Source organism: Bacteroidota bacterium (genome assembly GCA_037133915.1).
Classification (GTDB): Bacteria; Bacteroidota; Bacteroidia; order Bacteroidales; family CAIWKO01; genus JBAXND01.
The window spans coordinates 1-47,623 of sequence record JBAXND010000032.1 but is presented as its reverse complement, the minus strand read 5'-3'; the positions used below and the strand labels follow the sequence as shown (position 1 = coordinate 47,623).

Sequence of the window (47,623 nt, the reverse complement as noted above, 5' to 3'; positions counted from 1 at the left end):
AAAAATGAAAAAATGAAAAAATGAAAAAATGAAAAAATGAAAAAATGAAAAAATGAAAAGATGAAAAGATGAAAAAATGAAAAGATGAAAAAATGAAAAGTGAAAAGTGAAAAATGTGCCTGTCTGTCATGGCGGGAAAAATCACCCCCAATAAATCTATCCTATTCGCACACATCTCGACACAATATATAAAAACATAGTTAGTCATCATATTGATTATCTATGCGTTAACGCAATTTTTTTTGTTAAATTTTCTGATTGAACCACAATACGTATTATTTTTGTACGTTTTTCTATCAGTTGTATGAACAGCGTTTTATTTAATACAACTAGGGAAAATCCAAAAAAAAAACAGAATGCTATGAAACAACCATGCAGTGCATACGCACTGACATTGCTTTCGGCAATCACACATATAATAAAAATTATCCTCTCGGTAGGGTTTAAAGGTGAGTCTTTATACTTACTATATACAGCCTGCACTATTTAATCTTACAGGCTCCCATTGGATGAGCTATTGCGGCTTCGCAAAAACTCGTCAAAAAACATTAGTTACAGCAAGGTACTTCTGCACCGGGTGCTGATAAAAAGGAAAGAAGGTTGAGAATAGGAACACGGCTGTAGCAGCGAAGGCCGCTGCTGAAACTTGTTTTATTTAACCAAAAATCCTTAAAACATGGAAAAGACAAAAAGCGTTTCTACGCTTGAAAAATTCAAAGAATTCAACATTGACAAAGTAATCGGAGGACAGACTGATTACATTTTCAGATCCACAGTTTATGATGGAGGAGCGAAGGACGTTGTTCTATCCACCGGATACAGTAATGCAACAGAAGCAGACGCTGATGGATGCGACGCAACCCGTTGCCTTGATTCTAGTGCAATTTTAACAGGAGGATGGCTACGTTAACGATTTTAAATAACGGAGGAAGACATTGCCGTTTTCCTCCGTTTATATTTCTCGATCTCTCACTTTTAACTTCAGAAATGGAAAATAATATGTTTTACAAAGTTGGTTCGGGAATGTTCACCGTGATAGTCTTTTTGTATTTTTCATTCGACTCAATACATAGTATTGCTCAAAATAAAACCTATGTAGAATATTATTCCTTGGTTGACAAAGCCGAATACTTGCTTTATAAAGGGCATCCGCGTGAGGCCTTGAAATATTTTGAACAAGCAGAGCGCACAGGTTTCAATCCGCCCTCAGGTAGGTATTTCTATAATCAGGCAAGATGTTATGCTAAGGTTGGTAAACCCACCCTTGCAAAAGAATATTTGATCAAATCAGCCAATAAAATCCAAATTCGTCCTTCTTATGCCTTTCCCAAAGACAAGTATTTTAATCGCAAGATCTATCGGGAAGATACTGCTCTTTACAAAGAGCTACAATTGATTGACAGCGTAAAATGGCTTAAATATAACCCTCCGGGTCAAAAGACCTTAGCTGATACGATAGATGAAATTGGTGAAAGAGATCAGCTATTCCGGCTAGGGAAAAATGCAATAAAACGACCTCTAAAATCAAATAAAGAAGAGTATGAGAAATGGTTGCAGGATTCTAAAAAAAACGATAGCATTATACAGGAAGAAATCATCCGCTACTCAGAAAATCATGGCTATCCCGGGATATTAAAATCGGGTTCAGAATTAATAAAAATACCATTGCTGCATTTTTCTCAGGAAAATTACGTCCGAATCAGGCCATATATCATTCGCGGACTTGAAAATGGAGAACTCATCCCTGAAGAGGTAGCAGATATTATTGACCGCAAGGAATATTATGAAAATGGAAAAATAGGAATGCTTTACTACGGCAGTAATTATACTGATAATACCGAATACTGGAAAACTGCTATTCAAACAAGGCGGGAATACGGGGTTACAGTATATTTCATCTGGTACCGTAAAATACTTGAATGGCCAAAATTGTTACCATGGGTTGGGGAAATTGTGAAGTAAAACTAACATGAAAGAAGAACGTAATTTAATACTGCTATTCTGTAATCAATATGATAGTGTTATTCATGAAGTGCGCTCCTGGGTCCAGCACTTCGGAAAAGAATGTGTGTTTTTAAAAGCGAATAGAGATTTCGTTCAAATTGAAGAGATAAATCTTAACAACGATATTAATGAGATTCGGTTGTCGGTTAGAGATCGTTCGTTCACCATTAATGAAATAAACTCTATATGGTACAGAGGAGGGCTGATTGAAGTAAAAGACTATTACTATGAACCCAGTTCCATACTGAAAAGAGTCGATTTCAAAGACCATTTAAATTACTACCTAACTGCGCATTCTCAATCTAAACTAGCAATTCTACAGTATGCGTTTAAAAATATAAAAACTTTAGGTGAAAATGCTGTTGGAGGATTCAACAAGGTAACGGCAATGATAAATGCAAAAAAAGCAGGGTTAAGCATTCCTGATACTATTGTGACCGGACAAAGGAAAAGACTTCAAGCATTTTCGAAATTAAAATCAGTCATTATTAAAAACCTTGATGTAGTTTTTGATTATACCGATGAAATATCCAAAGACTGGTATATGGCTTACACTGCACCTCTTAACGATGAACAGATCTGCGAATTACCTGATTTCTTCGGTCTAACATTATGTGAGGAAAAGATAGAAAAGCTCTTTGAAATTCGGGTGTTCTATCTCGCAGGTAAATGCTATGCAATGGCCATATTATCACAGTCTAATACCAAGACAGAACTTGATTACAGAAAATATGACCGTGCAAAAATGAATAGGGTCATGGCCTACAATCTGCCAAAAGATGTAATTGAGAAAGTGGGCTGCTTCATGACATTATGCAATCTAAATACTGGTTCAATTGACTTCATCATGAACAAAAATCTTGAATACATTTTTCTTGAAGTAAATCCTGTCGGACAATTCGGCAACTTATCAGATGAATGCAACTACAATCTTTCTCGTGAAATTGCACAATACCTTGTAAATTAAATATTATGCTAGATTTTATTACAGATAAAGTAGATTGCTGCGGCATTAAGAAAAGTCATATTCCACTTGATGTGTATTTTGCTGAAAAAGTGGATTTGCCAAAACGAGAAAGACGACCGGAATTCATGCAGTCAGCTGTAATGATTCAAGAATACAATATAAAATACCATGACTTTCAACCTTTCTGGAAGCCAATTTCACTTCTACTCGACCCGGAAAAAATAATAACAAACAACAACTTGTAATGCTGGTATCAAACTGTGTAATCACAAAGGGGTTTACGAAATCCACAATATACGATTTGCAATACCGGAATTTTTTCTGGATTTCGCAACCTCTTGAAAAATGCATAGCCGACAAACTACCGGAAAACGAACTTATGTATGAGGATAGCGAAATCCTGCAATGTCTGTACGAAAACAAATTAATAGTTGCTTTCCCAAAAGAAATTGAATTGAATTTCCCAAAGTACTGTTATGACTATTACTCTCCGGTTAAAATTCAAAATGCAGTGATAGAAATTTCAAGTTCACGATTTGACAAACTTCGCACATTGGTTTTGCAGTTGAATGAGCTCGGTTGCAGAAATTTAGAAATACGCGTTTACCAAAAATGCGATGAGCAAAAGCTAATTGCTTTTCTTATTACAATTAATGATACTTCGATAGAAAGTATCGACCTGTATCTTCCATTTCACCCTGAAATTGCAACATTTGTTTCCAATATTCACCATAAATCAGTCCGCTATCGCATCTGTTGTGTGCATTCAGTTCCCGAAGGCACTACAATTGACAAAAATAATTATGGAATTTTCACAAATGAAATTCTTGAAAAAAGAATAAGTTGCGGTAATATCTCTCCATTCTATTTTAAGGTTAACCCAGATCTTTTCACCGAATCCCAGCACTACAACACCTGCCTGAACCGCAAAGTGTGTATTGATGTAAACGGTGAAATAAAGAACTGCCCGGCGATGAGCCGTAGTTTCGGTAACATAAAAGACACTACAATTGCCGAAGCCATCGCCAAACCCGGATTCAAAGATTTATGGAGCATACGCAAAGATAATATTGATGTTTGCAAAGACTGCGAGTTCCGATACATGTGTACTGATTGTCGTGCATTCATCAAAGATCCAAACAATATATATTCGCAACCGGCCAAATGCCCCTATAACCCATACTTAGCTAAATGGCAAGGTGATGAGGGATATATTACTGTTGAAGAATGGAGACACCAAAACCCTGACTGGGAAAAGAGTGTGGAACGTCACCCTTTGGTGAAAAAGCCACAGAAGGTGGAGTGATGAAAAGATGAAAAGATGAAAAGATGAAAAGATGAAAAAATGAAAAGATGAAAAGATGAAAAAATGAAAAGATGAAAAAATGAAAAGTGAAAAGTGAAAAATGTGCCTGTCTGTCATGGCGGGAAAAATCACCCCCAATAAATCTATCCTATTCGCACACATCTCGACACAATATATAAAAACATAGTTAGTCATCATATTGATTATCTATGCGTTAACGCAATTTTTTTTGTTAAATTTTCTGATTGAACCACAATACGTATTATTTTTGTACGTTTTTCTATCAGTTGTATGAACAGCGTTTTATTTAATACAACTAGGGAAAATCCAAAAAAAAAACAGAATGCTATGAAACAACCATGCAGTGCATACGCACTGACATTGCTTTCGGCAATCACACATATAATAAAAATTATCCTCTCGGTAGGGTTTAAAGGTGAGTCTTTATACTTACTATATACAGCCTGCACTATTTAATCTTACAGGCTCCCATTGGATGAGCTATTGCGGCTTCGCAAAAACTCGTCAAAAAACAATAATTACAGCAAGGTACTTCTGCGCCGGGTGCTGATAAAAAGGAAAGAAGGTAGAGAATAGAAACACGGCTGTGGCAGCGAAGGCCGCTGCTGAAACTTGTTTTATTTTATAAACCTTTTAATACTTTACTAAAATGAAAAAGTTAGTTTTTCGGACAATTGAACCTGCTAATAATGCAGTTGTTGAAAATCAGAAATTAATCAATGATGATTTAGCAAAAATCAAAGGAGGAAGTGCATTTTGTTTTCTGATTATAGATAGCTGTCATCTGACAGCACCAGCACCGCTACCATGCAATCCTTCGGTTCTTACGGATCGCTAATTTAATAATAATTTTAGTATCAATTATGAGTCGAGAAAAAATCGATTTATAATTGATACTTTTTCTTAAAAATAATTGCTATGATTTGGTCAAAATACAATTATTTGTTTAAATCAAAAAAGCATGGGTATCTATTATTTAATGCCCTATCAAATGTATTTCTTCAATTAGCAGATGAATCGTATCTTGAAATTCTTAAAATACGAGACTCGCCAGAGAAATTCAAATCCTATCAGAATGCTGATGAGTTGGAAGAGTATAAAATCATTGTTGAAAATGATTTTGATGATATTAATATTCTAAAAATGAAACGGATATCCTATCGACATCGCAAGGATTTTCTTTCACTAATAATTATACCTACTCTAAATTGCAATTTTAAATGCATTTATTGTTTCGAAAATGCGGAAAGAAAAACGATTACTGAAGAAACAGAAAAAGATATAGTTGCTTTTATTATGTCTTTTAAAAGTCTAAAACAATTATCAATTACTTGGTATGGCGGCGAATCTTTAATGGCATTTGACCGAATAGTTTCAATAACAAGAAAAATAGAAGATTGTGCAATTCAATTTGAATCTACACTAATTACGAATGGATATTTGCTTAATAAACGAAAAATATTGCAATTAGAAAATTTATCAATCAAAGCTATTCAAATCACATTAGATGGACTTGAAGAAGCACATGACCTTCGTCGTCCACTTCAAAGCCGAAAAGGAACATTTAATGTAATTGTTAAGAATCTCTCACTAATTTTTAGCAATTCTAAAAATATTCGGGTTCTAATTCGGGTCAACATTGACAAAAGCAATGTTGAGGAATACCATAAAGTATATGAATTTTTATCAAAGACATTCCTGACTGACAAATTAATTATCTATCCGGGTTTTATTGACAAATTCAACGATTCAAGCTGCAATTCAATATCATGTTTGGCAGATAATCGAGAGAAAGGCGCATTTTTAATTGATCAATATCATAAATATAAGATTTATGATAACAATCTATTTCCTTCACTAAAATACAATACGTGTGCGGCTCGTAACCTTAATTCATTTGTAATTGGACCTTCTGGTGAAATATACAAATGCCTTTGTGTTGTTGGTGATGAAAAAATGGAAATTGGTCATTTAGCTAGCGAAGACACAAATGGACAAAAAGTTCTTGCACGGTTCTTAATTGATGCAGATTATAATGAAGATATAGAATGTAATAATTGCTTTTACTTTCCGATTTGCGATGGTGGATGTTCATTTCAGAGGATCAATAAGAAATACTTTAACGACAAAATAAACACTTGCACTTTTATTAAAGATAACCTTGAAGAATTTTTGGAGATTCACTTTGAATCAAAAAATGGATTATAAAATCTTTCCATATAAATTCAGTTTTAACCTTTATGAGTGCCGTTACAATTGAGCATTTGAATCAAATATGTAAACTATTATGGAAATCCGCGAATTCTACCAAGATCGAATAGCAATGTTTCTCAAAAAGGAAGAAACCTATTTTAAGCAGGACAAAAAATATCCATATTTGCGGCTTGTAATTTTCATTGCTGGAGTAGTAATATTCTACTTGCTATTTTCTACAAGCGTTGTTCTTGCCGTAATATCATTAATGATTTTCATTTTTCTTTTCATTCTTGTCTATAAAAAGGAACTTCATATTTTGTCAAGTATACGAGAATGCCATTTGCTAAAAATAGCCAATGAAAATGAACTAAAAAGTCTTGAGGATGAAAGGGGCGTCTTCCCTGATGGCAAACAATATCTGGACCACACACATCCCTACTCCTCAGACCTCGACCTATTTGGCAATAAATCGTTATTCCAATTGTTGAATAGGACCAATTTCACAATCAGTAATAATATACTGGCAGATTGGTTGATTAGCGCTGCAAGCTCACAAGATATTCTATTAAGACAAGAAGCAGTAAAAGAACTGGCCTCGAATATAGATTTGAGACAAAAAATTTATATTCTGGGCTCAAATATATCAAACAAAGAAAATGATATCAGTGGTCTGGTAGATTGGCTAAAATCGCCCATCGACAAAGTGTTTAATGGAAAATTTGTTATATGGTGCAGTGTGCTTTCGGCAATCACAATAATCTCTTTGATTTTAAGTATAATTGGATTGCCGGTTTATATTGGTGCGCTTCTGGTCTTGCTCAATATTTTAATAAACAACCGCATAAATGAAAAAGTAAAAACCGCACATACAAAAGTGTCCAAAAATGCCGCTGTATTACTTTCATATTCTTCAATTCTGAGGAAACTTGAAAATACCGAATTCTCAGCAGCCAAATTGACTCAAATCAAAGATGACCTTAAAACAAATACGGTAAAAGCATCAAAGAGTATCGAAAAATTATCCGGAATAGTGGCAAACCTTGATGGTCGCTATCTCGGCGCAATCCATTTTATTTTCAATACCTTATTATTCTGGGATATCCATAATATGTTTCAATTGGAAAAATGGCGTAAAAACAATTCGAATATTGACAAGTGGTTTGACCGTGTAGGCGAATTTGAAGCATTATCAAGTTTGGCAAATCTTCAGTTCAATAATCCTTGCTGGTGTTGCCCTCAAATTTGTTTTGATAATTTTCATTTACAAACTAAAAATATGGGGCATCCATTGATTCCTGCGAAGACAATGGTAGCAAATGATTTTTCAATGAACGGCAATGGGAAGGTGATAATTTTAACCGGTTCAAATATGTCGGGGAAGAGCACATTTCTTAGAACAATCGGAGTGAATTATATTTTAGCAATGGCTGGTTCCTGTGTTTGTGCAACTGAATTCGTCTTTTCACCAATATCTCTACTCTCGGTAATGAGAGTAAATGACTCACTGAACGATAATACGTCATCTTTTCATGCTGAACTAAAGAAACTGTCTTCGGTTATCAAAGCCGTTGAGAAAAAGGAGAATGTCTTTTTGCTTCTAGATGAAATCTTAAAGGGAACAAATTCAATTGACAGGCAAATTGGATCCAATGCATTTGTGAGGCAGCTAATCGACAATAATGCTTTAGGTATTCTAGCAACTCATGATTTGACATTAACTGATTTAGCCGCGGAGTTTCCAGAGCAAGTAGAAAATTACAATTTCAATATTAATATCAAGGATGAAGAATTAGTTTTCGATTATAAATTGAATGCAGGTGTCTGCAAAAGCAGAAACGCCTCAATTTTAATGAAAAAAATGGGAATAAAAATATAAACAGAAGCACATCGATATATGAATGAAAAATTCATCAAAGGGTTCTCACTCTTTCTGATTATTGCAACCGCAGTTGCAAAAGCCTATTTTTTTGTGCAAACCTTAATGCTGTACACTGTTTTCCCAATGACCGGCTGGCAGATGAGCATTCAAACCATTAAAGGCAATCAGCCTTTCAATGATATGGTTTCTCAGGTGCTTACTGTACAACCCTTAGTCTTGGTATATTTCATTATCGGATTCGTATTTTCCATATTCTTCATGAAAAGAAAAAACCTGGCAAGAAAAGCAGTGATCGTAATGATATCAATCCTGGCTCTTGTCGCTACTACATGTTGGGGATATATTTCGCTATTGCTGATTACTGGAATAGATGATACTAATGACACGCAGACATTTGTCATGAAAATAATCGTATTGCTATGCTATACTGCGATTCTCTGCATACTGCTGTTGCTCACATTTTGGACCATCAGAAAACTTTCCAGCCGAGACGTGAAGGAACTATTTCAATAAATAAAATTATGAAAGAAAATATTATCGGAGATATTTCTGGCACTTATGCTCTCAAAATTATTACAACTTACAAAAAGTTGAAGGAGAATAAAAAAGAGTCTGTTATGTCAAAACAATTACTTAGAAGCGGCACATCTATTGGCGCAAATATTATGGAAAGTGAATTCGCACAAAGCAAAGCCGACTTCATCAGCAAACTCAGCATCAGTCTTAAAGAGGCAAACGAAACGCGTTACTGGCTTATGTTGTTGGTCAGAAGCGGCTACCTCAGCGACACAGAGCACAGACCTTTACTGAATGATTGCGAACTTATTATCGGCCTACTTGTTAGAAGTATCAAAACTGCAAAATCAAATATTACTAAATAAGTCTCAACTATTTTTTACGCCAAAGGCGGAAAGATCTACCTGCCGGCAGGCAGGCATCTTTTCACATTTTCATTTTTTCATCTTTTAATTTTTTTATGTCAACCTTTAAAACCTACACTCAACTCGACGCCATGGACTGCGGCCCCACCTGCCTCCGCATGATTGCGAAGCATTATGGCCGAAATTATTCACTGCAGAGCTTGCGCGAAAAATGCTTCATCACTCGCGAAGGTGTCTCATTGCTTGGCATCAGTGATGCTGCCGAAAAGATTGGGCTGCGCAGCATGGGTGTGAGAATCACTTTTGATAAGCTTCGCAAGGAAGCGCCCCTGCCCTGCATCGCGCACTGGCATCAGGATCATTTCGTGGTAGTGTATAAGATAAGTGGTAAGGAAGGTAAAGAAATCATCCATGTAGCAGATCCCGGGAATGGACTGATTAAGTATAAAAGAGAAGAATTTCTAAAAGGCTGGATAAGCACTGTAGATCAGAACGAAGATAAAGGAATTGCATTGTTGCTCGAACCGGCTCCCGACTTCTATAATAACGAAGGGGAGAAACCGAACAAAACAAAATTCAGTTTTTTGCTGAACTATGTCAAACCGCATAAAAAATTCTTTACTCAGTTATTGTTGGGGATGCTGTTAGGAAGTTTGCTGCAACTGATATTTCCCTTCCTCACCCAAAGCATCGTCGACAAAGGTATCAGCAATCAGGACATCGGATTTATCTGGCTCATAATGATTGCGCAGTTCGTATTGATATTGAGCCGCACCCTCGTGGACTTTATCCGTAACTGGATACTGCTGCACATCAGCACACGAATAAATATTTCACTCATCTCCGACTTCCTCATAAAGCTGATGAAACTGCCGCTTGGATTTTTTGATTCCAAAAAGATAGGCGATATCATGCAGCGCATCAGCGATCATACACGCATAGAACATTTTCTCACATCATCTTCGCTCAGTATTCTGTTCAGCATGTTCAATCTGATTCTGTTCAGTGTTGTGATTGCACTTTATGATTTGAAGATATTCGCGATATTCTGCATAGGCAGCATTGTTTATTTCCTGTGGGTGTACCTCTTCATGAAAAAGAGGCGTGAACTTGATTTCAAGCGTTTCGCCCAGCTCTCGGATAACCAGGGAGCACTCTACCAGATGATTACCGGAATGCAGGAAATAAAGCTCAACAACTGCGAAAAACAAAAACGCTGGCAGTGGGAACGCATACAGGCAAAGTTGTTCAATGTAAATATAAAGAGTCTTAGTCTGAGCCAGTATCAGCAGATTGGCGCGGTATTCTTTAACGAAACAAAGAACATCGCTATCACATTTCTGGCTGCCTATTCAGTGATAAAAGGAGAAATGACTCTGGGCATGATGATGGCGGTTCAGTATATTATTGGTCAGTTGAACAGCCCTGTGGAGCAGATGATCAGTTTCATGCAGGCGGCACAGGATGCCAAAATAAGTATGGAGCGTCTTGGCGAGATACACCTGAAGGATGACGAGGAAAAGCCCGAAGATGAAAAGATAAGTATCATGCCCGAGAACCGCACTATCCATATCAACAACCTGAATTTTCAGTATGAAGGTCCGCACTCCGAAATGGTTCTGAAAGATATTAATGTGGAAGTTCCTCACGGCAAAGTGACTGCTATTGTGGGGACCAGCGGCAGCGGCAAGACAACACTCGTAAAACTTATGCTGGGTTTCTATCCTCCGGTAAAGGGTGATATCATGGTGGGCGGTATCAATCTAAAAAATTTCAGTGTACACACCTGGCGCGAGAAGTGTGGTGCCGTGATGCAGGACGGTTACATTTTCTCCGAAAGTATTGCCAACAATATTACCATGGGCGATGAACGTCCCGACAAGCACAGGCTGCTGCATGCCGTCAAAGTAGCGAACATACAGGAATACATAGAATCTCAACCCTTAGGTTACAACACAAAGATTGGACTCGAAGGCAGCGGACTCAGCCAGGGACAGCGGCAGCGCATCCTCATTGCCCGTGCCGTTTACAAAGACCCGGAATTCATCTTCTTCGACGAAGCCACAAACGCTCTTGATGCCAACAATGAGCGCATCATTCTCGACAACCTGAATGAATTTTTCAAAGGGAAAACAGCGGTAATAGTAGCACACCGTCTCAGCACCGTGAAGAATGCAGATAAGATAATTGTGATAGAAAAGGGCGAGATAGTCGAGACCGGCACACACGAACAACTCACCGCTCTTGGCGGCCATTATTATCAACTAGTAAAAAATCAGCTTGAACTCGGAACTTAGATGAATGAAAAGATGAAAAAATGAAAAGATGAAAAAATGAAAAAATGAAAATGTGAAAAAATGAAAAAAATAATACATTTCCGGACATTTGCTTTATGAACTTTCAAACTTTTGACTTTATAGACTTTACAGACTTTTGACTTTTAAAAAAATGAATCCCGAAAACAGCAAAGAACTGATTAATATCCGCAGTGAGGAGGTTGATGAAATCCTCACCCGTAAGCCGCGTTGGGTAGTACGCTGGGGCATCATGACGATACTAATTGTTATTGTCTTGATCTTGGTTTGCAGCTATTTCATTCGCTATCCTGATATCATCAGCACGCATATTGTGATCACCACCGAAAACATCCCCGTCAATTTAGTTCCTAAATCCGGCGGCAAAATCAGTCAGTTGTATGTAAAGGACCGTCAGGAGGTGAAAGCAGGGGAAATTATTGCCATCATAGAGAATCCCGCAAACTACAACGACGTGTTCCGTCTCGACAGTTTGCTTAAAGCCCTGTCATTCCTTAAAAAATCAAACACCGGTCTTGCAGCTTCAACCGATATCGACAGCATAGAAACCAACAGCACGTATATACTTGGCGAGCTGCAGCAGCCATACGCCAATTTCGTCAAATCGCTGAACGATTATAAACTCTATATCATCACCGACTTCAACCATAAAAAGATTAATGCACTCCGGGCGCAGTCGGGCAAATACCGTGAGCTTCAGTCCAGGCTCATGAGTCAGTCGAATATCATCTTGCAGCAGCTGGAACTTGCAAAAAGCCAGTATGCGCGCGATTCCCTGCTGTTTGCAGGAAAAGCCATCCCGGCAGCGGAACTGGAGAAATCAAAAGGAGGATTGCTGCAAAACCGATATTCATGGATGAGTGCCAGGGGCAGTGTCGACAATGCCCGCATCAGCGTGCTGCAGATAGAGCAAAACATTCTTGAACTCGAACAGCAGTATCAGGAACAAAAGACAAAGATGGTAAACGATATCTCCGACAATTATGAAATACTGCTGAATCAAGTCAGCACCTGGTACCAGACTTATATATTGAAATCACCCATTGACGGCAAAATCACATTTACAAAATACTGGTCCGCCAATCAGGACATCAAGCCGGGTGAGGTGGCATTTACAATTGTTCCGGCAGGCAGTGCGAAAATCATTGGCAAAACAGAACTTCCGGCAGCCGGTGCCGGGAAGGTCCGGGAAGGACAAAAGGTAAACGTAAAGATAGACAACTACCCCTATATGGAATACGGCATGGTTTCAGGCCTCGTGGGCACACTTTCGCTTGTCCCCAACCAGAAACTATATACTGTTGAAATAATCTTCCCTGATGGCCTCAAAACAAACTACAAGCGCGAACTCCCCTTCGGTCAGCAAATGGAAGGCAGCGCGGACATCATTACCGACAATCTCCGCCTGATTGAGCGTTTCTTCAACCCTGTGAAAGCGCTGTGGAAGAATATTGCAGAGTGAATGCACTATGAACGATAAACATATATTAATACGGAATATCAGAAGACAGACTATAACGAAAACATAAATGTATAGTGCCTGATATGAAAATACTATAACAAAAAATGCCCTGTCAGGATCGGTGAAGAACCTGACAGGGCATGCTGGTTGTAAGAAGAAATACTGCTGCTATTTCTTCGCAGTAGATTTATCGGTATAAGGTACAACCTCCACCCATTTGCCTGTTGTGCGGGCCGCAATGCTGTTGTTATACATCGCTTCACTGCTTACTGCCGGCAGATAGAACGTACCTAGGTAACTGGCGTTCAGCAATACCTTATACGTACGTTTGGTATTGGCGGCAATATCGAAGAAGGTGTATACGCGGTCGTCGCGGAAATCCTGGTAGCTGTAGGGCGACATGGTGATACGTCCGGAGGAATTATCCATGCGAGTATTGTGAATTTCCCAACCCGAGGGGAAGATTTCATTCAGCACCATATTGTTGTAATAACCCATCAGACCCGGATTGGTGATGGTAACCTCGGCAATAAGATCAGTGCCCTGCTCAAGTTTTGAAGGGTCAATCTTTTTACCCTGTAGATCGGTGTACATCACTTCAATTTTCAGGTTGCTCTCAGAAGCCTTTTCCTGACCGGCTGCAGGCACACCCGATAATACAATTCGAGCATACAACAAACCCTTGCCATTATTCTTAATCTTCACCTTGCCTTTGGCATCAGAGCCTTTAAGGTTCATATCAATGGTAGCAACAGACTTGGTTGACTTCTTGTTAACGCCCGAACCGCCGTTGATGGAACAGTTGAAGTCCATACCGCCGACGGCAGCATTGCCATTAGCAAATTTACAGATGGCAATCAGGCAGTAGGCTGTTGTCTGCGTACTCATCCATTCGTTGCGGCTCATACGTTCCGACAGTAATTTAACCAGCGGAGCGGCTTTCATACGCATATTCATCAGGCTGAGTGCTTCAATAATCATAGCACGGTCGCGGTCATCGGAGCCATATGTATAATACATTTCGCGGTACGGCTGTATAATCATGGTGGCGCTGTTGGCAATCTGCTTGGCCACTTCTGCCTGCCCGGCAAGCTGATATGCTGCTGCAAGTCTCCATTTAGCCTGAACGGAAAGATTTTTCTGCTCGCGCAGCAGGTTCATCGCGCCAAGCTCAGGCTGTTTTGCCAAAGCCAGTGTATAAAGCCTGTAAGCCTGATCGAGGTCAGAGAAATAATAATAATCGCGCAGGGTTGTGCTCCATGCCAATGCCATTTTCTTCTGGTATTTTGCCCAGTTCTTCAGCATGGTTGGAGATACGGTATAGCCTTTTTCTTTGGCTTCGAGCAGGAAATGTCCGGCATAGGTAGAGCCCCAGCCATCGGCTGTTCCTGACCCCGGCCAGTATGAGAATCCGCCTGACGATGCCTGAAAAGAAGCAATTCTTGAAATCGCAGCTTTGATATTGGTTTCTATTCTGGCTTTGAATTTCGCATCCAGCTCCAATACATCGCTCAGATATAATTGCGGAAATGCCGATGATGTGGTTTGCTCGATGCATCCATACGGATACGTGAGCAAATATTTCAAACGTTTCTCAAGACCAATAGGCGGAATGGAAGAAATCTCAATCGTTCCTTTGTTCGTTCCTTTAATTCCCAACGGTGTATAATCGGGATTCCAGGTATCGCCCGGTTTGATCATCGTTTCTACAAAATCGGAGACTTCGGGGTTGGGGTTACGCACGTCGATTTCCATTTCGTAATACGCGTATTCACCGCCGCAATTCGCCATCACCTTTACTTTGCCGATGCCTGTATTGTCTTTAACTTTCAAATTAAAGCTCACTAACTCATCGCCAATTTCATTAAAGGTAATTGACTTCATGCTTTTATCAAGTACAGTGAACATGTCGTTGGTAGTAACCTTCACGCTCACATTTTTGATTTTCTTTTCCATTGCGAATACACTCACCGGCAAGGTAACCGTTTCGCCCGGACCCACCACGCGCGGCAGTGTTGCCAGCAGCATCAGCGGTTTGCGCACGGCAACCGTTTTCTCGGCACAACCATAGGCTTTGTCCTGACCTGCAATTACCATTACCCTTACACTGCCGATATACTGTGGCATTTTAAAGGTGTAGGTGTGTGATGAACCTTTGGGTAATGCAAACGGACCAAAATACTTCACCATGGGTTTGAAACGGTTCGCCCGGTTTTTCCCGGCGCCAGCCTTTCCTTCATCGCCCCCGCCTAAACTCAGGATACGCTCAAGTTGTCCGCCGTAAGCGCCCATTACCTGATCATAAAGATCCCATGTTTTAACGCCGAGCGCTTCACGCGAATAAAAATATTCCCACGGGTCGGGTGTTTTGAAATTGGTAAGGTCGAGCAAGCCTTCGTCAACAACGGCCACAGTGTAAGTCATCGCTTTTCCGGTTTCTTCCCTGATGCTGATGCTGGCATTTTCTTCAGGTTTCAACACATCTGCCATTGTAATCACAGGTCTCAGATGCGTGTTCGGATCATCAATAAAAATAGGTATTACACCATACAGGCGCAACGGCAGATCGTTGGCTGTTTGTCCGTGGGGCTGTATCAGTGTAACGTTGGCATACACATTGGGTGCCATTTCTTCTGTTACTTTAAAGGAGAAAATGGTTTGCCCCGGATCGGTATCGGTCCAGAATGACTGAAGCACCTTGGTTCCGGACTCAATGGTTATAAGTGCGCGGGCACCACCGGTCGATGGAATGGTGAGTTTTACTTCATCGCCCACTTTGTATTTATCCTTGTCGGATGAAAACACCAGCATGGATGCCGCTTCGCGGTCGTCGCTGTTGCGGCTTGCCCAGTTATCCCAGTCAAAGTAGCAAATTACGCCGGTAGTATGATTACTTTCAGGATCGGTTACCCGGATAAAGTAACGTCCCCAGTCGGCATCCGGAATATTCATCTGCAAACTCGCTTTACCTCCGTTAGTGATGATTTCTTTCGACATATACGGTTCGTTGTAAGTACCGCGCATGTAGTCGGCAAGGTCGTCGCCGGTGTTATCCCACCACCAGCGCCATTTTACTTTAAAGATATCAACTTTCAGTTTTTTAGATTGCTGAAGCTTACCGTTTACATCGAGATTCACAATATTGAATACGTGGTTCTGACCTGTAAGCAGTATGCCGGTGTATTGTTGTCCTTCGGGTTCTTTTATCCCTACATAGGTTGCATACGGATAATAGGGAACCGAGATGCGGTCGATAGAAAATTCGCCGCCCTGCTCAAATACGCGTGTTTCAAAGCTTGCGCGTAAAACGCCCGGTGCCGTGGTATTCAGGCTGATATTCGGATCAACGGAAGCAACTCCATTTGCATCAAGATTGCCTGTGAATACCGTATAGGTTTCAGAGAAAAACCGTTTTGAAGGATCGTCAAATTCATAGCCTTTATACTTATCAAATGCGGTGGATGAACGGTTTAGCGTCATGGTAACATCGGCTTTGAGGTTGCGTGCAATAGCGCCATGCAGCCACTTGGCTTCCAGTATTCCTTTTTGCAATGAGCCTGCTGTAATTTTATCACCGCCAAAATCAAGTTTTATCTTCAAACGGTTGGGTTTGATGGTTTCTATCCTAACTGTTTTTGTGAAGCTCGAACCGCCCACTTTAACTTCGGCAGTCCAGTAACCGGTAGGCGCTGAAGCGTCTGTTGCGGTACGGAAATCATAGAAGCCGTTTACCGAAGCCGATTTCACCATGTGAACCACTTTTTGTCCGGCAGGATTGCTCAGTTCAAATATCACGGGAACATCGGGCGGCAGCTTATCAAGCTTATCTTCCAGAATAAAGGTAAGGTATATGGAATCACCCGGACGCCACACACCGCGCTCGCCGTAAAGAAAGCCTTTCAGTCCTTTGCGAACAGCCTCTCCCGAAACATCAAACATACTCAGTGAAAGTGCCGAACCACCGGTGAGTTTCAAATATGACCGCTGGTCGCCTTTTTTCGCCACAACCAGATACGGAACTTTTTTAAGTGCAAAGTTGGCCTGACCGGCATTATCGGTTGAGCCTTTGTACAAAAGCTGATTCTGATAATCGAGAATTTCAATTGAAACACCGCTCATCGGAAGTGCGTTCACCAGATTCACCGCATAGATATTCAGGTCGCCGCCCGTTCCTACTTTGGCTATCATCCCAATATCGGTGGCAAGCACATTGCGGCTCACGGTTTTACTTCTGTAGTATGATTCATCGCAGGGATTATCGCGTTCATACCAGTCGTAATCATAATATTCATAATCATAATCGTAGTAATAGTCATTGTAATAGAACCAGTCGGTAGGTTCATTTTCTTCGGTATCGTTCCATGCCGGAATCATATTTTCGTCAGGACCGGCTTCTGTTGCATCACTTCCGTCGCATGAATAATATGCATAATCTTTTTTCAGGCTCAGTGTTACGCGGTAGATAGCACCCGGCTCTGCTTTTATAAGGTCCGCCAAATCGAGGGAGAAGCGGTTCCATTTTGCATAATTAACCACTGAATTGGTAGCCGTTTGCAGTTGAACGGTTTTCTTCAGAACAATCTTACCCACGCGGCTCAATTCGCGGTCGCCGTTCAGGTCGTTTACCTGAAGGTACTGGGCAACATTATTTTCATAAATCTTGAATATTTTTACATCAACAGCTTTCAGGTTAACCGCCTCGAAGGGGAAAATCAATCCGTTGGTGCTGGGCAAAATAACGCCGTTACCTACAAGACGGATATCCGGTTTAATATCTTCAAACGTAACGGAGTCTTTAACCTGTTTATTCAACTTTTTACCTGCTGCATTAGCAACTGAAGGTTCAATAATCAGCTCATGTATTCCTGTTTGCTCCGTTGGTGCATATACCCTGATTTCATTATCTTCAATAATAAACTTAAGGTCGGCGATGGTACCCAGTTTTACAATACCGTTTAAGTCCTGGTCTTCCAGCAGTGGATCCGAGAACTGCAGCAACACATATTGTTCGGGATTCTGCATTACCTGTACACCGGTAAACGTGAAATCATTGATTGACGGAATCTCCACCTTGAGTGAACCTTTCGTTTCGGCATCAATGGGTTTACCGTTCCACGTAAGTGTTACACTGCTCGCGCTCTCGCCGCGTTTCACACTGTCAATCACAAAATCAAATTTCTTACGGTCGCTTTGTGCCGTAACGGTAATTTTAAGTGTCCGTCCATCCTGACTTGCGGCAAGCAGTTTGGCAACATCTGTTGGGTCGGCAGCGTCGGCGGTAACAAGTGAACCGTTGACTTTTTCCCATGTCAGATTTTTTTTATCATAGGCTTTATGATTCTTCACACTCACCTCAAATGCCTGCTGTGCTGTCTGAAATTGAAACATCAGAGTTTTCAGACTATCCGGTACATTAATGAGTTTGGATAAATAAAACTTAGCTGTAAAAAGCTGCTTAACCGGAAGTTTTTCATCCGGTCTGAATTCCACAGTGCGCGTGTCAATCCAGTATGCCTTACCGGCAATAGAAGGAGAAAAATCGAACAGCTCTTCTTTAACCGGTTTTTCAAACATCGATGAATCGGCAAAATCATTGGCAAGGCGTACCTTTATGGTAGCTTCTGTTGAAACAATGCCTGACGTAAATGCCGACACATATTCTTTGAATGCCGGATTCACTTTTATAACGGCATGCGATCTGATTTTCACAATCAGAATAATAGACACAATAATAAATACTCCAATTGCTGCAGAAAGGAGAACGCGCTTTTTATCCATATTGAGGTAGTTTAGGTTGTTGTTTTTGAATCAGGTAAAATTAAAAAAATAATCGTCATAAATACTTTCGCATAATTATTTTTACAAAGGTTATGGGTATTATATGTGGAAAATATGATAAATCCCGCATAGAGTGGTCGGACATGAGCATATTTTTATATTTTTGTTAACAAGAATACTCCAAACCATTCATCCATGAAAATTTTCAAGAAGGCACTTAAAATATTTTTTATAGTAACCGGCAGCTTATTGGTACTTTTTGCAGCATTTCTGATTTACAGTACCTGCAGCATGTACAAACCGGCAGCCGTTGAAAAGGCTGAATTGATCAATAATTCAATTTCATCACGTATCGCCATCAATGAGTTTTCATTTATTACCTGGAATATTGGTTATTGCGGGTTGGGCAAAGAAATGGATTTTTTTTATGACGGTGGTAAAAGCGTACGCCCCGATGCAACCGGATTTCAGAAGTATCTAAACGGCGTTTTCAGTTTTATTTCGAACAATGATTCAGTTGATTTCTTATTATTGCAGGAAGTGGACCGTAACTCACGACGCTCCTATTATCAGGATGAGGCGTCGTTGTTTTCCCAGGCACTATCGGGCCACGCGGCAGCCTTCAGCAAGAATTATGATGTGGGATTTGTGCCGGTTCCGCTATTTAAACCCATGGGACAGGTGAACGGTGGCATTATGACGCTTTCGCGCTGGCAGCCCACTGAAGCCACCCGTTATGATTACCCCTTGAAATATTCGTGGCCGACACGACTGTTTATGCTCGAACGCTGTTTCATGCTTGAACGGTATAATTTATTGGATGGAAAAGAACTCGTGATAATAAACCTTCACAATTCGGCATTTGCAGACGCAGATTTGATGCGTCAATACGAGCTTTGGATGGTGCGCGGATTTGCCATGGAAGAATTTGGAAAAGGAAATTATGTAGTGATGGGAGGCGACTGGAACCAGTCACCGCCCGGCTTCGGCAAACTGAATTATTACAGCAGCTTCAATAAAAAACAGGGCGCAACCGAAATACCTCCCGATTTTATTCCTCCCGGCTGGAATTGGGGTGTGGATAAAAAAAATCCCACCAACAGGGAAGTGTATGAAGCCTATCGTCCGGGTTTGACGCCGGTAACCACACTTGACTTTTTCATTACATCACCCAATATCAAAATACAGGATGCACATGTTGTGCCTCAAGCATTCGGCAGCAGCGACCATGAACCTGTTTATATGCGCGTCCGCCTGCTTTCAAATCCATTGGATTATAGTCCTGCGGAAGTAAAAGACTATGTGAAAATCTTACAGGATTCGCTTGCCGGGATTCAGACAAAGAATGTGAAAAAGCCGGTTAAAAAAAAGAAATAGAAAACCGTCAAAAAAAAGAAGCTGCCCCTTAATGAGGCAGCTTCTTCTATTAAATAAATTCTGTGAGGTCAGATTACATTATTTCGTCACCAGTAATTTCAGGGATGAACTAATTGATGCACCCTTGAGCTGAATGATATAATTTCCTGAAGCAAGTTTGTTCACGGAAACAGGCAGCAGATTGTTGCCCTGATTCACATGAACTTCTTCATTTATAAATACCCTGCCTGTAAGGTCCATTACTGTAATCACCATTGACTGTGCTTCGTTAGCATCAAAGCTGATGTTTGCAATGTCTGCAGCAGGATTCGGATAAATATTTAGTTCGCTCAAACCTGTATTGGTGCTTATTCCGGCAACAGTCGACCATTCTGCATCAAACATAGAGTTAGGACTGTCGTTCCATGCAAATGCAGCCATACCCCTGCTTACGCTCATGTCAACACGTGGAAACATAGGAACGGCATTCAATGTGGAGAGGTCACGGTAATTTGGCTGAAAGAAAAACGCATCTTCCGTTGCAGGAGAGCCCATCGATTTTATTACATAAGGCAGTGTGTTTGCATCATCGTTGTAATAAGTAAAGAGAAAATTATCGTATACCGGATCAAATACACCATGGCACTGCGAGCTTGCACCGGTGCCTGAACCAGAAGAAATATTACTCCACAGATACGTGGGTGACTTCAGCACAATACTATCAAAAACTGCTGCCCATACAATATTGCTGGCATCATACTCCATAGCAACCATGATACGCATATCTGAAGTTCCCGGACCGCTTCCGCCGGCAGAGTTCTGAGAAGCAACAACACAGGGTCTGCGATAATGTTCATTTCCTGAGTCAATCAGGTATGGACCGGTATAAAAAGGAGCTGTTCCATCATCAGGAAACATGAACATCACTTTTACGGCACCCCATACCATTGAAGGTCCGGAATAATCATCCCAGGCAATGGCCAGTCTACCATAGGTTGATGTTCCGGGCAGAGTTGAACCAATGGAGGCACTCACGTTTCTTATATAACCGGAGGTACCGTAGATACCTGCCCTGTGCATTGTTGTACCACCGTCAGCACCCGTCCAGATTATAATAGAGTCGTTCGTATTTGCCTTACCGGCCACCAGACTGATTTCATAAGGCGCGGATACAGAGTTCTTATCACGGCAGTCGGTTGCAAGGCTGAGACTTGTCCAACCCCGCACTGTTGTAAAATTAAACGTTTCGCTTACAATGCCACCAAGGTACAAACCAATTGTATCGTTTTTATCACAATACAATGTAGCATCGGCACTGACCGTATCTAAATATGAGCGAGCAATGAACAGACCGAAGTCAGCACCATTTGTTCCTGCACAAATGATATCGAAAGCTGTAACAATACCGCTGCCACCAATTCCGCCCGAACTAACCTGAGTAAAGGTCACACCATTATCCTTTGACCTGAGCACTTCCCAATTTGTAGTAGGTCCGGTAGGTGTAAGAGAAAAAGTTCTGCCATAATAAATGGTTCCGTCAAATGCTACCGATATACGTGCATTCGAGTACTTGTAACCTGCAGTTACGGGTAAGGTAATGTCACCACCCCATGCGTAAGTGTCCAGAGCGGCTCCTGAAAGTACCAGCCCGAGGCACAGAATGATTAAAAATCGTAATTGCTTTTTCATAAATAGAAATTAATTAAATGGTTCCGGTGATTAATAATAACGCTTGCACCGGAAATACAAGCTGAAAAATATTTTTCTGATATTATTTTGTCACAACCAGTTTTAACGTTGAATTGATGGTAGCTCCTTTAAGCTGAATAAAGTAATTTCCTGCAGCCAGCGCATTAACCGAAAGCTGAATGCTGTTGCTTCCGGCATTCAGCTCAACTTCACGCGAAAGCAGAACGCGTCCGGTAATATCCATCACGAATAAGCTTACCTTTTGTGATGCATCGGCGGTACAGCTGATATTGGTAATTTCTGAGGCAGGATTAGGGAATATGTTCAAATCATGCGCGTCTGCGCTGTTTTCACGTACGCCCACTATCACAGACCATTCTGCGTCGAACAATGAATTATAGTTATCGTTCCATGCAAATGCAGCCATACCGCGGCTCACGCTCATATCAACCCTTGGTGCCATGAATGTACTGCTGGCAGTATTAATATCACGAAAGTTGGAATTGAAAAATATAGGATAATCCATTTGAGGTGAGTTCATAAACTTGATTACATAAGAAATCGAATTGCTGACGTCATTGCAATAGGTAAAAAGAAAGTTGTTGTACAGGGGGTCGAAAACACCATGGCATTGTGTGCTGTTGCCCGAAGGAGTCCAGATAGATAACCTTGTGAAATTATACGACGGAATCTTGAGCAGGATACTGTCATATACAGCTCCCCAGACACCGTTATCACCATTCCATTCTGCACTGACAATAAGCCTGAAATCGCTGGTGCCCGGGCCTGTGCCTCCGGCAGTATTCTCAGACATCACAATACAGGGTCTGCGGAATTGAGCAACACCGGCAGCAAGCGTATATGGTCCCGGATATTGACTGTTCGTTCCATCGTCGGGATACAGGAACATGGTTTCAATTACGCCCCAGTCATCGCCTGAATTTGCATAATCATCCCAGGTTACGCCCAGTCTTCCATAACCTGTAACACCCATAGCAATTGAACCGATAGACGCACTTACATTTCTGAGGAAACCGGGTGTGCCGAACAGGCTGCGGCGATGGATTGTAGTACCGCCGTCATTGCCGGTCCAGACAATTACCGAATCATAAGTGCTGGCCATTGTAGCTGCAAGACTAATTGCATATGGCGTTGAATACGGATTCGGGTCGCGGCTGTCGGTTGCAAAACTCAGACTCGACCAACCTCTTGATGTGGAATAACTAAAGCTTTCATTCACCATGGTACTGGCATACCCACCGGTTGCATTATATTTATCAGCGTACAAAGAGGCTGTGGTCGTAACCGTATCAAGATAAGCCCTTGCAATATAAACTGCAAAATCCGTAGCATTTTCGCCGGCACATATTATATCCAACGCAGTGCATTTTGAGCTACCACCCACTGCCCCATTCGAAAAAGGAATAAATGTTATCCCGTTGTCCGTTGATTTCAGAACTTCCCATGAAATAAAAGATCCACCCGCTACAGTTGAAAAAATGCGACCATAATAAATGGTGCCATCGTAAGCAACGGATATCCGGGCATTGCTGTATTTATTTCCAGAAACAACAGGAAGTGTAACATCACCACCCCATGCAAACACATCTATTGCTGCAGAGGAGAGAACAAAACTAAGGCAAAAGAAAATCACAAAATGTAAGGTCGATTTCATTACTCGGTTGTTAAATTAATAATTAACAAAGATACTTATGCATGTTCCTAAATGTTCTCCGGGTAGTGTTAATATTGATTGACGCTATAAAAACTCCCGGACGCGCTTTCTAAAATAAACGCCAAGTGCTAAAAATATACGCATGAAACACCTGTTAGCGCATACATCAATTAAAACTAATTAATATCATTAAAATAAATTAGTTTTAATCCTACTAATTGCGTAGGATATAGAGGTAAGTGCATCAGAATATACAACTATTTATAAACCAATTATTTAAACGAAGGGGAATGAATTCCGGAAATCACCCGGTAAAAAGTGATGATGCAATCCGGTCGGCAAAAAGTTTGCCTTTATTGGAGAGATAAAGAATATCGTTTTGAGAAAAAATCTCCTCCGTACGAATAAATGGTTCCGCTTCGGAAATCAAATGCAGCAAAAGAGCTTTCCCAAAGTTGTTTTCAATATACTTAAGGTCGCAACCCCACATTGTTCTGAGCGAAACCATGACATACTCGTTATATTTCTGTTCCGGACTCAGTGTTTCCATTTCAAAATCAGGCGTACCGGCAGCTATGGCTTTCAGATATTTACTTACCGAGCTCACGTTCCACTGCCTCGTACTGCCATTGAAAGAATGCGCTGATGGGCCCAGTCCCAGATATTTTACGCCCTGCCAATAAGCAGAATTGTGTCGCGAAAACATACCTTCACGGCAAAAATTAGATATTTCATAATGCAAAAAACCATTGCTCTCTAATGTTTCCGTTATGCGTGTGAAATGACGTTCTGAAAGAGCATCATCAGGCATTTCGGCACGACCCTTTCCGATAAAGTTGTGCAGAATAGTTCCGTCTTCAACAGTAAGTGAATAGGCAGAAATATGAGGAACGTCAATAGTCACGGCAGTTTCAATATTTTTCATCCATCTCGTTTCATCCTGACCGGGTATTCCGTATATGAGGTCAATACTCACATTATCAAAACCACTTGCCTTTATCAGATTAACAGCACTGATTGATTGTGCCGCGTTATGTGTGCGCCCAAGCCAGAGCAGATCTTCGTCGTTAAATGACTGCACGCCCAGACTGAACCTGTTGATACCGGAAGCTTTCCATGCCCTGAGTTTATCAATAGTTACATCGTCGGGATTGGCTTCAATGGTAATTTCGGCATCATCAGCAACTGCATGGGCAATCCGTATTTTATCTAATATTTGTGCAACATCAGAAGGCTCAATGATAGAAGGCGTGCCTCCACCAAAATAAATTGTATCGACCGTTTCTCCGCCAAGATAATCAGCAGTAAGAACCACCTCGGCAAGCATGGCCTGAATAAAACCCTTCATCAGTCCTGCCGAAGCAAGTGAAAAAAAGTTACAATAAGCACATTTCTTTTTGCAGAATGGAATATGTATGTAAATACCTGCCACGCGGTCGTTCTGTTAATAATTGTCAAAGGTAGCGGAAAAATACATCAGGCATATGTAGTTTATCTCAATTGTATTATCTTCGTATCTGTAAATAAAGATATTATTATGATACTATCTGCCTGTGGTCTTATTTGCGATGAATGTGAATTTTATCCTGAAAAATGTGCCGGCTGCCATGCCGTGAAAGGTCAAACATTTTGGGCACTTGAAATGATGCCGACAAAGACCTGTCCACTGTTTGGATGTGCTGTGAACACGCGCAATCACAAGGATTGCGGCGACTGCGTAGAACTGCCTTGCCAAATGTTCAGAGAAATGAAAGACCCGAATTCAACAGACGAAGAACATCAGCAATCGCTAATTGACCGCACCGCCCGATTGAAACAGAATTAATGAATCCGGCAGCATCGCTGTCAGAAATTTCACGCAATACGAACGGCACATCAAGAAAGTCATGCTTTGGTCGTTCAACCCGTGACTCAACATACGTTTCACTGTAACCCTTATCAGTCATGGAACTGCGAAAAATAAAAAAAATAATAAAGGCACAGCCGGTTATGGAAGGAGCCGGTGTTAAGCTCAACAGAGCATTTGGTTATCATGAGCGCGGTCTGTTTGACCCGTTTCTGCTGCTCGATGACTTTCGGTCTGATCATCCCGACGACTACATTCAGGGCTTTCCATGGCACCCGCACCGCGGCATTGAAACAATAACATACATGTTACAAGGACAAGTTGAACATGCCGACAGCCTGGGGAATAAAGGTATCATCTCATCGGGTGATGTGCAGTGGATGACCGCAGGTAATGGAATTATACATCAGGAAATGCCTCTGGCAGGCGCTGATGGCCGTATGTATGGCTTTCAGCTTTGGGCCAACCTTCCCGCATCGCATAAAATGATGGACCCGAGATACCGCGATATTAAAAATAACCAGATACCCGAAATTTCTGTAGCAGAAGGTGTGAATATTCGTATTATTTGCGGAAGCGTGAACGAAAAACAGGGACCCGTAACTGATGTAATTACCGAACCCGAATACCTGGATATCAGGCTTGCAGCCAATTCAGAATACATCCATCCGTGTGTAAAAGGACACAATGCTTTCGCATATATTTATGATGGCATGGCATTCTTCAGCCATGAAACCGAAAGCGAGCCGTCAACGAGAGAACCATTTACGAACCATTCATTGGTGCTTTTTGATGATGGCGACGGCATCAGGATGATTACCGGAAATATCGAAGCACGTTTACTGTTACTTTCAGGAAAACCCATCAATGAGCCTATTGCATGGTACGGACCCATGGTCATGAATACACAGGAAGAAATAGATCTCGCTTTAAGCGAATACCGCAAGGGTACATTCATCAAGCATGAATAAAATTCACGTTAAACAAGAAATATCAAAGATTTTAAGAAAACCCGCATTCACATTATGGCGCCCGGAACTTTTCTGACAAAAATCACATTAGCAGGTCGAAGCCACCTAATCAATTGTAAGTGAGCATCGACATACCGTAAAAAAATGACGCCTATAAACTCAAAAAACTTTTTTTATGCTAAAAGTTTTTTGAGTTTATTTTTTGTGTACTTTTGTCGCCATGGAAGAAAAGGTTCAGCATATCATTGAAAAAGTTTCGGCACTGTACCTGAGCTACGGAATACGAAGCGTAACAATGGATGATGTTGCGCGCGAACTGGGCGTTTCTAAAAAAACGCTGTACGAATGCGTTGTCGATAAAAACGACCTCGTTGAAAAATTTCTGGACTTCCACGCAAAGCGGCTTGGCGCCGCACTGCTGTGCATTTACAACGGAAAAGTAAATGCTATTGATGCCTTGCTTGAAATAAGCCGGATCATCAATCATTTTTTAAAAGACATCAACCCATCCATCACCTTCGACCTTCAAAAGTATCATCCGGAAATATGGCAGAAGCTGATGAAATATAAAAGCATTCATGTTTTCGACAATGTAATGACCAACCTGCGTCAGGGAATTAAAGAAGGTTTGTATCGTAGTGATTTGAAACCTGAGGTTATTGCGAAAATTTATGTTTCACGCGTTGAACTGAGTATGGAACCCGGTCTGACAGATGCACTGAACTATTCTTCAACGGAAATTTTTAATGAACTTATCAATTATCATATCAGGGGTATTGCCAGTAAAAAAGGCATTGAGTACCTCGATAAAAAGATTGCAACCCAACAAAAAAAACATTGATTCGATGAAACGATTATTTATTACCGCCACAGCAGCGTTTATTATGCTGTTCTGCACAACAAACAGTTCTTTCGGGCAGCTGAAATCGACGGCCTTTACTTTGAAACAGGCACAAGACTATGCCCTGGAAAACGCGTATAAAACCCGCACAGCCAATTTCGATATCGCAGTTGCTGAAAAAAACCGCAAGCAATTCATTACACTCGGATTACCTCAGATTAACGGTTCTGCCAAATACAATATGTATATTGACATTCCCACGCAGCTGATGCCGAACTTCCTTACACCTGCTGTTGAAGGAGTGCTGTTGCAGCACGGACTGATTGCTCCCAACCAGCTGACAGGCGCATCGAATGATAAGTTTGAAGTACAGTTTGGTTCAAAGCACAATTTCAGCGGTGACCTGACCGCAAGCCAGTTGCTGTTCGACGGAACTTTTGTGGTTGGACTAAAAGCGGCTGCTATTCTTGTTGACCTCAGCAAAAATGCCGAAGTAAAATCGGAAATTGAAACGCGAGAAGCCGTTGCTCAGGCATATTATCTTGTATTAGTGGCACAAGCGAACCGTTCTGTTCTCGATTCAACACTGGCCAATATGGACCGCATCTATAACCAAACAAAAGAGTTCCAGAAAAACGGCTTCATGGAAGAAACCGATGTTGAACAACTTTCACTTATTGTATCAAATCTGACAAACAAACGCGCCATGGTTGACCGTCAGATAGAACTTGCAAATGACTTGCTTAAATTTCAGATGGGCATTGACCTCAGCGAACAAATAACGCTTACCGATCCACTTGAAGACCTCGTATTAAGAGCCATTGGAGCCAATCTTTCCGAAAAACAATTCGATGCGAACAACCACATCGATTTTCAAATAATGAAAACAAACGCTCAATTGCTGAAACAAACGCTTAAAGTGGACCAGAGCCGCTATTATCCTACGCTCACCTGCTTTTTCACAACTTCTCGCAGCGCACAGCGCAATGAATTCAACTTCTTTTCGGGAGGCGATGCGAACAAATGGTATAAGACCACCATTTTTGGTGTGAACCTTTCAGTTCCTCTGTGGAGCTCGGGAAACAGGCTGATGAAAATACAAGCCGATAAATTGAATATTGAAAAACACAATATAGTGCTGAAGCAAGTTGAACAGGCACTTCAGCTTGAAGTACAGAGCGCACGCTCGGGACTTAAAACCTACACAGACCAGTACCGTTCCGAAATAAATAATATGGCGCTTTCGAAAAAAATCTACGATAAAAATGCATATAAATTTAAGGAAGGCATGTCGTCAAGTATGGAACTGAATCAGGCATATACACAATATCTGACCACTCAGGGAAATTATTTCAACTGCCTGCTTGAGCTGCTGAACTCTTATTCCAAACTTAATAAAGCGCTGAACAATTATTAATCAATATTTAGAAAATATTAATCAACCAGAACAAAAGAAAACTTCAAAATAAAGCATTTGAGATATGAAAAAATCACTGTTATTAATGAGTTTGCTCGTATTCGTTTTTGCCTGCAACAGACCTGTCGATAAAAAAGCCGAGCTTGAAAAATTAAAAAAGCAACACGATGAAATCGCTGCCCAGATAACAACACTTGAAACAGAACTGACTGCCGAAGGGGGCTTAACCGCTAAAACTAAAAATATTCTTGTTACTGAAGTTACCCAGCAGGCTTTCTGCCATTATATAGAAATTCAGGGACGCGTGGACGGCGATCAGAATATTGCCGTTAATTGTAAAACGCCCGGTTTCGTTGCAAGCGTGAATGTTGAAGAAGGCCAGACTGTAAGAAAAGGTCAGCTGCTGGCTACCCTCGACGCATCCGTACTTTTAAAAACAAAATCAGAACTTGAGGCACAGCTTGTATTTGCAACTGACATCTACAATAAACAAAAAAACTTATGGGATCAGAAAATTGGTTCTGAAGTGCAGTACCTCACGGCAAAAAACAATAAAGAAAGCCTTGAGAATAAAATGAAAACATTGCAGGAGCAGATTGAAATGACACGCATCACCTCTCCTATAGACGGCACTGTTGAAGAAATACCCATCAAGATAGGACAGGTCGTAAGTCCCGGAATTCCTACATTCAGAGTTGTGAATTTCTCAACCATTAAAGTGATGGCAGATATAGCGGAAGCCTATTCGGTCCGCGTAAAAACCGGCGACAGTGTAATTATCCACTTCCCCGATTTCAATTACGACATCAAAACAAAACTAAGCTTTACATCAAAGTATATCAACCCGACTAATCGCACTTTTCAGGTGGAAGCGCGCATTACGCCCGGCCAGTATCAGTTCAGAGCAAACATGATAGCAGTACTTCGCATCAACGATTATAAAGCACCGTCGGCCATTGTTGTTCCTGTGAATATTATCCAGAAATCAATGAACGAGCAATATATTTTTGTTTCTCGCGAAGAAAAAGGCATCAAAACCGCCCATAAACAAACAGTTACCGTTGGTCAGATATATAACGGAATGGCGGAAATACTGACAGGTCTTAATGTCGGAGATAAAATTATTACCACAGGCTACCAGGACCTGAACGAAGGTCAGGCACTGAGCTATTAACATTTTGTGACGGCAATAGTAACCATGAATTTTTACGTATAGAAATGAAAAAAGAAATAAAGAATAAAGAGTTTTTTGCAACAAGCTGGTCAATTGATAACAAAACCAGTATTTACGTTGTTGCAATTCTTATAACCATTTTGGGAATTATGAGCTATATCACAATTCCTAAAGAACAATTCCCGGAACTTGTAATTCCTACGATACTTGTGAATACGGTTTATCCCGGTACTTCGCCCGAGGATATGGAAAATCTGGTTACTCGACCTATTGAGAAACAAGTAAAGTCAATTTCCGGGGTAAAAAAAGTTACGAGCAATTCCATCCAGGACTTTTCGAGTATCGTAATCGAATTTGAAACAGATGTACCCGTAAGTGATGCCAAGCAGAAAATACGCGACGCATTGGATAAAGCACGTGTTGATCTGCCCAATAACCTGCCCAAAGATCCGGATGTAATGGAAGTCGACTTCTCGGAAATCCCGATTATGTACGTCCAGATATCGGGTAATTACGACCTGGAACGCCTCAAGAAATATGCAGATGTTGTGCAGGACCGTATCGAAAGTCTGAAAGAAATAACGCGCGTCGACATTGTGGGTGCGCTTGAACGCGAGATTCAGATTGACGTCGACATGTATAAAATGCAGGCGGCAAGTCTTACCTTATCGGACATTGAACGCGCTGTTGCCTCAGAAAACATTGTTGTTTCGGCAGGTAATATTACTACCTCGGGCATGAAACGCTCTATAAGAATTGTCGGGCAGTTTCAATCACCGGATATTTTAAACAACATCGTGGTAAAATCAGGAAGCGGCGCCTTGGTTTATCTAAAAGATGTTGCCGTTATTCGTGACGGATACAAAGAGCAGGAAAGCTTTTCGCGCCTCGACGGACAAAACGTAATTACGTTGAATGTCATCAAAAAAAGCGGGCAAAACCTCATCGATGCCTCGGATAAAATCAAAGGGCAGATGGCTGATTTGCAAAAAAACACCTTCCCGCCCGACCTTAAAGTGAATATTTCAGGCGATATGTCGCGCTACACCCGCAATACCCTTGAAGAACTCAACAATACTATCATCATCGGATTTTTGCTTGTTATAGTGGTATTGATGTTTTTTATGGGATTCACGAATGCCTTTTTTGTAGGGCTATCCGTGCCATTATCCATGTTTGTTGCTTATATGATTATGCCCAGCATGGGGTTCACGATGAATATGATTGTAATGTTCGGTTTCATCTTTGCCCTGGGCATTATTGTTGACGACGCCATTGTGGTCATAGAAAATACGCACCGAATCCACAAGAAGGAACCGGACATTGTGAAAGCGGCCAAGATGGCCGCCGGCGAGGTCTTTCTCCCAATACTTTCAGGAACACTCACTACGTTGGCGCCCTTTTTCCCGCTGGCTTTCTGGCCGGGAATTGTAGGCAAGTTTATGCACTTTATGCCTGTAACGCTTATTCTAACGCTGTTTGCATCCCTCATGGTGGCTTATATCATAAACCCTGTGTTTGCTGTAACGTTTATGAAGCATGAGTACGATACTAAAGTAAAAAAGGTGAATTATCGTTCGTTGATTCGAATGGGCATTGCACTGCTTTCCAGTGCTGCTATCTGTTACATTCTGGGATGGTTCGGTATGGCAAACTTCCTCGTATGCATGTTTTTGCTGATTCTGTTATTCCAGTTCGGAATTAAAAAGTTGATTACCGGTTTTCAGGAAAAGCTTTGGCCGCGCATGATGAATCTGTATGAAAGAACCCTGTGGTATGTACTTCGCGGAAAGAGACCGCAACGAATCCTCATGTTCGTTGTCGGATTATTCTTCTTCACCATTGTGCTGTTCGGCATCAAAAAACCGGCGGTTGTGTTCTTCCCCAACAATATGCCCAACAATGTTTATGTAATGCTGAATCTTCCGGTTGGAACAGATCAGAAAGTAACTGATTCAATAACCCGCATTGCAGAGCAAAAAGTGTACAGCGTACTCGGTAAAAACAATCCGATTGTTGAATCGGTTGTTACCAATGTAACGCTCGGTGCAGGCGAAGGCGGCGCGTTTGATCGCTCTGCGGCCACGAATAAAGGTAAAGTCACGATAAATTTTGTGGAATATAAATACCGAAACGGAGCCTCTACGACAGATTACCTTGATAAAATACGCGAAGCTGTAAAAGACATTCCCGGCGCAGAAGTTACTGTTGTTAAAAACAGGATGGGACCACCAACCGGCGCACCGGTGAATATTGAAATCAGCGGTGAAAACCTTGAAGAAATCGTATATACAGCAAGCTCTTTCAAACGTTATCTCGATTCAATACAGATTCCGGGAGTTGAAGAGCTCAAGTCGGATTTCTTAAACAACAAACCGGAAATCATTGTTGATGTTGACCGCATCAGAGCCAACCGTGAAGGAATTTCAACCGGACAAATCGGGATGGAAATTCGTAATGCGGTATATGGTAAAGAAATTTCCAAATACAAAGAGGCTGAAGACGAATTTCCTATCATGCTTCGCTATTCTGAAGTACAGCGAGGCAATATCAATACGCTGCTAAACCTGAAAATTACCTATCGCGACATGAACAGTGGAATGCTGCGGCAGATACCGCTGTCATCAGTGGCAAGTGTTCAATACAAGAATACTTTCGGTGGTATTAAAAGGAAAAATTTCAAGCGGGTAATCACCATTTCTTCAGATGTACTTACCGGCTATACCGCCAATGATATCGTAAATAAAATAAAAACGGAAGCGGCAGCATTTCCGCACCCTAAAACTGTTGACATCAAACTTACCGGCGAGCGCGAAGACCAGGCAGATGCCATGTCGTTCCTTAGTAAAGCAATGATGATAGCGCTTGGGTTAATCTTCTTTATCCTAATCACACAATTCAACTCACTCAGCAAGTCTGTCATTATTTTAAGTGAGGTGATTTTTAGTGTTATTGGCGTGTTGCTTGGCATTATCATTTTTGGAATGTCGGTTTCAGTGATTATGACCGGTTTAGGCATTGTTGCACTTGGAGGCATTGTTGTCCGAAATGGAATTCTTATCGTGGAATTCACAGATGTGCTGCGCGAACAGGGAATGAAAACCAAGAAAGCCATAGTACAGGCGGGCAGAACCAGAATAACACCGGTTGTGCTGACGGCAACTGCAACCATACTTGGTCTGGTGCCTTTAGCCGTGGGAATGAACATTAACTTCATTACTATGTTTACTCAACTGAATCCGCAAATTCATTTTGGTGGCGACAACGTTATGTTCTGGGGCAATTTAAGCTGGACAATTATTTTCGGGCTGAGCTTTGCTACATTCCTGACACTGGTGTTTGTACCGGCAATGTACCTGATGGCACACAAATTCAAAATCAGAGTGAAGCGCGGACGTTCAAACAGGGCATACCGACGCGCCCTGAGGGCTGCTTAAATTTTGAACAATTCGAGCAATTTTATTGCAACGAATATCAGGATAACTACGTTGATAAATACAAGGAGTGCAACAAAGACTTTTGGACCCCTATCTGTTTTTTGATTGTACATGTCGATTAAAACGTCTTGACACAAAAATAGGTATTTTTACTATAAAGAAAGACATGAACAGGCATTTTTTCTTATATTATTAATGATTTTTTAGCACAATAACAGAAAAGCAGGTGTTTATTGCGGTATGTAAAGCAACGAACACCTGCTTACGTATAAACACCTTTGGTATTTTAATCTTCTCTATAAAGGAGCAATAATGCCGAATTGGGAACAATAAAGAATTTTTCTTTGTTGAATTCTATCTCTACTGCTTGCTTCTGAAGAAAAACAGCCAAATCGCCTACCTTCGCCTGTAAGGGCAGGTAGTGCTGCTTTTCAGAATCTTTCTTCCATTCTTCATCAGGTTCTTGAGGCATCGGAATCGGATATCCGGGACCGGCAAGCACAACATAACCACTTTGGATGTCTTCCTTTTCGGCAACACCGGGCGGAAGCAATAATCCGCTTTTGGTTCGGTCTGACTGGCTTCGCTTTTTAATCAGTAACCGGTCGCCCACCACAATAAGCTTGTTGATGTCTTTAACTTTAATATCCATTGCTCAACCTCATTCTGTTTATCAGTGTTCAAAGATATTTATTTTTAAACTGTATATTTGTACAAATCGATTCCATGCTGAAAAAATTCCATACACGCGGTAAAATCGAAGCAGGCTGCGATGAAGCCGGACGCGGCTGTTTGGCAGGCCCTGTGTTTGCGGCAGCCGTTATTCTTCCGCCCCGGTATAAAAACGCACTGCTGAACGACTCGAAACAGCTGAACAAGAAAAACCGGGATTCGCTCCGTATTGAAATAGAAAAAAACGCATTGGCCTGGGCCGTTGCGCGCGTAGAGCATGACGAAATTGACGAAATCAACATATTGAACGCGTCCATAAAAGCCATGAAAAAGGCGGTAAGCCTGCTCGCTATAACACCTGAATTATTACTTATCGACGGCAATCGCTTTCATGCATACGAAGGAATTCCGCATCATACCATCATCAAAGGTGATGGAATTTATATGTCCATTGCAGCAGCATCGGTACTGGCAAAAACACACCGCGACGATTGCATGGAACAGCTTCACGAAGAATTTCCACAATATGACTGGAAAACAAATAAAGGTTATCCTACAGCCAAACACCGTACCGCGATATATAATCATGGAATTAGTCCTTACTACCGACGCAGCTTCAATATGAGCGAACAATTGAAGATATCTTTTTGATTTTTTGTATTATCTTTGTTGGTAAATGGAATTTCGTACAATAAAATAAATCCGAAATTATGAAAACACTTTTGTCAATCGTTGTTTTTCTGGGAGTGACACTATTCTATTCGTCAAATGCCAGCGCACAGCAAGAGCAGCAAAAATCAGGTTTTAATAATAACACGCCACAACAGACACAGTCAGGAAACAATCAATATACCGATGACCAAAAAACACTTTTTGCCATCCCTTACTTAAAGGAACTGTTCGACGAGATTACAAAACTAAATGCACGCATGAACGGCAGCAGTGGCGATGCACTGGACCGGGTAAAAACAGAACACGACAAATACGTGGCAGAATACATCAAGCAGCTTGAACGGCAGGAACCCCTTTATGCAAAGGATGCAAAAATGCACAGCGCTATCCTTGCCGAACTCACACGTCTGAAAGGAAGCTCAAAATAAATTTTCGGCATTAACATTTGTATGTTAATTTAATTCCACGGTTCACATTTTTATTTCACTTCATTCATCCTACTTTTGAAAAAAGTCCGTGATATGGCATTTTTCAAAGGAAAATTATCTCCTCTCCGCATTACTTTTTCTGCAATTCTCATCCTTGTTATCATTGCACTGCTATGGGGTGGCATTTGGTATGTGCGCAGGCTCAAAGACCCGGTAATACCGGCAACAGAGGCATTGCCTGCAAATCCCGCTTATGTAATTGAGATAAAAAAGGCATACAAATTCTGGGATACTTTTTCTAAAACCAGCCGTATCTGGAAAGAACTTGCCGGTATTTCATACTTTGCAGAATTAAACAATACGATAAGAAATCTGGATTCAGCCATTCGTGCCGATAAAAATCTGGAGAATAAAATTGAAGGACGCGACCTGATAATTGCCGCCTATCCTATTTTAAAAAAAAATGAGCTCGGACATCTGTTTCTGATGAATCTTTCAAGTGCCCATGACGAGCGTCGTGTTGATGACTTTGTAAAAAGCATGGCCGGCGATGATGCCTTGATTGCAAGCGTTGCGGAAGGCAAACACGACATAATTTCCGTGAGTAAGCCCGGCATTGCAGACGTTTTCTATTATTCCGTATCGCAAGGAATATTTATCGGAAGCTACAACCGCCCGCTAATCAGCGATGCGCTTACTACGCTTGATAACGGCACTTCGGCAATGAAAACGCCCTCATTCATCAAGCTGGGAAACGCGGCAGGAAAAAATTGCGAAGCCACAATATTTTTAAATACTGAATCACTTCCGTTGCTGCTTAAGCCTTTCAGAGCCGACTCGATTGCATCACTGCTGGATTTCACAAGCCGGCTGGGTGCACTTTCGGAATTTGATCTTAAAACAAAAGCCGGTGAATTGATGCTGAACGGTTACATTGAAACCAATAAAAAGAACCGGAATTTTCTGGAAGCATTTTCGCGGCAAACGCCCGGAAAATCAACCCTTATAAAAAGTATTCCTTTCAACAGCGGAGTGGTGCTGAATTTTCATTTCGATGATTTTTCAACCTTCTATGAGGATTATTGTTCGCAGACAGGCGGTAACACATCCCAATCAGTAATTGATGCGGTTGAAAAAAAATGCAACCTCAATATCCACGAAAATTTACTTGACTGGATTACCGATGAAATAGCACTGGTAATAACGGTTCCGGGAGGCAGCAACATCAGCGGACACACATTTGCCGTGATGCATTCTCTCAATGCCGATAAGGCCATGAAGCTGCTTTCGGAAATTTCAGCCAATAACGGAATTCAAAATCCGATAACTCAAAATGACCTTTCTATCGGTTTTATAGATGCGCCGGGGCTAATCCCGCAGTTGTTCGGCAAGATATTTTCAAATATCCAAAACTGCTATTATTCCCGGATAAATGAAAATATCGTGTTTGGAAATTCGCAGCAGGAACTCAGAAATTTTATAAGTTCGGTGCAGTCGGGCAAGACTCTTGCCGAGAACGAGAACTACCGCCTATTTGCAGAAAAACTCAATGAAAAATCCAACATCTCGCTTTATGTTAATATCCGAAAATCATTCAACATTCTGAAATCTTTCGCCGGCAATGCACTTGCAGGAAGCATGAATAAAAACGTTTTTATTTACAGGAATTTTGAAGCGGTAAACATACAGGTATCTACAGAAAAAACGGGCATGTATTACGCCAGCATGTATCTGAAATTCAACCCACTGTATGATGACGAAAATCCGGCGGTTTGGGAAGCAGCCCTCGACACAAACCTATACGGGAAGCCTCACATAATAACTGATGTAAGCGACAGCAGCAAAAAAATTATTGCTTTTGACATTATCGGAAATATTTACATGCTCAATACTGAGGGCAAAACCGTTTGGAAAAAACAGCTGAAAGCAAAGCCTGTCGGCGATGTCTGGACGGTGGATTCTAAAAAAAATCACGAATCCGGTATTGCATTCTGCACTGCCGACCGCCTCTGGCTGCTTGACATGAACGGAAATGTTGCGGATAAGTATCCGGTGAACATGCCGGTAAAAGCAACAGGACCAATCACCGTTCTTGATCCCGGGAATAAAAAACAATATCTCATTCTGTACCCGGGAACCAATAAAAAGATGAACTGCATCAACGCTTCGGGCAGTATCAATAAACAGTGGACTGCAACAAATCTGAAGAACAGTGTTTCGGCACAACCTGTATCCTTAAAGAGCGGCAGCAAAGATTATATCGTGTTTTGGGATAAATCAGGCAGTTTGTATTTCACGGATAAAACCGGGAAAGCTAACCTCAAATTGAAACAATCGTTTAAAAAAGCCAATAATTCTATGGTTTATACTGACGATGCAAACGCCTCGGGATTTATTACAACCGATGAGACAGGCAGAATAGCGACCATTGCTGCAAACGGAAATGTTGTATTTACAACGGTTGGCACATTCGGACCCGAACATTATTTTCTGTTCGAAGATTTTGACCTTGACGGTGAAAATGATTTCATTTTCTTCGACAGAAATACCATATTTGTGTATAACCGCGACAAAAAACCAATCTATCAATACGCCTTTACCGGGGATATAATGCCGCTGCAGCCCCGGTATGTACAATTCGGGAATTCATACCTTTTGGCGGCAGTTTCACATGAAAACGATCACCTTATACTTTTCAGCAATAACGGCCTGTATGATGTTCTGCAAAAATACACCTCAACCATGGAGCCGGTGGCAGACGTTTTCTATAAAGGAGAGCGGCCTTCAATAATTGCCGTAAGCGGAAAATACATTCGATATTATAACATAGATTTGTAAAAAGAGGACATGACATTTATCAACTTCAAGTCTCTTGCTGAATGTTCGGTAGGTCTATTTGCAAATGCATAAAAGTTTGTATATCTTTGCTCATCTTCATTTTGATAAAACAAGCATATTACAATAAATGAATTATATATGAAAACACTGATTTTACGCCTACGATCTAAAATTCCCGCAGTCAGATTTATGGCCGCGGCATTATTGTTTTTCTCGTCTGCATTCATTCTTACATCATGCTACAAAGACAGGTTTAACCTGAATAAAGTGAGTAAAGAAGGAGAATGGTCGCCCGACGTGTGTGCTCCGCTTATCAACTCGAAACTGGGCATGGACGACATCCTGAACGATTATGATTTTCACAACCTCCATGCCGAAGATGGAAGCGGTTTCTTATATCTTATTTATGAGGATAAAGTATATTCGCAATCAGCCGAACAATGGCTGGTAATTCCCAATCAGAATGTATCAACCAATTATTCAATTGTTCTCCCCGGCGGGTTGCCATATAACGCTCCGGCCTTCGACAATAATTATGAATTTGTGATGCCCAATGGTGAAAAAATCACCGAAGCCTATATTAAATCAGGCGCACTCAATTTTAATATTCCGGGCTTTGCATTCAATCAGAATGCAAGTATAACCGTATCGATTCCGGGTGCCACCAAGAACGGTGTTCCGCTGAATTACACATTCAATAAAATTTACGCCATTGACCTCAACGAATCTATTGATTTAAGTGGTTACAGGCTGGTCTTTGACAACACCGGGCTGAACAACAATATGCTTAAAATAACCTATACCGCGACGGTTACGGCTTCAGGGCAAACCATCACGGCACCGCTTATAATACCCATGGGCGAAACATTTACAAACCTCCGCTACTCTTCTATTTACGGCGATTTCAAACAGCATGTTTTCAATCTCGAAAACGACTCGGTGAAAATCCGCCTGTTTCAGAATGTACTGCATGGCTCGGTTGATTTTCAAAACCCCAAAATGCATTTTATAGCAAACAACTCATGCGGCATGCCCGTTGATGTAAATGTTACGAATTTCAGGGCACTTTCTTACGCAAACGCGCCATACAATATTGCCATCACCGGAACTCCCGTTCCATGGTCTGTTGCCGCCCCCACCATTGGCCAGATAGGTCAGTATGCCACAACACAAGCCGATTTCGACCGGAACAATACCAATGTGTACAATGCCATTTATATGGCTCCCGAATGGTTCCTGTCAGATGTGTCTGCGCTATCTAATCCTGCAGGCGGTACAAGCAGCAACTTCCTGCTTGATACCAGTCGGTTCAGCGTAAATGTCCAGGTTGATATTCCGTTATACGGGAAAGCCTTGAATTTTATACTTCAAGATACTATTTCCTTCAAATTTGGACAGGATATGAAAAATGTGGACTGGATGACCTTCCGCATAAACGCCGATAACGGATTCCCGGTAGATGCTGTGATGCAGATATATTTCCTTTCGGCAAGCAATGTTTTTCTTGATTCATTGCTGATACCGGCACAGCAAGTGATAAGTGCCGCCCATGTAGGGTCAGCTCCCGATTACAGGGTCTATGATAAAATACACACCTATACTGAAACAACCATTAGCCAGCCCCGCCTGAATAACCTCAACCCTACCGAGAAAATTCTAATCCGGGCAGTATGCAACACGGTAAATAATGGGTCGGAACTCACCAAGTTTTATTCTGAATATACACTTGATGTGAAACTTGCCGCAAGAGCCAAATTCAGTATTCCTTTCTAAAGTTTTATTTTAAAATTAAGACACGATGACTAAATATTTAAACACACGGATTGTTGCCATTGCCTTGCTTATATTCGGATTTTCGAGGAGTGTTTCGGCACAGCAGGATTTGACGCTGTATCCGATGCAGAGTATTCCGCAATCATATTATACAAACCCTGCGCTGATTCCCGATTGCAAAGTGAATATTGGCTGCCTGCCTATTATGTTGCCCGTAATGCCTTCATTGTTTTTTGAAACATCAAACAATGGATTCAACTGGAACAATATTTTAAAGCTGCAAACAAATGATTCACTTAAGCTCGATCCGGATGATGTGGCAAAACACCTGCATAAGAAGAATGATTTTACCCAGCGGATGAACATGGAATTACTGTCGTTCGGATTCCGCATAAAGCGCACACAATATTTAAGTCTGTCGCTTACCGAACGGGAGATGATGCGTTTTTGTTATCCAAAAGACCTTGTGCTTATTGGATTATATGGAAACAGCCAGTACATTGGCGGCACGGCCGATTTCTCGGGATTTGGTATCAATTTCCAGCATTACCGCGAACTTGCCCTGGGCTATTCAAATCAGATAGATGACCGTATTACACTGGGCGGTAGATTCAAATTGCTGTTTGGCATGTCAAACGTTTGGATTAAACAAAGTGACATGACACTTGCGGTTGACAAAGACTACTACTACTTAACCGGAGCAGCCGCCATCAAAATTAATACCTGCGGACCCGATGCTCTTTATAACGGGATTAAGAACAAAGCCGATACCTCCGGTAAAACAAACAACAACACGAATTTTGACCCGGCTGCTTACATCACCAATATGAATAATCTGGGTGGCGCACTTGATTTCGGCATTTCCTATAAAATCAACAACATGTTTCAAGTTGCAGCCAGTGTAACGGATTTGGGTTACATTCACTGGAAAAAAGGCGTACACAATTATGTAAATAGCGGCGGCAAATTCACCTTTGAAGGTTTAGATATAACCGAATTTGGCGGCAAAAAAGATTCGGCATCTAAAGTAAGTACCGTCCAGAAGCTGGTCGATTCAATCGGCAATCAGTTTGATTTGGTTGAAGGAGCAAATGCCTATTGGGGACCACTTACACCCTCTGTTTATCTGAGCGGTTTTGTGAACCTCACGCACAAAGATAAAATCAGCCTTGTTGCCCGTGGCGAGATTTATCAGCACGCACTGCATCCGGCCGTTATGGTGGCCGCAACACGTAACTTCAGCAAACGTTTCGGTGTTACCCTCAGCTATTCATACATGAACCGCAGTTGGCTGAATGTTGGATTTGGTGCACAGGCAACACTGGGACCGCTGCAATTCTTCCTGGCGACAGATAACGCTCTTGCGGGAATTATTCCGTACAAATCAAAAACATTTAACATTCATTTCGGAGCAAACTTGATCTTCCATTACAAGTCATTCTTCCCATTACTTAAACAGGAATAGTGTTTCAGTGACATTCATTTTTCTTTATCCCCTGTAAACAGGGGATTTTTTTTAACTTTGCGGTAATGAAAAAAATGTTGCGCATACTGTTTATCTTCATCGTACTTGCGGGATTATCATCGTGCAAGGTGAATTATTCATTTACCGGAGCATCGATTCCTCCGGAAGTTAAAACGGTGTCCATACATTTTTTCAAGAATATCGCACCGCTTATCAAATCAAACCTGAGCCAGCAATTTACCGAAGCGCTGAAAGAACGGTTCAATGCGCAGACCAGCCTTAACCAGGTTACCAATGGCGGCGATCTTGACCTTGCGGGCGAAATTACAGGCTATGCCACCAGCCCGATTGCCATACAGGGCAACGAAACAGCCGCCATGAACAGGCTTACCATGACCATCAATGTACGGTTCACGAATAAATTCAACGATACTCAGAATTTTGAGACCAGTTTTTCGCGTTATCAGGATTACCCTAGCAGCCAGTCGCTGGCATCGGTAGAAGAAACTATCGTGAAACAAATAATTGAATACCTGGTGGATGATATTTTTAATAAAACAGTAGTAAACTGGTAAGCGCAGCCGATGAACAAATCAGATTTTATACACTTAATGCAACAGCCGTCTCTGATAGATACATCGGATCCGGCAGTGTTTGAAGATCTGGTAAAAGAATTTCCGTATTTTCAGTCGGCGCATCTGATGCTGGCACGCTGTCTGAACAGCCACGAAAGCATCTACTTTCACCGGCAGCTTAAAGCCACTGCAGCGCGCGTAACAGACCGCTCGGTACTTTACTGGCTTATCAACAACACTCCCGAACTTTCGGAAAATATCGCTGTTGTTGAAATTGTTGCAAAGCCGGCAGCAGTAACGGAAGAAAAAATTGAAAAGCCGCTCCTTGCGGAAGAAATAACTGAGCCCACAGTATTTACTGAAACCAAGGAACTACCGAGTGTTGAAATAATTGCGGCTTCAGAAGAACCACTGCCTCAGCGGGAAGAAATACAGGCTGAGCCCACCATAACGGCAGACACACTGCAAGCGGAAGAGATACCGGCCGAAGAAAATACCGAAGTAAAAGAAACGGTTAAAGACAAGACCTTCCTGATTGATAAATTCATTAAAGAAGAACCGCGAATTTCTCAGGCAAAAAAAGACTTCTTTAATCCTGCAAATATTGCGCAACAGAGTGACTCGGAGAATAATGATATTGTATCTGAAACCCTTGCCAAAATTTATGCGCAACAGGGTAAAACTGCACATGCTATCAAAATTTATAATCAATTAAGTTTGATTTTTCCGGAAAAAAGCAGTTACTTTGCAGCCCAAATTGATAAATTGAAAGATTCGATTCAACAATAAACTTATAAGAAATGGCAACTTTTTTCATCGTAGCGGTACTGGTATTCATCGTCTGTCTGCTCCTCATTTTGGTCGTTTTAGTTCAGAATTCAAAAGGCGGCGGACTGGCCTCTAATTTCTCCGGTTCCAACCAGTATATGGGCGTACGTAAAACCGCCGATTTTCTGGAAAAAACAACCTGGACACTGGCAATTCTGTTACTAGTACTGAGTATGGCATCCATTTTTGTAATCCCACGCAATGCCGACGGCAAAGTAAACGATACTGAACTTCGTGAGCAGGTAAAGAATCAGCAGCCTGTAAATTACGCACCGGCTCCTCAGCAGAAAAAATAAGCTTTTATATACATTATAAAAGGTGTCAGAATGTCATAAACGTCTGACACCTTTTTTTTATTTATAGCTCACCGCTGAAATTTTGTCTGTAAAAACCACAATCCGGGCTTTGGCACAAATTGTGACAACAGCGGCGTACTCACACAATTGTTTCACCATTTAAAAATCTAAAGAATATGGCAAAAGAGTTAGGTAAACCATTAAAAGACAGAGTATTGGTTGAACCTGCACAGGCAGAAATGAAAACCGCCGGCGGTATCATTATCCCCGATACAGCAAAAGAAAAACCACAAAAAGGCACTGTAGTGGCCGTTGGCAATGGTAAAAAAGACGAACCCATGACACTGAAAGTGGGCGATAACGTTCTTTACGGAAAATATTCAGGAACAGAAATTACCATCGACGGTAAAGCCTATCTGATTATGCGTGAGGAAGACATTTACATGGTTGTCTGAACTTCCAATTAATACCTTACATTAAAAGAATCATAAATCTATAAAATACATTAAGTTATGGCAAAAGATATCATTTTCGATACAAACGCACGCGATGGCCTGAGAAGAGGTGTTGATGCGTTATCAAATGCAGTAAAAGTTACGCTTGGTCCTAAAGGCCGCAATGTAATTATTGATAAAAAATACGGCGCACCCCAGATTACCAAAGACGGTGTTACCGTTGCCAAAGAAATTGAACTGAAAGATCCCATCGAAAACATGGGCGCTCAGCTGGTAAAGGAAGTTGCTTCAAAAACTGCCGACGTGGCCGGTGACGGAACAACCACTGCTACCGTGCTTGCACAGTCTATTTATGTAACCGGTCTCAAAAATGTTGCTGCCGGAGCAAACCCAATGGACGTGAAAAGAGGCATTGACAAAGCTGTTGAAGCTGTTGTTGCCAACCTGAAGAAACAATCAAAAACTATTGGCGACAGCAACGAGCAGATAGAGCAGGTTGCAACCATTTCTGCCAATAACGATAAAAGCATCGGCAAACTTATAGCCGAAGCCATGGCTAAAGTTAAAAAAGAAGGCGTTATCACCATTGAAGAAGCCAAAGGCACCGAGACCATTGTAAAGGTTGTTGAAGGCATGCAATTCGACCGTGGTTATATCTCCCCTTATTTCATTACCGACCCCGAGAAAATGGAAACCGTATTCGAATCGCCGTATATCCTTATCTATGATAAGAAAATCAGCGTGATGAAGGATTTCCTTCCCATTCTCGAGAAAGTTGTTCAGACAAGCCGCCCGCTGGTTATTATCTGCGAAGACGTTGAAGGCGAAGCACTGGCTACTTTAGTTGTAAACAAACTGCGCGGCTCGCTGCGTATTGCTGCTGTGAAAGCTCCCGGTTTCGGCGACAGGCGTAAAGCCATGCTCGAAGACATCGCAGTGCTTACAGGCGGTATCATGATATCGGAAGAAACCGGTTACAAACTGGAAGACGCTGACCTGAGTTATCTCGGACAGGCTGATAAAATGGTAATCGACAAAGACAACACAACCATTGTCAGCGGTAAAGGTGACAAAGAATTAATCAAATCGCGCGTTACCCAGATTAAAGCACAGATGGAAAGCACCACATCTGACTATGACCGTGAAAAACTTCAGGAACGCCTTGCTAAATTATCAGGCGGTGTTGCTGTTATTCAGGTAGGCGCAGCCAGCGAAGTTGAGATGAAAGAGAAGAAAGACCGCTTTGACGATGCACTGCACGCAACCCGCGCAGCTGTTGAAGAAGGTATTGTTCCGGGTGGTGGCGTAGCTTATATCAGGGCAATCGCATCGCTCGATAAAATTAAAGGTGATAACGAAGATGAAGAAATTGGTGTAGGTATTATCCGCAGGGCGCTCGAAGAGCCGCTGAGGCAGATTGTAGCCAACGCCGGTATGGAAGGCTCCGTAATTGTTCAGAAAGTTAAAGAAGGCAAAGATGACTTTGGTTTCAATGCACACACTGAAAAATATGAGAACCTTTACAAATCAGGTGTTATTGATCCTACCAAGGTAACCCGCGTTGCACTTGAGAACGCTGCTTCTATCTCCAGCATGATGCTCACCACCGAGTGTGTACTTGCCGAGATTAAAGAAGAAGGTGCACCTGCAATGCCTCCGGGCATGGGTGGCATGGGTGGCATGGGCGGAATGATGTAAAATCCGTTTCTGACATACAAAAGAGGCTGTCGCGGAATTTGCGGCAGCCTCTTTTTTTTCAGTTTAAATAATTGCTATTTGAGCATAATCAGCTTCTTTGCTGCAGAAAGATTTCCCTGTTCAGAGAACACTTCGAGTTTGTAATAATAGATACCTTCGGCAAAATTGCCTTTGTTTACTGTAACCGTGTATCTGCCTTTCGGTCTGTTTTCATCAACGAATGTTGCAACGCAACTGCCCTGAACATTGTAAAGTTTCATCACAACCTTCCCATCATAAGGAATATAGTAACTGATGTCAGCATTACTTGTTACCGGATTTGGAATGCAATCACCAAGATAGAATCCATCAGGGTCAACAAGCTCCGTTATCGAATTTACAATGGTATCTGCAGCGGGCGCATGCACCGTTTTTGCCAGCATAATCATTATTGAGCCGGATGAATAACAACCCGTAGGTGCTGTGGTTTTCAGATTCCAATTACCTGAATAGTAGGTGCTGAAACCGGGTATAGACACATTTTGAGTATTATACAAAGTGCTTGACGGTGATAACCATGAATAACCTACGGCAGTAGAATTTGCCGTATAGGAACCGGGCGCGCTTGTCGTATGAGTACCCTTGGAATCTGTCAGTAGTTGTCCGGTGTTAAATTTATAGTATGCCACCAGACTTGAATAGTTGGGATGACTTGCAGTTACTTCCTGATTTAACCATGCCGCAAGGGTTGCCTGAGGAACAGCAACTTTCCAGAAACGGAATTCATCAATGTTTCCTTTGAAATACTGTGCTAATCCATTTGCCCGTCCAATGTACAATCCAGCCACAGGAGAAAGTGGGCTATTGCAAAATGTTGGGAAATCGCCCACTTTTATTGCATTTGCATACAGGGAAAAGATTCCGCCACTGCGAACCAGCGCCAGGTGTGTCCATTGATTTTGCGGCGGAGCGTAATTTAGTTGAATCTTTGGTCCACCGTTAATGCATAAGGTAATCATACCGATATCCTGTCGCAGCAAAATATCATTCAATGTTGCATAATTTCCGTTATCAAAGTAGGTACGCCAGATGTCATAACTGGTTGGATATACCCACATTTCATAAGTAAAGTCGCCGGGCATTCTCAAATCTGTCGCGTTCCCAACCTGAATGTACTGGTTTGTTCCGTTTAGTCCGACAGAACCATTTCCGGGCACAAGCACGGATGATGAAGACAGATTTAATGTACTGCCGGCCGTAACAGGGCTGTTACCGGTAATTATAGGTGCGGGACCGGAGTTAATAGTTACGGTTACGGATCCGGTGGCACTTATACAACCATCCATCCCCGTTGCAGTTACCGAGTATACCCCCGCATTTGCGGTCGGAATGAAGGAGATAACAGGATTTTGGAAACTGCTCACGAAATTGTTAGGACCTTTCCAATTATATGTTGAACCAAGGGGTACTATTCCTGTGGCAAAGCTGCAACTATAATTAGTGGCAACATGCGCCCCTTTTGAATCGACCATTTCCTGTCCTTTATTGAATTTGTAGTAAGCCACCAGGTTCGTATAATTGGGGTGCGAAGGATCGACTTCTTTATTCATCCAGGATGCCAGATTCGACTGAATAACAGCAACCTTCCAGAAGCGGAATTCATCGATACTACCCTTAAAATACTGTCCCGTGGTATGTGCGGAACGCCCTATTCGTAATCCATCAGTGCTGAGATTTTGTATGGTATTTGAGGTAAAATTGCCCACTGATGTACTATTAGCATAAAGCGAAAGAGTGCCACCGGACCGCACAAGCGCTAAATGGGTCCAACTGCCTGTTGGTGGAGCATAGCTAAGTGTGCTGGTCGTATAACCGGATTGGCTTCCAGTGCTAATGTACAGCCCTATGGTGGTTGGCGAATCCTGTCTCAGCAATAGCCCGTTATTATTGGCTAAATTGCCATTTTCAAAGTAGGTATTATACCCTGAAAAACTTACTGGATTTACCCACATTTCGTATGTGAAATCGCCGGGGGTTTGCAGGTTTGTGGCATTTGCAATTGAAACATACTGCGATGCACCATTTAGAGCAATACATTCACTGTTTCGCGTTATTGCCTGCAAATTCAGCGTACTGCCCTGACATACCGGGCTGTTGCTTGTAATAGCAGGTGCCGGAGGGGCGGGCGCCAGCGCAATATCTCTATAGGTAGCCTGACTCCGGCATCCATCACTGGTGGTATAGTTGACAAAATACATCCCTGCTTTATTTGATGTAAAACCGGGAATGGTAAAATTTTGTGAGGAAGATGTAAAACCGTTTGGCCCTGACCATAAATATGAGCATGCCGGAAACGATTCGTTAACAGTCATACAACCGTAATTTGTCGCAATGTGATTGCCTTTTGAATCGGTCAGCAGCGCACCATTATTGAATTTAAAATAGGCAATGAGATTTGCATACTCAGGGTGTGCGCTCGTCAGCTCTTTATTCATCCAGGCGGCATGATTTGCAGGATAAATTGCAACGTTCCAAAAACGGAATTCATCAATACTACCTTTGAAAAACTGCCCCCCTGTATGTGTTGGTCTCCCTATTCTTAATCCATCGGTGCTTAGAATTGGTTGGCTGTTTGGGATGAAATTTCCTTGAAAATTCCCATTAACATAAAGCGAAACACTGTTGTCCGGTAAAAGTTTGAAAGAAGCCGAAGCATAAGCCCGGCTTCT

Annotated in this window: 35 protein-coding genes; 29 read left to right on the top strand and 6 right to left on the bottom strand. The window is 41.5% G+C overall.

Translation table 11 applies throughout. From position 1 onward, the window contains the following. Nucleotides 1-676 precede the first annotated feature (676 nt). From WCM76_11370 to WCM76_11315, 12 genes are all read left to right on the top strand, one after another. Nucleotides 677-910 carry a hypothetical protein gene (locus WCM76_11370; GenBank protein ID MEI6766235.1) on the top strand — a complete coding sequence of 78 codons (234 nt, stop codon included), beginning with the start codon at nucleotides 677-679 and terminating at the stop codon, nucleotides 908-910. Continuing rightward, nucleotides 898-1,962, top strand: a complete 1,065-nt coding sequence (locus tag WCM76_11365; protein MEI6766234.1) for a tetratricopeptide repeat protein — start codon at nucleotides 898-900, stop codon at nucleotides 1,960-1,962. The genes WCM76_11370 and WCM76_11365 overlap by 13 nt, the downstream gene beginning before the upstream one ends. 7 nt (nucleotides 1,963-1,969) lie before the next feature. Then, complete coding sequence (gene gwsG / locus WCM76_11360) at nucleotides 1,970-2,971, top strand: grasp-with-spasm system ATP-grasp peptide maturase (protein MEI6766233.1); 1,002 nt, start codon at nucleotides 1,970-1,972, stop codon at nucleotides 2,969-2,971. A gap of 5 nt (nucleotides 2,972-2,976) precedes the next feature. Continuing rightward, on the top strand, nucleotides 2,977-3,216 hold the full coding sequence (locus WCM76_11355) for a hypothetical protein (GenBank protein ID MEI6766232.1): 240 nt from the start codon (nucleotides 2,977-2,979) through the stop codon (nucleotides 3,214-3,216). Further along, nucleotides 3,216-4,277, top strand: coding sequence for a grasp-with-spasm system SPASM domain peptide maturase (gwsS, locus tag WCM76_11350; protein MEI6766231.1), 1,062 nt, complete (start codon nucleotides 3,216-3,218; stop codon nucleotides 4,275-4,277). Before WCM76_11355 ends, gwsS begins: the two co-directional genes overlap by 1 nt. Nucleotides 4,278-4,947: 670 nt before the next feature. Then, nucleotides 4,948-5,136 (top strand): hypothetical protein, encoded by a 189-nt coding sequence (locus WCM76_11345; GenBank protein ID MEI6766230.1) that lies wholly within the window; start codon nucleotides 4,948-4,950, stop codon nucleotides 5,134-5,136. Nucleotides 5,137-5,216: 80 nt separating this feature from the next. Then, the gene (locus WCM76_11340) at nucleotides 5,217-6,506 is read left to right on the top strand and encodes a radical SAM protein (protein ID MEI6766229.1); all 1,290 of its coding nucleotides are present in this window, start codon (nucleotides 5,217-5,219) and stop codon (nucleotides 6,504-6,506) included. A gap of 79 nt (nucleotides 6,507-6,585) precedes the next feature. Then, entirely contained in the window at nucleotides 6,586-8,370 is a 1,785-nt protein-coding gene (locus WCM76_11335; GenBank protein MEI6766228.1) for a hypothetical protein, read from the top strand. A gap of 18 nt (nucleotides 8,371-8,388) precedes the next feature. Then, nucleotides 8,389-8,886, top strand: coding sequence for a hypothetical protein (locus WCM76_11330; protein ID MEI6766227.1), 498 nt, complete (start codon nucleotides 8,389-8,391; stop codon nucleotides 8,884-8,886). A gap of 8 nt (nucleotides 8,887-8,894) precedes the next feature. After that, entirely contained in the window at nucleotides 8,895-9,254 is a 360-nt protein-coding gene (locus WCM76_11325) for a four helix bundle protein (protein ID MEI6766226.1), read from the top strand. Nucleotides 9,255-9,349: 95 nt separating this feature from the next. After that, on the top strand, nucleotides 9,350-11,551 hold the full coding sequence (locus tag WCM76_11320) for a peptidase domain-containing ABC transporter (protein ID MEI6766225.1): 2,202 nt from the start codon (nucleotides 9,350-9,352) through the stop codon (nucleotides 11,549-11,551). 151 nt (nucleotides 11,552-11,702) lie between these two features. Continuing rightward, nucleotides 11,703-13,031 (top strand): HlyD family efflux transporter periplasmic adaptor subunit, encoded by a 1,329-nt coding sequence (locus tag WCM76_11315; protein MEI6766224.1) that lies wholly within the window; start codon nucleotides 11,703-11,705, stop codon nucleotides 13,029-13,031. A gap of 168 nt (nucleotides 13,032-13,199) precedes the next feature. Here WCM76_11315 and WCM76_11310 read toward each other — a convergent pair whose 3' ends face one another. Next, a complete protein-coding gene (locus WCM76_11310; protein ID MEI6766223.1) occupies nucleotides 13,200-18,809 on the bottom strand; it encodes an MG2 domain-containing protein in 5,610 nt (1,869 codons plus the stop codon). Nucleotides 18,810-19,004: 195 nt separating this feature from the next. Here WCM76_11310 and WCM76_11305 point away from each other — a divergent pair, with 195 nt between their 5' ends. Then, nucleotides 19,005-20,186: an endonuclease/exonuclease/phosphatase family protein gene (locus WCM76_11305; protein MEI6766222.1), complete on the top strand. Its 1,182-nt coding sequence runs from the start codon at nucleotides 19,005-19,007 to the stop codon at nucleotides 20,184-20,186. A gap of 78 nt (nucleotides 20,187-20,264) precedes the next feature. Here WCM76_11305 and WCM76_11300 read toward each other — a convergent pair whose 3' ends face one another. The 3 genes from WCM76_11300 to hemW form a co-directional block, all read right to left on the bottom strand. Then, a complete protein-coding gene (locus WCM76_11300; protein MEI6766221.1) occupies nucleotides 20,265-21,854 on the bottom strand; it encodes a T9SS type A sorting domain-containing protein in 1,590 nt (529 codons plus the stop codon). 82 nt (nucleotides 21,855-21,936) lie between these two features. Further along, nucleotides 21,937-23,529: a T9SS type A sorting domain-containing protein gene (locus WCM76_11295; GenBank protein MEI6766220.1), complete on the bottom strand. Its 1,593-nt coding sequence runs from the start codon at nucleotides 23,527-23,529 to the stop codon at nucleotides 21,937-21,939. Between the two features lie 304 nt (nucleotides 23,530-23,833). Next, on the bottom strand, nucleotides 23,834-24,961 hold the full coding sequence (gene hemW / locus WCM76_11290; protein ID MEI6766219.1) for a radical SAM family heme chaperone HemW: 1,128 nt from the start codon (nucleotides 24,959-24,961) through the stop codon (nucleotides 23,834-23,836). 105 nt (nucleotides 24,962-25,066) lie between these two features. Between hemW and WCM76_11285 the strand changes: the two genes are divergently transcribed. From WCM76_11285 to WCM76_11260, 6 genes are all read left to right on the top strand, one after another. Further along, the gene (locus tag WCM76_11285; protein ID MEI6766218.1) at nucleotides 25,067-25,354 is read left to right on the top strand and encodes a DUF3795 domain-containing protein; all 288 of its coding nucleotides are present in this window, start codon (nucleotides 25,067-25,069) and stop codon (nucleotides 25,352-25,354) included. 119 nt (nucleotides 25,355-25,473) lie between these two features. After that, nucleotides 25,474-26,346, top strand: coding sequence for a pirin family protein (locus WCM76_11280; protein ID MEI6766217.1), 873 nt, complete (start codon nucleotides 25,474-25,476; stop codon nucleotides 26,344-26,346). A 220-nt stretch (nucleotides 26,347-26,566) separates the two neighbouring features. Further along, nucleotides 26,567-27,187: a TetR/AcrR family transcriptional regulator gene (locus WCM76_11275; GenBank protein MEI6766216.1), complete on the top strand. Its 621-nt coding sequence runs from the start codon at nucleotides 26,567-26,569 to the stop codon at nucleotides 27,185-27,187. 4 nt (nucleotides 27,188-27,191) lie between these two features. Further along, nucleotides 27,192-28,604 carry a TolC family protein gene (locus WCM76_11270; protein MEI6766215.1) on the top strand — a complete coding sequence of 471 codons (1,413 nt, stop codon included), beginning with the start codon at nucleotides 27,192-27,194 and terminating at the stop codon, nucleotides 28,602-28,604. 64 nt (nucleotides 28,605-28,668) lie between these two features. Beyond that, nucleotides 28,669-29,778 (top strand): efflux RND transporter periplasmic adaptor subunit, encoded by a 1,110-nt coding sequence (locus tag WCM76_11265; protein ID MEI6766214.1) that lies wholly within the window; start codon nucleotides 28,669-28,671, stop codon nucleotides 29,776-29,778. Nucleotides 29,779-29,822: 44 nt separating this feature from the next. Beyond that, the gene (locus WCM76_11260; protein MEI6766213.1) at nucleotides 29,823-33,215 is read left to right on the top strand and encodes an efflux RND transporter permease subunit; all 3,393 of its coding nucleotides are present in this window, start codon (nucleotides 29,823-29,825) and stop codon (nucleotides 33,213-33,215) included. Between the two features lie 286 nt (nucleotides 33,216-33,501). Here the strand turns inward: WCM76_11260 and WCM76_11255 are convergent, their stop codons facing one another. Then, nucleotides 33,502-33,867, bottom strand: coding sequence for a co-chaperone GroES family protein (locus tag WCM76_11255; GenBank protein MEI6766212.1), 366 nt, complete (start codon nucleotides 33,865-33,867; stop codon nucleotides 33,502-33,504). Between the two features lie 74 nt (nucleotides 33,868-33,941). Between WCM76_11255 and WCM76_11250 the strand changes: the two genes are divergently transcribed. The 10 genes from WCM76_11250 to groL all read left to right on the top strand — a co-directional run bounded on the left by WCM76_11250 (nucleotide 33,942) and on the right by groL (nucleotide 44,915). Beyond that, entirely contained in the window at nucleotides 33,942-34,538 is a 597-nt protein-coding gene (locus tag WCM76_11250; GenBank protein MEI6766211.1) for a ribonuclease HII, read from the top strand. 59 nt (nucleotides 34,539-34,597) lie between these two features. Next, the gene (locus WCM76_11245; GenBank protein MEI6766210.1) at nucleotides 34,598-34,987 is read left to right on the top strand and encodes a hypothetical protein; all 390 of its coding nucleotides are present in this window, start codon (nucleotides 34,598-34,600) and stop codon (nucleotides 34,985-34,987) included. 93 nt (nucleotides 34,988-35,080) lie between these two features. Next, nucleotides 35,081-37,825 carry a DUF3352 domain-containing protein gene (locus WCM76_11240; protein ID MEI6766209.1) on the top strand — a complete coding sequence of 915 codons (2,745 nt, stop codon included), beginning with the start codon at nucleotides 35,081-35,083 and terminating at the stop codon, nucleotides 37,823-37,825. A gap of 138 nt (nucleotides 37,826-37,963) precedes the next feature. Then, nucleotides 37,964-39,598, top strand: a complete 1,635-nt coding sequence (locus tag WCM76_11235; protein MEI6766208.1) for a hypothetical protein — start codon at nucleotides 37,964-37,966, stop codon at nucleotides 39,596-39,598. A gap of 25 nt (nucleotides 39,599-39,623) precedes the next feature. Further along, nucleotides 39,624-41,063 carry a DUF5723 family protein gene (locus tag WCM76_11230; protein MEI6766207.1) on the top strand — a complete coding sequence of 480 codons (1,440 nt, stop codon included), beginning with the start codon at nucleotides 39,624-39,626 and terminating at the stop codon, nucleotides 41,061-41,063. 65 nt (nucleotides 41,064-41,128) lie between these two features. Continuing rightward, complete coding sequence (locus WCM76_11225; protein MEI6766206.1) at nucleotides 41,129-41,638, top strand: LptE family protein; 510 nt, start codon at nucleotides 41,129-41,131, stop codon at nucleotides 41,636-41,638. A gap of 9 nt (nucleotides 41,639-41,647) precedes the next feature. Further along, complete coding sequence (locus tag WCM76_11220; protein ID MEI6766205.1) at nucleotides 41,648-42,427, top strand: hypothetical protein; 780 nt, start codon at nucleotides 41,648-41,650, stop codon at nucleotides 42,425-42,427. Nucleotides 42,428-42,438: 11 nt separating this feature from the next. Beyond that, a complete protein-coding gene (gene secG, locus WCM76_11215) occupies nucleotides 42,439-42,762 on the top strand; it encodes a preprotein translocase subunit SecG (GenBank protein ID MEI6766204.1) in 324 nt (107 codons plus the stop codon). A gap of 176 nt (nucleotides 42,763-42,938) precedes the next feature. Continuing rightward, complete coding sequence (locus WCM76_11210) at nucleotides 42,939-43,217, top strand: co-chaperone GroES (GenBank protein MEI6766203.1); 279 nt, start codon at nucleotides 42,939-42,941, stop codon at nucleotides 43,215-43,217. A gap of 57 nt (nucleotides 43,218-43,274) precedes the next feature. Next, nucleotides 43,275-44,915: a chaperonin GroEL gene (gene groL, locus WCM76_11205; protein ID MEI6766202.1), complete on the top strand. Its 1,641-nt coding sequence runs from the start codon at nucleotides 43,275-43,277 to the stop codon at nucleotides 44,913-44,915. 74 nt (nucleotides 44,916-44,989) lie between these two features. Here groL and WCM76_11200 read toward each other — a convergent pair. Beyond that, nucleotides 44,990-47,623 (bottom strand): LamG-like jellyroll fold domain-containing protein (locus WCM76_11200; protein ID MEI6766201.1); only part of this gene is annotated, 2,634 nt, incomplete at its 5' end.

Excerpts from the sequence above, each read along its gene's own strand:
- WCM76_11370 (MEI6766235.1), top strand. The coding sequence starts at position 677 with ATGGAAAAGACAAAAAGCGTTTCTACGCTTGAAAAATTCAAAGAATTC.
- WCM76_11365 (MEI6766234.1), top strand. The coding sequence starts at position 898 with ATGGCTACGTTAACGATTTTAAATAACGGAGGAAGACATTGCCGTTTT.
- gwsG (MEI6766233.1), top strand. The coding sequence starts at position 1,970 with ATGAAAGAAGAACGTAATTTAATACTGCTATTCTGTAATCAATATGAT.
- WCM76_11355 (MEI6766232.1), top strand. The coding sequence starts at position 2,977 with ATGCTAGATTTTATTACAGATAAAGTAGATTGCTGCGGCATTAAGAAA.
- gwsS (MEI6766231.1), top strand. The coding sequence starts at position 3,216 with ATGCTGGTATCAAACTGTGTAATCACAAAGGGGTTTACGAAATCCACA.
- WCM76_11345 (MEI6766230.1), top strand. The coding sequence starts at position 4,948 with ATGAAAAAGTTAGTTTTTCGGACAATTGAACCTGCTAATAATGCAGTT.
- WCM76_11340 (MEI6766229.1), top strand. The coding sequence starts at position 5,217 with ATGATTTGGTCAAAATACAATTATTTGTTTAAATCAAAAAAGCATGGG.
- WCM76_11335 (MEI6766228.1), top strand. The coding sequence starts at position 6,586 with ATGGAAATCCGCGAATTCTACCAAGATCGAATAGCAATGTTTCTCAAA.
- WCM76_11330 (MEI6766227.1), top strand. The coding sequence starts at position 8,389 with ATGAATGAAAAATTCATCAAAGGGTTCTCACTCTTTCTGATTATTGCA.
- WCM76_11325 (MEI6766226.1), top strand. The coding sequence starts at position 8,895 with ATGAAAGAAAATATTATCGGAGATATTTCTGGCACTTATGCTCTCAAA.
- WCM76_11320 (MEI6766225.1), top strand. The coding sequence starts at position 9,350 with ATGTCAACCTTTAAAACCTACACTCAACTCGACGCCATGGACTGCGGC.
- WCM76_11315 (MEI6766224.1), top strand. The coding sequence starts at position 11,703 with ATGAATCCCGAAAACAGCAAAGAACTGATTAATATCCGCAGTGAGGAG.
- WCM76_11310 (MEI6766223.1), bottom strand. The coding sequence starts at position 18,809 with ATGGATAAAAAGCGCGTTCTCCTTTCTGCAGCAATTGGAGTATTTATT.
- WCM76_11305 (MEI6766222.1), top strand. The coding sequence starts at position 19,005 with ATGAAAATTTTCAAGAAGGCACTTAAAATATTTTTTATAGTAACCGGC.
- WCM76_11300 (MEI6766221.1), bottom strand. The coding sequence starts at position 21,854 with ATGAAAAAGCAATTACGATTTTTAATCATTCTGTGCCTCGGGCTGGTA.
- WCM76_11295 (MEI6766220.1), bottom strand. The coding sequence starts at position 23,529 with ATGAAATCGACCTTACATTTTGTGATTTTCTTTTGCCTTAGTTTTGTT.
- WCM76_11285 (MEI6766218.1), top strand. The coding sequence starts at position 25,067 with ATGATACTATCTGCCTGTGGTCTTATTTGCGATGAATGTGAATTTTAT.
- WCM76_11280 (MEI6766217.1), top strand. The coding sequence starts at position 25,474 with ATGGAACTGCGAAAAATAAAAAAAATAATAAAGGCACAGCCGGTTATG.
- WCM76_11275 (MEI6766216.1), top strand. The coding sequence starts at position 26,567 with ATGGAAGAAAAGGTTCAGCATATCATTGAAAAAGTTTCGGCACTGTAC.
- WCM76_11270 (MEI6766215.1), top strand. The coding sequence starts at position 27,192 with ATGAAACGATTATTTATTACCGCCACAGCAGCGTTTATTATGCTGTTC.
- WCM76_11265 (MEI6766214.1), top strand. The coding sequence starts at position 28,669 with ATGAAAAAATCACTGTTATTAATGAGTTTGCTCGTATTCGTTTTTGCC.
- WCM76_11260 (MEI6766213.1), top strand. The coding sequence starts at position 29,823 with ATGAAAAAAGAAATAAAGAATAAAGAGTTTTTTGCAACAAGCTGGTCA.
- WCM76_11255 (MEI6766212.1), bottom strand. The coding sequence starts at position 33,867 with ATGGATATTAAAGTTAAAGACATCAACAAGCTTATTGTGGTGGGCGAC.
- WCM76_11250 (MEI6766211.1), top strand. The coding sequence starts at position 33,942 with ATGCTGAAAAAATTCCATACACGCGGTAAAATCGAAGCAGGCTGCGAT.
- WCM76_11245 (MEI6766210.1), top strand. The coding sequence starts at position 34,598 with ATGAAAACACTTTTGTCAATCGTTGTTTTTCTGGGAGTGACACTATTC.
- WCM76_11240 (MEI6766209.1), top strand. The coding sequence starts at position 35,081 with ATGGCATTTTTCAAAGGAAAATTATCTCCTCTCCGCATTACTTTTTCT.
- WCM76_11235 (MEI6766208.1), top strand. The coding sequence starts at position 37,964 with ATGAAAACACTGATTTTACGCCTACGATCTAAAATTCCCGCAGTCAGA.
- WCM76_11230 (MEI6766207.1), top strand. The coding sequence starts at position 39,624 with ATGACTAAATATTTAAACACACGGATTGTTGCCATTGCCTTGCTTATA.
- WCM76_11225 (MEI6766206.1), top strand. The coding sequence starts at position 41,129 with ATGAAAAAAATGTTGCGCATACTGTTTATCTTCATCGTACTTGCGGGA.
- WCM76_11220 (MEI6766205.1), top strand. The coding sequence starts at position 41,648 with ATGAACAAATCAGATTTTATACACTTAATGCAACAGCCGTCTCTGATA.
- secG (MEI6766204.1), top strand. The coding sequence starts at position 42,439 with ATGGCAACTTTTTTCATCGTAGCGGTACTGGTATTCATCGTCTGTCTG.
- WCM76_11210 (MEI6766203.1), top strand. The coding sequence starts at position 42,939 with ATGGCAAAAGAGTTAGGTAAACCATTAAAAGACAGAGTATTGGTTGAA.
- groL (MEI6766202.1), top strand. The coding sequence starts at position 43,275 with ATGGCAAAAGATATCATTTTCGATACAAACGCACGCGATGGCCTGAGA.